At 28.3% G+C, this 57671-nt stretch carries 54 protein-coding genes (1 of these 54 only partly in view); 35 read left to right on the top strand and 19 right to left on the bottom strand.

The window, feature by feature from the left end:
• The 10 genes from rpoC to F0310_RS01830 all read left to right on the top strand — a co-directional run.
• Positions 1 to 559, top strand: partial view of a DNA-directed RNA polymerase subunit beta' gene (gene rpoC / locus F0310_RS01875; RefSeq protein WP_182117275.1) — the end only. 3575 nt of this gene lie to the left of the window's left edge; only the last 559 of its 4134 coding nucleotides appear in the window; its start codon lies beyond the left edge, outside the window; the stop codon is at positions 557 to 559.
• Positions 560 to 624: 65 nt separating this feature from the next.
• The gene (rpsL, locus tag F0310_RS01870) at positions 625 to 999 is read left to right on the top strand and encodes a 30S ribosomal protein S12 (protein ID WP_182117274.1); all 375 of its coding nucleotides are present in this window, start codon (positions 625 to 627) and stop codon (positions 997 to 999) included.
• Positions 1000 to 1011: 12 nt separating this feature from the next.
• On the top strand, positions 1012 to 1485 hold the full coding sequence (gene rpsG, locus F0310_RS01865) for a 30S ribosomal protein S7 (protein ID WP_182117273.1): 474 nt from the start codon (positions 1012 to 1014) through the stop codon (positions 1483 to 1485).
• A gap of 65 nt (positions 1486 to 1550) precedes the next feature.
• The gene (locus F0310_RS01860; RefSeq protein ID WP_182117272.1) at positions 1551 to 2573 is read left to right on the top strand and encodes a BMP family lipoprotein; all 1023 of its coding nucleotides are present in this window, start codon (positions 1551 to 1553) and stop codon (positions 2571 to 2573) included.
• Positions 2574 to 2858: 285 nt separating this feature from the next.
• Positions 2859 to 3008 (top strand): hypothetical protein, encoded by a 150-nt coding sequence (locus F0310_RS01855; protein WP_182117271.1) that lies wholly within the window; start codon positions 2859 to 2861, stop codon positions 3006 to 3008.
• 361 nt (positions 3009 to 3369) lie between these two features.
• Complete coding sequence (locus F0310_RS01850) at positions 3370 to 4446, top strand: BMP family ABC transporter substrate-binding protein (protein ID WP_232535934.1); 1077 nt, start codon at positions 3370 to 3372, stop codon at positions 4444 to 4446.
• Between the two features lie 33 nt (positions 4447 to 4479).
• The gene (locus F0310_RS01845) at positions 4480 to 5490 is read left to right on the top strand and encodes a BMP family ABC transporter substrate-binding protein (protein ID WP_182117270.1); all 1011 of its coding nucleotides are present in this window, start codon (positions 4480 to 4482) and stop codon (positions 5488 to 5490) included.
• Between the two features lie 243 nt (positions 5491 to 5733).
• Positions 5734 to 7158, top strand: a complete 1425-nt coding sequence (locus F0310_RS01840) for an MGH1-like glycoside hydrolase domain-containing protein (protein ID WP_182117269.1) — start codon at positions 5734 to 5736, stop codon at positions 7156 to 7158.
• A gap of 59 nt (positions 7159 to 7217) precedes the next feature.
• Positions 7218 to 8579, top strand: coding sequence for a magnesium transporter (gene mgtE / locus F0310_RS01835; protein ID WP_182117268.1), 1362 nt, complete (start codon positions 7218 to 7220; stop codon positions 8577 to 8579).
• A gap of 39 nt (positions 8580 to 8618) precedes the next feature.
• Positions 8619 to 9038, top strand: a complete 420-nt coding sequence (locus tag F0310_RS01830) for an HIT family protein (protein ID WP_182117267.1) — start codon at positions 8619 to 8621, stop codon at positions 9036 to 9038.
• Between the two features lie 684 nt (positions 9039 to 9722).
• Here the strand turns inward: F0310_RS01830 and F0310_RS01825 are convergent.
• From F0310_RS01825 to F0310_RS01810, 4 genes are read right to left on the bottom strand one after another with little or no spacing between them, the layout of a single operon-like run.
• Positions 9723 to 10205: an S-ribosylhomocysteine lyase gene (locus tag F0310_RS01825; protein ID WP_182117266.1), complete on the bottom strand. Its 483-nt coding sequence runs from the start codon at positions 10203 to 10205 to the stop codon at positions 9723 to 9725.
• A complete protein-coding gene (metK, locus tag F0310_RS01820; RefSeq protein WP_182117265.1) occupies positions 10202 to 11374 on the bottom strand; it encodes a methionine adenosyltransferase in 1173 nt (390 codons plus the stop codon). The genes F0310_RS01825 and metK overlap by 4 nt, the downstream gene beginning before the upstream one ends.
• Complete coding sequence (locus F0310_RS01815; protein ID WP_182117264.1) at positions 11364 to 12098, bottom strand: 5'-methylthioadenosine/adenosylhomocysteine nucleosidase; 735 nt, start codon at positions 12096 to 12098, stop codon at positions 11364 to 11366. The genes metK and F0310_RS01815 overlap by 11 nt, the downstream gene beginning before the upstream one ends.
• A 12-nt stretch (positions 12099 to 12110) precedes the next feature.
• Positions 12111 to 13250, bottom strand: a complete 1140-nt coding sequence (locus F0310_RS01810; RefSeq protein ID WP_182117263.1) for an HD-GYP domain-containing protein — start codon at positions 13248 to 13250, stop codon at positions 12111 to 12113.
• A gap of 129 nt (positions 13251 to 13379) precedes the next feature.
• Here F0310_RS01810 and F0310_RS01805 point away from each other — a divergent pair, with 129 nt between their 5' ends.
• The 6 genes from F0310_RS01805 to F0310_RS01780 are packed head-to-tail and all read left to right on the top strand — an operon-like array spanning position 13380 to position 21593.
• Entirely contained in the window at positions 13380 to 14156 is a 777-nt protein-coding gene (locus tag F0310_RS01805; RefSeq protein WP_182117262.1) for a hypothetical protein, read from the top strand.
• 13 nt (positions 14157 to 14169) lie between these two features.
• Entirely contained in the window at positions 14170 to 15642 is a 1473-nt protein-coding gene (gene gltX, locus F0310_RS01800; RefSeq protein WP_182117261.1) for a glutamate--tRNA ligase, read from the top strand.
• A gap of 30 nt (positions 15643 to 15672) precedes the next feature.
• A complete protein-coding gene (locus F0310_RS01795; RefSeq protein WP_182117260.1) occupies positions 15673 to 17016 on the top strand; it encodes a glycine--tRNA ligase in 1344 nt (447 codons plus the stop codon).
• Positions 17013 to 18230, top strand: a complete 1218-nt coding sequence (gene tyrS, locus F0310_RS01790; RefSeq protein WP_182117259.1) for a tyrosine--tRNA ligase — start codon at positions 17013 to 17015, stop codon at positions 18228 to 18230. Before F0310_RS01795 ends, tyrS begins: the two co-directional genes overlap by 4 nt.
• 10 nt (positions 18231 to 18240) lie before the next feature.
• Positions 18241 to 20532, top strand: a complete 2292-nt coding sequence (locus tag F0310_RS01785) for an AAA family ATPase (protein ID WP_182117258.1) — start codon at positions 18241 to 18243, stop codon at positions 20530 to 20532.
• Positions 20533 to 20549: 17 nt separating this feature from the next.
• Positions 20550 to 21593, top strand: coding sequence for an NAD(P)H-dependent glycerol-3-phosphate dehydrogenase (locus F0310_RS01780; RefSeq protein WP_182117257.1), 1044 nt, complete (start codon positions 20550 to 20552; stop codon positions 21591 to 21593).
• 19 nt (positions 21594 to 21612) lie between these two features.
• Here F0310_RS01780 and F0310_RS01775 read toward each other — a convergent pair whose 3' ends face one another.
• Positions 21613 to 21882 carry a PTS sugar transporter subunit IIB gene (locus F0310_RS01775; RefSeq protein ID WP_182117256.1) on the bottom strand — a complete coding sequence of 90 codons (270 nt, stop codon included), beginning with the start codon at positions 21880 to 21882 and terminating at the stop codon, positions 21613 to 21615.
• A 6-nt stretch (positions 21883 to 21888) separates the two neighbouring features.
• Positions 21889 to 23265, bottom strand: a complete 1377-nt coding sequence (locus tag F0310_RS01770; protein WP_182117255.1) for an aminopeptidase — start codon at positions 23263 to 23265, stop codon at positions 21889 to 21891.
• Positions 23266 to 23378: 113 nt separating this feature from the next.
• On the opposite strand from F0310_RS01770, the gene F0310_RS01765 reads away from it, so the two are divergent.
• Positions 23379 to 23984 (top strand): LA7/P22 family lipoprotein, encoded by a 606-nt coding sequence (locus tag F0310_RS01765; RefSeq protein WP_182117254.1) that lies wholly within the window; start codon positions 23379 to 23381, stop codon positions 23982 to 23984.
• A 94-nt stretch (positions 23985 to 24078) separates the two neighbouring features.
• Here the strand turns inward: F0310_RS01765 and F0310_RS01760 are convergent, their stop codons facing one another.
• Genes F0310_RS01760 through F0310_RS05915 form a run of 4 tightly spaced genes read right to left on the bottom strand, consistent with a single transcriptional unit; the run spans position 24079 to position 28656 of the window.
• A complete protein-coding gene (locus F0310_RS01760) occupies positions 24079 to 26076 on the bottom strand; it encodes an EAL domain-containing protein (RefSeq protein WP_182117253.1) in 1998 nt (665 codons plus the stop codon).
• A gap of 53 nt (positions 26077 to 26129) precedes the next feature.
• A complete protein-coding gene (lgt, locus tag F0310_RS01755; protein ID WP_182117252.1) occupies positions 26130 to 27089 on the bottom strand; it encodes a prolipoprotein diacylglyceryl transferase in 960 nt (319 codons plus the stop codon).
• Between the two features lie 9 nt (positions 27090 to 27098).
• A complete protein-coding gene (locus F0310_RS01750; protein WP_182117251.1) occupies positions 27099 to 28232 on the bottom strand; it encodes a P-loop NTPase in 1134 nt (377 codons plus the stop codon).
• A 4-nt stretch (positions 28233 to 28236) separates the two neighbouring features.
• Positions 28237 to 28656, bottom strand: coding sequence for a hypothetical protein (locus tag F0310_RS05915; RefSeq protein WP_232535933.1), 420 nt, complete (start codon positions 28654 to 28656; stop codon positions 28237 to 28239).
• A gap of 61 nt (positions 28657 to 28717) precedes the next feature.
• Here F0310_RS05915 and F0310_RS01745 point away from each other — a divergent pair, with 61 nt between their 5' ends.
• The 6 genes from F0310_RS01745 to F0310_RS01720 are packed head-to-tail and all read left to right on the top strand — an operon-like array spanning position 28718 to position 34748.
• Positions 28718 to 30133 carry a S41 family peptidase gene (locus tag F0310_RS01745; RefSeq protein WP_182117694.1) on the top strand — a complete coding sequence of 472 codons (1416 nt, stop codon included), beginning with the start codon at positions 28718 to 28720 and terminating at the stop codon, positions 30131 to 30133.
• 7 nt (positions 30134 to 30140) lie between these two features.
• Complete coding sequence (locus tag F0310_RS01740; RefSeq protein WP_182117250.1) at positions 30141 to 30869, top strand: 16S rRNA (uracil(1498)-N(3))-methyltransferase; 729 nt, start codon at positions 30141 to 30143, stop codon at positions 30867 to 30869.
• A complete protein-coding gene (locus F0310_RS01735) occupies positions 30862 to 31455 on the top strand; it encodes a hypothetical protein (protein WP_182117249.1) in 594 nt (197 codons plus the stop codon). Before F0310_RS01740 ends, F0310_RS01735 begins: the two co-directional genes overlap by 8 nt.
• A 47-nt stretch (positions 31456 to 31502) precedes the next feature.
• Positions 31503 to 31988 (top strand): CarD family transcriptional regulator, encoded by a 486-nt coding sequence (locus tag F0310_RS01730; protein ID WP_182117248.1) that lies wholly within the window; start codon positions 31503 to 31505, stop codon positions 31986 to 31988.
• 31 nt (positions 31989 to 32019) lie between these two features.
• Positions 32020 to 32958 carry a hypothetical protein gene (locus F0310_RS01725; protein ID WP_182117693.1) on the top strand — a complete coding sequence of 313 codons (939 nt, stop codon included), beginning with the start codon at positions 32020 to 32022 and terminating at the stop codon, positions 32956 to 32958.
• Positions 32959 to 32963: 5 nt separating this feature from the next.
• Complete coding sequence (locus F0310_RS01720; RefSeq protein ID WP_182117247.1) at positions 32964 to 34748, top strand: hypothetical protein; 1785 nt, start codon at positions 32964 to 32966, stop codon at positions 34746 to 34748.
• A 10-nt stretch (positions 34749 to 34758) separates the two neighbouring features.
• On the opposite strand, the gene F0310_RS01715 is transcribed toward F0310_RS01720, so the two are convergent.
• On the bottom strand, positions 34759 to 35871 hold the full coding sequence (locus F0310_RS01715) for a hypothetical protein (RefSeq protein ID WP_182117246.1): 1113 nt from the start codon (positions 35869 to 35871) through the stop codon (positions 34759 to 34761).
• A gap of 114 nt (positions 35872 to 35985) precedes the next feature.
• On the opposite strand from F0310_RS01715, the gene F0310_RS01710 reads away from it, so the two are divergent.
• Positions 35986 to 37554, top strand: coding sequence for a hypothetical protein (locus F0310_RS01710; RefSeq protein WP_182117245.1), 1569 nt, complete (start codon positions 35986 to 35988; stop codon positions 37552 to 37554).
• A 9-nt stretch (positions 37555 to 37563) separates the two neighbouring features.
• Complete coding sequence (rpmB, locus tag F0310_RS01705) at positions 37564 to 37842, top strand: 50S ribosomal protein L28 (RefSeq protein ID WP_182117244.1); 279 nt, start codon at positions 37564 to 37566, stop codon at positions 37840 to 37842.
• 4 nt (positions 37843 to 37846) lie between these two features.
• Here rpmB and amrB read toward each other — a convergent pair whose 3' ends face one another.
• Both amrB and pyk read right to left on the bottom strand, forming a co-directional pair.
• Positions 37847 to 38533, bottom strand: a complete 687-nt coding sequence (amrB, locus tag F0310_RS01700) for an AmmeMemoRadiSam system protein B (RefSeq protein ID WP_182117243.1) — start codon at positions 38531 to 38533, stop codon at positions 37847 to 37849.
• A gap of 71 nt (positions 38534 to 38604) precedes the next feature.
• Positions 38605 to 40038, bottom strand: a complete 1434-nt coding sequence (pyk, locus tag F0310_RS01695; protein ID WP_182117242.1) for a pyruvate kinase — start codon at positions 40036 to 40038, stop codon at positions 38605 to 38607.
• 1460 nt (positions 40039 to 41498) lie between these two features.
• Between pyk and F0310_RS01690 the strand changes: the two genes are divergently transcribed.
• From F0310_RS01690 to rpsI, 9 genes are all read left to right on the top strand, one after another.
• A complete protein-coding gene (locus tag F0310_RS01690; RefSeq protein WP_182117241.1) occupies positions 41499 to 42161 on the top strand; it encodes a LolA family protein in 663 nt (220 codons plus the stop codon).
• An 11-nt stretch (positions 42162 to 42172) separates the two neighbouring features.
• On the top strand, positions 42173 to 43375 hold the full coding sequence (locus F0310_RS01685) for a helix-turn-helix domain-containing protein (RefSeq protein ID WP_182117240.1): 1203 nt from the start codon (positions 42173 to 42175) through the stop codon (positions 43373 to 43375).
• The gene (locus F0310_RS01680) at positions 43376 to 45475 is read left to right on the top strand and encodes an ATP-dependent helicase (protein WP_182117239.1); all 2100 of its coding nucleotides are present in this window, start codon (positions 43376 to 43378) and stop codon (positions 45473 to 45475) included.
• 10 nt (positions 45476 to 45485) lie between these two features.
• Positions 45486 to 45761, top strand: coding sequence for an Asp-tRNA(Asn)/Glu-tRNA(Gln) amidotransferase subunit GatC (gene gatC / locus F0310_RS01675; protein ID WP_182117238.1), 276 nt, complete (start codon positions 45486 to 45488; stop codon positions 45759 to 45761).
• A gap of 24 nt (positions 45762 to 45785) precedes the next feature.
• A complete protein-coding gene (gene gatA / locus F0310_RS01670; protein WP_476577987.1) occupies positions 45786 to 47216 on the top strand; it encodes an Asp-tRNA(Asn)/Glu-tRNA(Gln) amidotransferase subunit GatA in 1431 nt (476 codons plus the stop codon).
• Positions 47206 to 48663: an Asp-tRNA(Asn)/Glu-tRNA(Gln) amidotransferase subunit GatB gene (gene gatB / locus F0310_RS01665; RefSeq protein ID WP_182117236.1), complete on the top strand. Its 1458-nt coding sequence runs from the start codon at positions 47206 to 47208 to the stop codon at positions 48661 to 48663. The genes gatA and gatB overlap by 11 nt, the downstream gene beginning before the upstream one ends.
• Complete coding sequence (locus tag F0310_RS01660; RefSeq protein ID WP_182117235.1) at positions 48656 to 49441, top strand: hypothetical protein; 786 nt, start codon at positions 48656 to 48658, stop codon at positions 49439 to 49441. The genes gatB and F0310_RS01660 overlap by 8 nt, the downstream gene beginning before the upstream one ends.
• Positions 49442 to 49519: 78 nt before the next feature.
• On the top strand, positions 49520 to 49969 hold the full coding sequence (gene rplM / locus F0310_RS01655) for a 50S ribosomal protein L13 (RefSeq protein WP_182117234.1): 450 nt from the start codon (positions 49520 to 49522) through the stop codon (positions 49967 to 49969).
• A 12-nt stretch (positions 49970 to 49981) separates the two neighbouring features.
• Positions 49982 to 50392: a 30S ribosomal protein S9 gene (rpsI, locus tag F0310_RS01650; RefSeq protein WP_182117233.1), complete on the top strand. Its 411-nt coding sequence runs from the start codon at positions 49982 to 49984 to the stop codon at positions 50390 to 50392.
• Positions 50393 to 50437: 45 nt separating this feature from the next.
• Here the strand turns inward: rpsI and eno are convergent, their stop codons facing one another.
• Positions 50438 to 51733, bottom strand: coding sequence for a phosphopyruvate hydratase (eno, locus tag F0310_RS01645; RefSeq protein WP_182117232.1), 1296 nt, complete (start codon positions 51731 to 51733; stop codon positions 50438 to 50440).
• Positions 51734 to 51855: 122 nt separating this feature from the next.
• Here eno and F0310_RS01640 point away from each other — a divergent pair, with 122 nt between their 5' ends.
• Positions 51856 to 52614 carry an early set domain-containing protein gene (locus tag F0310_RS01640; RefSeq protein WP_232535932.1) on the top strand — a complete coding sequence of 253 codons (759 nt, stop codon included), beginning with the start codon at positions 51856 to 51858 and terminating at the stop codon, positions 52612 to 52614.
• A 112-nt stretch (positions 52615 to 52726) separates the two neighbouring features.
• Here F0310_RS01640 and F0310_RS01635 read toward each other — a convergent pair whose 3' ends face one another.
• The 5 genes from F0310_RS01635 to F0310_RS01615 all read right to left on the bottom strand — a co-directional run.
• Positions 52727 to 53707: an ABC transporter ATP-binding protein gene (locus F0310_RS01635; RefSeq protein WP_182117231.1), complete on the bottom strand. Its 981-nt coding sequence runs from the start codon at positions 53705 to 53707 to the stop codon at positions 52727 to 52729.
• Positions 53708 to 54580 (bottom strand): ABC transporter ATP-binding protein, encoded by an 873-nt coding sequence (locus F0310_RS01630; protein WP_182117230.1) that lies wholly within the window; start codon positions 54578 to 54580, stop codon positions 53708 to 53710.
• A gap of 11 nt (positions 54581 to 54591) precedes the next feature.
• Positions 54592 to 55644: an ABC transporter permease gene (locus tag F0310_RS01625; protein WP_182117229.1), complete on the bottom strand. Its 1053-nt coding sequence runs from the start codon at positions 55642 to 55644 to the stop codon at positions 54592 to 54594.
• Positions 55645 to 55663: 19 nt separating this feature from the next.
• A complete protein-coding gene (locus F0310_RS01620) occupies positions 55664 to 56584 on the bottom strand; it encodes an ABC transporter permease (RefSeq protein WP_182117228.1) in 921 nt (306 codons plus the stop codon).
• A gap of 166 nt (positions 56585 to 56750) precedes the next feature.
• The coding region (locus F0310_RS01615; RefSeq protein ID WP_182117227.1) for a peptide ABC transporter substrate-binding protein at positions 56751 to 57671 on the bottom strand (921 nt) is incomplete at its 5' end.

The following is a 57671-nucleotide window of genomic DNA, read 5'->3' as shown; positions in this document are numbered from 1 at the left end:
ACATCTTTTAGTTAGAGATGGAGACATTGTAAAAGCTGGAGATATGCTTTGTGATGGAAGAATTAATCCTCATGATGTTCTTGAAATTCTTGGTGGAATTAGTTTGCAAGAGTTTTTGTTGGCTGAAATTCAAGATGTTTATCGAAAGCAAGGTGTAAGCATTAATGATAAACATATTGGAGTTATTATTAAGCAAATGATGAAGAAGGTCAAGATTGTATCTGTAGGCGATACTAATTTTGTTTATAATCAGAAAGTAGATAAGCATACTTTTTATGAGCAAAACAAGAGAGTGATTGAACAGGGAGGTGAGCCTGCAGTTGCTAGTCCAATTCTTATTGGAATAACTAAAGCTTCTCTTAATATAGATTCATTTATATCAGCTGCTTCTTTCCAAGAGACTACTAAAGTTTTAACGGATGCTTCAATTGCAGGTAGGGTTGATGATCTTAAAGGTTTGAAAGAGAATGTTGTCATTGGTCATTTAATTCCTACTGGAACGGGTATGAATTTATATAAAAGAGTAGAAATAAAAGAAAATACAAACGTTGATGTTTAAATTGACAATAAATCATATATTTGTTACAATTTCATTGGTAAAATTAAGAAAAGGGAGCATTAGTAGTGCCTACGATTAATCAATTAATAAGGAAGCCAAGAAAAAGCCAAAAAGAAAAGACAGCATCTCCTGCGCTTCAGAATTGTCCTCAGAGAAGAGGAATTTGTACTCGTGTTATGACAGTTACACCTAAAAAACCTAATTCAGCTTTAAGAAAGGTAGCTCGTGTAAGGCTTTCAAATGGGTTTGAGGTGACTGCTTATATTCCGGGCATTGGACATAATTTACAGGAGCATTCAGTTGTTCTTATTAGAGGAGGGAGAGTTAAAGATTTGCCAGGTGTTAGATACCATATTATTAGAGGTGCTAAAGATGCTTTGGGTGTTAATAATCGTAAGAGAGGGCGTTCTAAATATGGAACCAAGAGACCTAAAGCTTAAAGGGTATTAGTTATGTCAAGAAAGAGTCGAAAAATAAAGAAAAAGATTTCAATAGATGCTAGGTATAGGTCTAGGGTAATTGCTAAGTTTGTTAACAGAATGATGTATGATGGTAAAAAATCAATAAGTGAAGCTATTATTTACAACTCAATTGATATGCTTGCAGAAAAGCTTGATGAGAGTGATAAGGTTGCTGTTTTTAATAAGGCATTAGATAATATTAAGCCTTTAGTGGAAGTTAGAAGCAGGAGAGTTGGTGGTGCTACTTATCAAGTGCCTGTTGAAGTTAGAGAAGAGAGACGTGAAGCTTTGGCAATGAAGTGGATAATTTCAGCTGCTAGAAAATCTAGTGGAAGATCTATGCAAGAAAAGTTAGCTAATGAGCTTGTAAATTCTTACAATTCTACAGGAATTGCTTTTAAAAAGAAGGAAGATACTCATAGAATGGCAGAAGCGAATAGAGCTTTTACACATTATAGATGGTAATAAGACACCTTTTTTAAGAGGTGTCTTTTTTTTGTGTTTATTTTGAATTAGGTGGAGGTTAATTTATGTTGAAAATATTTATTTTGACTTTTTTATGTTTAGGATGTTCAAATCCTAAAAATGAAACTGAATTACCCAATACTGTTTCTGTTATAGTTGATGGTACCTTTGATGATAAGGGTTTTAATGAGAGTTCTTCTAAGGCAATGAGGCAACTTGAAAAAGAGTTTGGTGTGAATATTATTGAAAAAGAGTCTAAGGCTTCTGATTATTTGGGGGATATTGCAGGCTTGGAGGACAGTGGTTCTAGTTTGATATGGGGACTTGGGTTTAAATTTACAGATGTTTTTTTACAAAAAGCGAGAGAGAATGCTAATATTAATTATGCAATCATTGAAGGCTCTTATTCTAAAGATGTAGAATTACCTAAAAATTTGGTTAATGTAAATTTTAGATCTGAAGAAGGAGCCTTTTTGGTAGGGCATATTGCAGCTAAAATGACAAAGACTGGAAAGATAGGCTTTTTAGGTGGAATTGAAGGTGAAATAATTAGTTCATTTAGATATGGATATGAGGCAGGAGCTAAATATACGAATAAGAATGTTAATGTAAATGTACAATATGTGGGAACATTTACTGATCTCTCATTAGGACGTTCAATGGCAAATAAAATGTATAGTGATGGGACTGATATAATATTTACAGCAGCGGGTCTATCAGGACTTGGAGCAATTGAAGTAGCAAAAGAAATGGGAGAGGGATATTATATTATTGGAGTTGACCAAGATCAATCATATCTTGCTCCTAATAATATAATCTTTTCATATGTTAAAAGAGTTGATGTAGTAATATTTGATTTGACAAGGTCTTATTTGGATATTGGTGAATGGAATGGTGGGAATATGTTAGAGTTTGGACTTAAAGACGGAGCTCTTGATTTAATTTTTAATAAGTTGATAAACATAGATCTAGAAGAGGAGGGATATGAGAGTCTATTAAAGATTAAGAACAAAATAGTTAATAATGAGATTAATGTTCCTAGAAATGATATGTCTTATAATGCTTTTATTTCAAAATTTATTTCTTAAAAGAGATACTATAATTTGAGTTACAATATCTTAATTTGTGTGAAAGATATTATTAATTAATCATTTCGTATTTTTATTTCATTTTTGTTAGCTTTTTTGGAGATGCAATAAAAAGAACCTTTAACAAAGGCTGGAAAGATAGGCTTTTAGGTGGAATTGAAGGTGAAGTAATTAGTTCATTTAGGTATTTAGGTATGGATATGAATCAAGGGCTGATTCTGATCTTTTATTGGGACATTCAAGGCAAGTAAAATGTATAGATGGGATTAGTGTAATATTTCTATAATGGGTCTATCAGGACTTGGAGCAATTGAAGTAGCAAAAGAAATGGGAGAAGGATATTATATTATTGGAGTTGACCAAGATAGATTATATCTTATTCTTATTAATCCCACTGCCTTAAGCAATCAAGGTTATTTTTATCTAAATAATTAGAAGTCACAAAATAAATAGAATCTCCAATATTTTAAAAACTTATGTTAGAAATATTAATTCCTAGAGAAGATGGATTTGATATCGTTAAGGAGTATTCTAGAATTAAATATTAATATTAGTGTTAAAATTAAAAGTTTATAAAATCGAATAAATAGTGATACTATTTTAATTTCAATTAATTTTGATTAATATAGTGAATTTTAATTATTTATAGTTTATAATTTATTATATTATTTTACATTAATTTTTGTTTGAGGAGAGGATTTTTCTTTCTACTATTCATTATAAGCATATTTTATTAAATGTTGTTGCATTAAGATTTAAAAATGTTTTGAATTTGTTTTATTAGGAGAGGATAATATTGTGTAAAAATTTATGTTTTGTTATTTTATCTTCCTTATTATTGATATCATGCACTAAGTCAGAGACATCTTCTTCTTTGTCTTCTGGTAAAAAGGTTATTATGGGAATTGTGGCTGAGACAGATTTTAATGATAAGGGATATTTTCAAAGTGCTTTTGATGGTGCCATGAAAGTAAGGGATGAGTTTGGAATAAAGCTTATAAAAAAAGTTTTAACGCCTTATCCTATTAAAGGCAAAGAAAATATGACAGAGGATGAAGCTTTAACGAAAGATATATATGACCTACAAAAAGAAGGCGCGAATTTTATTTGGATGATTGGGACTCGTTATTCAGATCTTTCAATAAGATTTTCTTATGAAAATCCTAGTATTTTCTATGGAATTATAGATTCTTTTGATTACAGTGCAAGTGAAATTAGAGTGCCTAAAAATTCTTTAGGTGTTAGGTTTAGATCTCAAGAAGGAGCGTTTTTAGCTGGTTATGTTGCTGCTAAGATGAGCAGGCGTAATAAAATTGGGTTTTTAAGTGGGCCTAAGGTTGAATATGTTGAAAATTTTTTAGTTGGATTTAAAGCAGGAGCTTTTTATGCGAATCCTAGGGCAATAGTAATTGCAAAGAGGCTTTTCAATATTTTTGACAAGAGTGCTAGTAAGCTTGTTGCTAAGCATATGTATGTTGATGATGGTGTTGACGTTATTTTCCCTGTAGCAGGGTTTGCTTCTATTGGTGTTTTTGATGCTGTAAAGGAACTTGGCACTGGGCGTTATGTAATAGGAATTAATCAAGATCAATCATATCTTGCTGCTCAAAATGTTATTACTTCTGTAATTAAGGACATAGGGAAGGTAATTTATAATCTTTCATCATATGCTATTAAAAATAAAAGATTTGAAGGGGGGCATGTCATTGAGCAAGGAATTAAGGAAGGTGTCATAGATATTGTTAAGGATCCTAATATTATTGGTGATAAATTGGTTGATGATTTAGTCAAGCTTCAAAATAATATAATTGAAAAGAAAGTTATTGTTCCTTCTACTAAATATGAATTTGATTTATTTAAATCAAAATTATAAACTTTTAATTAGTTTTATTTTAGGGGGAATATAATGGGAGGGTTGTTTTTAATTTTATTCACTTTTTTCTTGTCATGTTCTAATTCTAATAATGTAGGAGTTTTTTCTAAAATTTCTATGTTAATTGATGGTCATTTTGATGATAAATCTTTTAATGAGAGTGCTTGGAGAGGTGCTAAGAAGTTAGGAGAAGATTTTGATATGGAGGTTGTGCTTAAGGAGTCTACTTCAAATTCTTATTTAGCTGATATCGAAGCGTTAAAGGATAATGGTTCAAATTTTATTTGGTTAATTGGATATAAACTTAGTAATGTTTCTATTGGTGTAGCTTTGGAAAATCCGGAGGTAAGGTATGCAATCATTGATCCTGCTTATGAGGATGATGTAGTGTTGCCCAAGAATTTAGCAGCCATAACTTTTAGAACCGAAGAGGCGGCTTTTTTGGTAGGATATATTGCAGCTAAAACATCTAAGACTAGAAAGATAGGCTTTTTAGGTGGAATTGATGGATTAATAGTTAATTCATTTAGATATGGATATGAAGCTGGTGCTAAATATGCAAATAAAGATATTAATATACGAAGTGGATATATTGGAAGTTTTTCTGATACTAAAACTGGACGCTCAATGGCAAGTAAGATGTATAGTGATGGGATTGATGTTATTTATCATGCTGCAGGTTTAGGCGGGTTGGGAGCAATTGAGGTAGCAAAAGAAATGGGAGAAGGATATTATATTATTGGAGTTGATCAAGACCAGTCGTTTCTCGCCCCTGATAATATTATTACATCTTCAATTAAAGATATTGGACAGGTTGTGCATATTTTGACTGCTCATTATTTGAAGACAAATACTTTTGAGGGGGGTAGAGTGTTAAGTTATGGCCTTAAAGAAGGGTTTGTGAGTTTTGTTAAAAACCCTAAAATGATTCCTTTTAAATTAGAACAAGAGTTAGATGATATTTCTGATAAAATAATTAATGGGGAAATTATTGTTCCAAGTAATGAAAAGGAATATAAAGATTTTCTTATTGAATTTCTTTAGTAGATGAATAGTTGTTTCTTATATAATTTTGTTTTAATATTAGCTAAGGCTTAGGAATTATTCCTAAGCTTTTATTTTTTGTGTTATCAGGCTGTTAAATTTTATTTTATTTTGTTGAAAGATTTGTATTTATATAAAGAATAGATATGCGCTAAAAATTTTAGGTTTAACTCCTATTTTATTAATATAATAATGATATAATAAGTAGAAGTTTATTTATATTTGTTTTCAGAGGTTTGAGTATTGAATAAGAGAATATTTCCAAAAATATACTATTATGATCAAGATTTTATTGATATTTATAATAAGAGTCTGTCCTGGATACAGGATAAAATTGTTTTTCCTCAAACTTTAGAGAAGGGCAAAAAAGGGAAAAATTATTATTCTGAAAATCTTGAATTTATAGATCAAGTTCAGGCTTGTCTTTCAAGTTTTTTTCTTGTTTACAGTAACGGAGAATATTCTCCTACATCTACTATTGATAAATTTTACCAACTTCAAGAAGAATCCGGTGCAATTAGGTCTCGTTATGACAATAATAATAAGGCTATTTATGTTGAAGGCAATGATGATGGGATTGGATTGCCGATTTTTGCTTGGGCTGAGTATAATTTATATCATAAAACAGGCAATAAGAGGCGGATTTCTGATGTTTTGCCAATTCTTGACAAATATTATAGATGGATAGAGAAAAAATTTTTAAAAGGTAATGGACTTTATTCAATTGATGTAAATAAAATTTTTTATAAGAATTCTCCCAGAGAAGATGCCTATTATCCAATTGATTTTAATTCATTGCAGGTGCATAGTGCATATTGTATTTCAAAATTGGCAGATATATTAAATGATAAAAATTTGTCACTTGAGTATAAGAAAAGGTTTTTTTCTCTTAAGGCTAAGATTAATTCTTTGATGTGGGATGAAAGTGATGGATTTTATTATGACCTTGACATTCATGAGAACATTATTAGATGTAAAACAATAGTAGGATTTTTGCCTATGCTTTCTGAAATACCAAGTGAAGATAGAATAGAAAGAATGGTTTTCTATTTAAAAAGCGATAAACACTTCGGAACTCCAAACCCTTTTCCTACTCTTTCTGTTGATGATTCTAAATTTAATTTAGATGGAAATGGTTATTATGGTTCTGTTTATACTTATATGAATTTTTTTATTATTAAGGGACTTGAGTATTGTAGGCGTGCAAATATTGCAAGAGAATTTACAATAAGACATTTGTATTATGTATTAGACACCCTCTTGCCTGATAGTAAGATTAAGGGACATGTTTGGGAAGCTTACAAACCAATGAAAGAAGGCCCGGCTTATTTTGATGTTGAGAATAAGATTCTTCCCAAAAAAGATACTATTTGTTATCTTGCTCTCTTTAGTATTAGTTTGATGATAGAAAATATTATTGGCCTTACAATTAGTTTGCCAGATAAAACAGTTTATTGGAATATTCCAGCTCTTGAAGTTATGGGAATAGAGTGTTTATCTCTTAGGAAAAATCAGACCACAATTATTTGCAATAAGGGAAAGAGAGGATGGGAGATAAAAATGGAATCTGAAAAACTTTACTACTTTACAATAAATATATTAAATAAAAAAGAAAAGACACTACCTATACCTTCAGGTAGATGCTCTATGCTTTTAGATAAGTTATAGTTTTAATAAGTTTATTTTTATTATTTATTGAGAGTTAAAATCTTGGGGGGGGGCTTAATATGATAGATATTGTATTTTTAAAAACCTTACTTAAAGAGAAAAGATATTCTGAAATAAAGGAAGAACTTTTAAAGTATGATGCTTTTGATATTAGCGAAACTATGAAAAGACTCAATGGTTCTGATTTAATTTTGCTTTATAGGTTTCTCCCCAAGAAGGTTGCGGTTGAGGCTTTTTCTAATTTTGATCAATTTACAAAAAATAAATTAGCTAATTCTTTTACAAACAAAGAAATAAGTGAAATGATAGATGAATTAAACCTTGACGATGTTATTGATCTTTTAGAGGAAGTCCCTGCAAATGTTGTACAAAGATTTTTAGCAAGTTCTACTGAGGAAAATAGAGAAATTATTAATAAATTTTTATCTTACAGTAACGATTCTGTTGGTTCAATTGTAACAATAGAATATATTGAACTTAAAGATTATTTTTCTGTTAGGGAGGCCCTTGACTATATTAGAAAAGTGGCAAAGACTAAAGAAGATGTATACACTTACTATATTACAGATGAAGAGAAGAGATTGAAGGGTGTTGTTAAAATTGAAGATTTGATGCTATCTAAAGATGATGTTGTTATTTCTTCAATAATGAGAACTAGTGGATTTTATATTGTAAAAGTTAGTGATGAGAAGGAAGAGGTTGCTCTTCTTTTCCAGAATCATGATATTTTAAGTGTTCCTGTTGTTGACAATGAAGGAAGGATGATAGGAATCATCGTTATTGATGATATTCTTGATGTTATTCAGTGTTTAAATACTGAAGATTTTCATATAATGGCTGCAGTTACTCCTTTAGGTAAATCTTATCTTGATACTTCTATTTTTGACATGACAAAAAATAGAATAATTTGGCTCTTGATTCTTATGATATCTTCCACTTTAACAGCCACTATAATTACAAGTTATCAGAATTTGATTTTATCTTTAGTTATCTTAACTAGCTTTATACCACTCTTGATGGACACATCAGGAAATGCAGGCTCGCAAGCTTCTGCATTAATTATTCGTGAACTTGCTCTTGGAACTCTTAAAGTAAAAGATTTTTTTCGTGTTTTATTTAAAGAAGTATGTGTTAGTATTTTAGTTGGTTTAATTCTTGCTAGCATTAACTTTTTGAGAGTTGTATTTTTTGTGATTCCTGAAAATTGTGAAAGGTTTAGAATAGCTTTTGTTGTATCTTCATGTTTGATGATAGGTTTAATGGTGGCAAAAGTATTGGGAGGTCTTTTGCCTATTTTTGCTAAGATTTTGAGAATTGATCCAGCTTTAATGGCGGGCCCTTTAATTACTACTATTGCTGATGTTATTACCTTAATTGCTTATTTTAATATAGCTAGGTTAGTACTCTATAATTATTTTTAAGATTTAGTTATATTTTTAATATTTTAGATTGGAGGAGTTTTGAGGGATTGCATTTTTTGTAAAATAGTAAGAGGTGAAATGCCTTGTTATAAGGTTTATGAGGATGATTTGGTGCTTGCTTTTCTTGATATTAATCCTTTAAATATTGGCCATACTCTTGTTATGCCTAAGCAACATAGCAATGATGCTTTAGTTATGAGTGATGATCTTAATGGTCAAATATTGAGAGTGTGTAAAAAAATAGCTCTTTCTTTAAAAAAGTTGAGCTCATGTATTTGTGATGGAGTGAATATTTATACTTCAATTGGGCGTGAAGCTGGACAAATTATTTTTCATACTCATTTTCATGTAATTCCAAGATTTGAGGGCGATAATTTTGGTTTTAGCAGAGGTTCTAATTTTAATCTCTTAGAAGATGATTTTTTGGATTTGTCTGAAAAAATAATGCGAAATTTTTAATTTTAAAAGAAGGCATTGAGATATAATTAAATTTTTTTATGCATTAGTTGCTTTTATGCTGATTATGTTTAAACTTTGTGCTTTTCCCTTCAGAGGTACTAATATTTATTGTGATGTTAGGGTGTGTGTTGATAATTTTTTCTTTTTTTGGTTTTTGATTCCGGTCTTGTTATTTCAAAGAATATAGCTTTTGGTGGAAAAGTTTCTTTTTATTTAGATTTTTATTTTGATAAAAATCTAAATATGCATCTTATGTTAGTGAATTCGTGTTTATGTTGATATGAGTTCATGACATAAAAGAGCAAATAAGATCTTCTGGTAATTTTGAGCTTCATGATCTTTCAGTATCAATTAGAGTTTATCTTAATTATTTATTTGTTCCTGATATAGCGATATTTAGTTTGAATATTTTTCGGTTTTAAGATAGTATGCATGGATTTTCAGAGTTAACTTACATTTTTAGACTATATAGTAAGTGAGAACCCTGTGATTATAGGATTTGATATAGGTACAAGAATTAATTTTGGTTTTATTTCTTAGAATATATAATTTCCCGATCTTTTATAATAGATCTTTTCTTTTTGAACCAACGCATAGAGTACCTTTAGATTTTATTTATTAGTATAATGTGTCGTTTGTTAATTCTTATAATATACTTTTTATTTTTATGGTCTGCGGTAAACATTATGATGGATATATTAAATTTTCTTTATTGATATTTGTTAGTATTTTTAAATATTGCTTAGATTCATATTTTGCCATGTCAATATTGTGATCTTGATAATTCCCGCATTCATTTTCAGTTGCACCTACTTCTGTAAGGTGTCCTTGAAAATTTGTTATCTCAATGAAAAGCCAAGATATTAAGCTAATAAGATCTTTACTTTCATAATCTCCTAAAAGGATTAGGTAAAATCCAGTTCTGCATCCCATTGGGCCAAAATATAGTGTTTTATCTTTCCATTCTTTATGGTTCCTTATTAACATTGCACCTATGTGTTCAATAGTGTGCATTTCTGCATTGTTTATTACAGGCTCCCTATTGGGTGCTTTCATTCTAATGTCCACAGTAGTAAATGTTATATTTGAAAAAACATCTTTTCTTGAGACATATATGCCAGGATTTAGTTTTGTGTGATCAACTGTAAAGCTTGGTATTTTATTCATGTCTTAAATTCCTCTTTAATTTTGTCTACAAAGTCTAACTTTTCCCACTCTAACTCATTTTTTCCAAAGTGTCCGTATGTTGATGTTTTAGAGTAAATAGGTTCCCTCAATTTTAATTTTTTAATTATACCATCTGGAGTTAGGTCAAAATTATTTATGATAAAATTTAATATTTTGTTTTCATAATTCTCATCATTTATTCCTGTAGTTATTTTAACAGATACTGGATTAGAAATTCCAATAGCATAAGCAAGTTGTATTTCAAATTCTTTGGAAATGCCAGCTGCTACCATATTCTTAGCAATGTATCTTGCCATATAGGCAGCTGAGCGATCAACCTTAGTAGCATCTTTTCCGCTATAAGCACCACCACCATGTCTTGCAAATCCTCCATAGCTGTCAGCTATAATCTTTCTTCCTGTAAGTCCTGTATCGCCTGTTGGTCCACCAATGACAAAGTTTCCAGAAGGATTAATATAATATTTAATATTAGGGTCAAGCATTGATTTATTTTTTAGTGTAGGTTTTATAATCTTTTCAATTATTGTTTTACTTATTAGACCTTGAGAGATATCAGGATCATGTTGGTGAGATACAACAATACTGCTTATTCTAGTAGGAGTTTTATTAGAATTATATTCAATAGTAACTTGTGATTTTGCATCAGGGCGTAGCCATTTAATTTCTCCTGTTTTTCTAAATTTGCTAGCTTTTTGCAGAATTAAGTTAGCTAATTCATAAGCTATGGGTAAGAAATTTTCGGTTTCATTGCATGCATAACCAAATATTATTCCTTGATCTCCTGCTCCCGTGACCTTTGTATCTTTTCTTTCAACTGCATTTGAAATATCTATTGATTGATATCCAATAGCATCAATTATTGTAACAGATTTATAATCAAGTCCATATTCTATGTTTGTATATCCAATATTTTTAATTATTCGTCTAGCAACTTCCTTTATATCTATGTCTTTTTTTGATATACTATTTATTTCTCCTGCAATAACTACTAAATTTTGTGAAATTAATGTTTCACAAGCAACTTTTGCCATTTTGTCTTTTTTTAACATTTCATCAAGTATTGCATCTGATATTTGATCTGCAATCTTGTCGGGATGTCCCTCAGACACGGCTTCAGAAGTTGATGTCTGGTTGTTTTTATTTATCATTTTTTCCTTTTTCTATTAGTTCAATAAGTTCCTTTACCATTCTAGCTGAATTCATTGACGCGATTTTTAGGAACTTATTGAAATCTATGTGATTATCTTTAATGTTTGGCAAGTCAGATACAGAACGTGTAATGATAAAAGGTATTTTAAATGTGTGTGCAACTTGTGCAATAGCAGCCCCCTCCATTTCTACTGCTAAAGCATCTGGAAAATTACCCTTAATTATTTCTAATTGTTTTTTGTTTCCAATAAATTGGTCTCCTGTAAGTATTAATCCAATATGAACATTAATTTCTGTTATTTTGTTCTCTATGGCTTTAACTGCTTTTTTTAATAATTCTTTATCTGCTTTAAATTTTTGAGGCAATCCTGGGACTTGTCCTATTTTATGTCCAAATTTAGTTAAGTCAAAATCATGAAATGCCATTTCTGATGATATTATTATATCTTGAATTTTAAGATTAGAATCATCTTTTATTCCACCAGCAGTTCCTGAGTTGATTATGTGAGTTATTTTATATTTTGATATGATATAGCTAGTCCAACAGGTAGCATTTACTTTGCCAATTCCAGTAGTTAAAGAAATTACTTCATGTCCTGAAATTTCTCCTTTCTGAACTTTCTTCTCGCCTATGCAGTCGTTTAATATAATTTCTCTTCTTTTTTCAATTATTTTATTTATTTCTACTGCTTCTTCATCCATTGCAGATACTATTAAAATCATATTTTCTCCTTTTTATATTTCTTTTAAAGAATATTTTTTTAAAAGAAATTCTATCTCATTTTGTCCAAGTATTTTTTTAATTCCCGTTTCTGTTTTAGGTATTGACTTGATATTGTCTTGGATTTCATTAGGAGGTATGACTTTACCGTTTTTTATTATATATTTTATGTAAGGATAATTAAGATTTTCTTCATTTACCTTTATTATTTTAGCAATTGATTTATCGTTGAGTTCCACGATAAAGTCTAGCGGGCATTGAGAGAGTACTTTGATAATTAATTTTAAAACTCTTTTATCAAATTTTTTATCTGCATCTTGTATTAGCTCTATAAGAGATGCACCGGAATTTAAAGATTTTTTATATGTTTTATCTAAAATAATTGCACTATATGCACTAGCAGCACCAATTATATTTGATTCAATGCTAATGTTTTCGCTTTTAAGTTTTTTGGGATAGCCAGATCCATCTAAGTTTTCTTTATGATTAAGCAATGTTGAGCAGATAGAGTTAGAAAAATCAGTTGCTGATACAATTTTATAACCAAGAATAGGATATTTCTTGATTAATTCAAACTCTTTATCGCTTAATTTTTCTTGCTTTTCACTTATTTTTAAAGGAATAAATAAAAATCCTATTTTGTGAAGGAGTGCTACTGTACATAATTCAACTGTCTTATGGTTATTTAAATTCATCTCATGTCCAAGTGCTACTGTTAATATTGCAGTATTTATTGAGTGTACGATATGATAGTCGGATAAAAATTTGGGTATTTTTATATATCTTATAAATGTTTTTTGATTTTTTTTATAAAATTCTATTACTTTTTTTGCAGTTGGTAAAATATCTTGATAATAAATTTTTTTATTTTTTTTACAAGTTTCATATATTTCTTCCAAGTTACTTACTAATATATGATAGTTTGAAATAGATTCCTTGTCATATTCTGAGGTGTTCAGTATATTTCCTTTATTCACTAAGGAATCATTAAAGAAGTTCATTTTTATATTAAGCTCGCCTCTTAAACCCCATTTTTCTATTAGCTCAATGTTTTTAGGTTTGACAAGAGAATTTTCGGGCCATACTAAAAAATCCTTATCTATTATATAAGAGAAGACTTTTATATCTTTTGCCAACTCATCAAGGCTTTGCATCTTTCCCCTTAAGGTTAAACTTGTTAATAAACATGTATAACACATTATTTATTAATTGTCTATCTATTTAGTATAATATAATTGTATATCTCAATTTTACAGTTTAACTTATTTTAAAAGAGATTTTTGATGGTAAATATAATACTTTTTATTTTTAATGTAATGTTCGTTGGATTTTTTTTGTGTTTAGTTTTTTTTCTAGAAATTTTAAAATATTCGAATGTACTAGAATTTGTTTTATTTAGTTCTTATTTTATTTTAGGGTTTATTTTATTTTTAATTGCATTTAATATTTTTTATTCTAAATTGCTTTATTCAAGATTATATTTTGTATTTAATGGGATAGATAATACTTATATTTTCTTGAAGCTTAAGATAATACGAAGAAAACTTAAGAGTGTATTTGATATTTCTCTTTTGTTAAAGATAATTTTAATTAAACAAGATAAAAAAAGTCTTGATGAAGTTTATTTTTATTTAAAAGATAATAATATTAGCAATAAAACGATTGTAGAACTTTATTCTGTGCTTATTAGTTTTAGAGAAAAAGAGAAGGCATCTAGTTTAATTTTAAAGTATGCGAAAAGTAAGGATAGATGGATAAAGTATTGCGTAGCGCTTAGTATGATTTCCTTTGAAGAATATGAAAAACTAGGTAAAATAATATTTTTTTTAAAAAAATATTTTTTGAGAGAACCTATTTTTACAATTTATTATTTTTATATATTAAAAAAGTCTAATGTGGTATCTTATTTAATTGAGACCAGTAAATTTAGAATTAGAGATAAATATTTTAAATATAAAGATAAGCTTAATATTAAACATACAAAACTACTGGGCTCAAATTTATTTTTTGTAGTTTTTTATTACATTTATGATAGCTCAAAAAAAGATATTTTTTATTAAGAGAGGATAGGTTTTGAATGTAAGAGTTAGATATGCACCTTCACCAACCGGTTTCCAACATATTGGAGGAATTAGAACGGCTTTATTTAATTATTTCTTTGCTAAGTCTTGTGGTGGTAAATTTTTGCTTAGAATAGAAGATACAGATCAGACCAGATATTTTAAAGAAGCTGAAGATGACCTTTATCGAAGTTTGGAGTGGCTTGGAATTGATTTTGATGAGGGACCCACTTGTGGTGGGCCTTATGAACCTTATGTTCAGTCAAAGAGAATTGATATATATAATGAATATGCTAAAAAATTAGTTGAATCGGGAAATGCTTATTATTGTTATTGCACTCCGAAGAGGCTAGAAAGAATTAGAAAGATTCAAACTGTTAATAAGATGGCAACAGGATATGACAGGCATTGTAGAAATTTAAACGATAATGAGGTTAGGAATGCTTTGTGTGAAGGAATAAGTCCTGTTATTAGATTTAAAGTGCCCCTTGAAGGTGAAACTAGTTTTGACGATATTTTGCTTGACAAGGTAACATGGTTGAATAAAAATATTAATCCTGACCCTATTATCCTTAAGTCTGATGGACTACCTACTTATCATCTTGCAAATGTTATTGATGATTATTTAATGAAAATTTCTCATGTTTTAAGGGCTCAGGAATGGATTTCTTCAGGTCCTTTACATATTCTACTTTATAATGCCTTTGGTTGGACTCCTCCCATTTATTGTCATCTTCCAATGGTTATGGGTAATGATGGTCAAAAATTGAGCAAAAGACATGGTGCAACAGCTTTAAGACAGTTTATTGATGATGGGTACTTACCAGATGCTATTATTAATTATATTGCATTGCTTGGTTGGTCTTATAATGATAAGAAAGAATTTTTTACAAAGGATGAACTTCAAAAATTGTTCTATCTTAATAAGATAAATAAATCTCCTGCTATTTTTGATTATCATAAATTAGATTTTTTTAATAGTTATTACATTAGAAAAAAAGAAAATGAGGAATTGGCTAAACTTTTAATTCCTTTCTTGCAAAGAGCTTGCTATATTAAAGAAGATATTAAATATGAAGATAAGGAGAAATTAGTACTTTTAATTCCCCTCATAAAAACAAGAATTAGAAAGCTTAGCGAAGCTATAAATATGCTTAAGTTTTTTTATGAGGATATTAAAACATGGAATTTAGATGAGTTTTTATTTAAAAATAAAACAATAGGTGATATTTATTTGATTTTAGATAAGATTAAGCCAATATTAGAAGGATTTGAAGAAAGATCATTGCTTGAAAACGAAAAAGTGTTTAATGATTTTGCTAATGAAAATAATCTAAAAATAGGAGAAGTCCTTCTTCCAATTAGGGTTGCAGTTCTTGGAAGTAAGGTATCACCTCCTCTTTTTGATTCTTTAAAATTACTAGGAAAAGATAAAGTTTTTGATAGAATAAACTTAGCACAAGAATTTTTGAAGAGACATGAATAATAAAAATAATATTATTTTAAGGATATTGCTATGACAAGAATAGGAGATATTATTTCACTTGCTAAGAGAAAGGGTTTTATATTTCAATCATCAGAAATTTATGGAGGCCTTTCAGGGGCATGGGATTATGGTCCTTTGGGCATTGAGCTTAAAAATAACATACAAAAAGAGTGGTGGAAAAGTATAGTTTATTTGCATGAAAATGTGGTGGGATTGGATAGTTCTATTTTTATGAGGCCTGAAGTTTGGAAAGCCTCGGGACATGTTGATAATTTTTCAGACTCTTTAGTTGATTGTAGAGATTGTAAAAATAGATTTAGAGTAGATTTTATTGATATATATAGGGATTGTCCTGGCTGTGGTGCAGTGAGTTCTTTTACAGATCCTAAAAATTTTAATCTAATGTTTAAAACTAGCATAGGGGCTACAAAAGAGAGCTCAAATGAAATTTATTTAAGGCCAGAGACAGCTCAGGGTATTTTTGTTAATTTTCGCAATGTATTGGACTCTACAAGACTTAAAATACCTTTCGGAATAGCTCAAGTTGGTAAAGCATTTAGGAATGAAATAATAACAAAAAACTTTATCTTTAGAACTTGTGAATTTGAGCAAATGGAGATGCAGTTTTTTGTACATCCAAATCAAATGGATGATTGGTATTCTTATTGGAAGCAAAATAGAATGAATTTTTTTATAGAAACTCTTGGGATAAATTCAGATAGTCTTAGGTTTAAAGAACATGACTTAGATGAACTTGCTCATTATGCTAAAGCAGCTGTTGATATTGAATATAAATTTCCATTTGATTTCCAGGAAATTGAGGGAATACATAATAGAGGCAATTATGATTTAACTCAACATGCTAAATTTTGTGATAAGCCTAAGGTATTTGAATACCATGATTTAATAAATGGTGAAAAATATATTCCTTATGTTATTGAGACATCTCTCGGGCTTACAAGGAGTGTTTTAATGACTCTTTGTGATGCATATGTAAGTGAAGAACTTGAGAGCGGCGATAAACGAGTATTTCTTCGCTTACATCCTAATCTTGCTCCTTATAAAGTTGCCATACTTCCTCTTGTAAAAAAGGATGGACTTGATGATCTTGCTAGAAGAGTATTTATGGAGCTTAGTGATGATTTTTATATGTTTTATGACGATAGTGGTACAATAGGAAAAAGATATAGACGTCAGGATGAAATTGGAACACCTTATTGTGTGACAGTAGATTATGGCACTATGGAAAATAGAACGGTTACTCTAAGAGAAAGAGATTGTATGACTCAAGTAAGAATTTCACTTAATGAGTTATATTCGTATATTAGGACTGAAATGCTAAACTACAGGGGGGGGGGAGTTTCAAATAGATGAATCTTGCCTTAGAAATTTTAAAGAAGCGAGGATTCTTAAAACAGTGTACAAATTTAAGAGCTTTAAGTGAATTGATGAATAGGGAGAAGATAGTTTTTTATGTGGGAGTTGATGCTACTTTTAGCTCTCTTCATATTGGACACTTAATTCCTTTTATGGGAATGGTACATCTTCAAAGGCAGGGTCATATTCCAATTGCTTTAATTGGTGGTGGTACTACAAAGGTAGGTGATCCTTCTGGAAAGGATGAGATGAGAAAAATTCTATCAAAAGATGATATAGAAAAAAATGTTAATGCAATAAAGAAGCAGTTATTAAGGATAGTAGATTTTAGTAGTGGATATGTTCTTGATAATGCGGAGTGGATTGATAACATCAATTATATTCAATTTTTAAGGAATATTGGAATTCATTTTTCTGTTAATCGTATGTTAGGGTTTGAGACTTATAAGAGAAGATTAGATACTGGACTTTCTTTTATTGAATTTAATTATCAGCTTTTGCAATCTTATGATTTTTATATGCTCAATAGAATTAGAAATTGTAGTCTTCAAATTGGAGGGGACGATCAGTGGGGTAATATTTTGTCTGGAATTGATTTAGTAAGAAGAAAAACTGAGAAAGAGGTTTTTGGTCTTACATTTCCTCTTGTTACAAGAAGTGATGGTAAGAAAATGGGAAAATCAGAAAAGGGAGCTGTTTATCTTGATTCTGAAATTTATAGTGTTTATGATTTTTATCAATATTTTAGGAATATTCCTGATTTAGATGTTAAGAGGTTTTTGTATCTATTTACTTTTTTAGAGGAAGATGAGATTGAGAATGTTTCAAGTTTTGAAGGGAGTTTATTAAACAGGGCAAAGGAAACTTTAGCTTTTGAAATAACAAAAATTGTTCATGGGAAGGAGTTAGCCTTAAAGGCTGCCGATGCTGCTTCAGCTGCCTTTAATGGGAAGGGCAAGAGAGCCAACATTCCTTTTTTTGAGTTAAAATTAGCTAATTTGGTGGATAGAATTTTATTGATTGATTTAATGGTTATTTCAAAAGTTGTATCTAGTAAGTCAGAAGCTAGAAGATTGATTAACTCGGGAGGGGTTTATGTAGATAAAGTAAGAATAGGAGATCAAAATTATCACATTACTAAGAATAATTTTACTAATGGTGAGTTTGAACTCAGAGTTGGTAAGAAAAAAATTTTAAGAATTGTTTTATAGTTGGGGTTTTGTGTATAACAGAAGAGCTTTAAATAATTTATTCTTTAAATCATTTCTGTTTTTTATGGAACGTCAACATGCTGTCTTTACAGAAGAACATGTTTTTCATAGTTTAATTAATGATGATAAGATTAAAGAATTGCTTGAATTATGTACTCTCGATTTTTACAATCTTGAAAAGATATTAGAAGAGTTTTTCGAGAAACTTCCCTTAAGAAATTCTAATATTTTAGATTATGCTTTTAAGATAAATGATTTATATCAGGAGATAATTGATACAATTTTTTATTATAAAAAACCATATAAAATACAGGAAAAAGATTTATTATGGGTATTGATTAGAAAAAGACAAAATACAATTTTAGATGCTTTGCTGAAATCGGGTTTTAATTTGTCTATCTTTGATAAGATGATTGAGGTTTATGATTATTTGGGTTCAGACTTAAAATTAGGATTAGTTGACAGTAAAAGAGATGTCTCTGATCATGTACCTGATGAAGAGGTAGATAAAAATGGAGGGTTTGATATTTTTGAGGAAGATCATTTTAGATTGGAAAGCAGTAATGATTCATTAGACGACAATAGTTTTGTTAAGGAATTTCTAGTAAATGTTATTGATAGTTTAGATCCAAATTTAGAGAAAAATCCCTTGATTGGACGAGAGAAAGAATTAAATAAGTTGATTCAAGTAATGCTACGCAAGTATAAAAGTAATCCAATCTTGTTTGGAGAGCCTGGTGTTGGGAAAACAATATTAATTCAAGGACTTGCTTATATTATAAAAAAAGGTAGGGTACCTCAGGAATTAAAAGGATATGAGGTTTATTCTCTTGATATTGGTAAGCTTATATCTGGAACTAGATATAGAGGAGATCTTGAGGCTAGAGTAAATAAAGTTTTAGATTTTTTGTATTTACAAAAGCAGGTAATTCTATTTATAGATGAAATTCATATGATAGTTGGAGCTGGCGCAACATCTTTTAGTAGTATAGATATTTCAAATTTATTGAAACCTATTTTGACTTTAGGTAAAGTGAAATTTATAGGTGCTACTACGGAATATGAATATAAAAAATTCTTCTTAAGAGATAAAGCTTTAGTAAGAAGGTTTCATAGTATAGAACTTAAGGAACCAGGAATTGAAGACACCTATCTTATGTTGAAAGGAGCTAAGGGACAGTATGAAAAACATCATAATGTAAAGTATACAGATGAGGCGATACGGGCTTCTGTTTCTATGTCTTGTAAATATATTAAAGATAGATTTCTTCCAGATAAGGCATTTGATTTATTGGATGAGCTTGGGGCTAAGTTTAAGCTTGAGGGTAGTCAAAAAATAATCACTGAAAATGATGTTAAAGATTTTTTTAAATCTATGGTTGGAATAAGTATTTTTAATTTTGATGAACAAGATGACAATTTGCTTGTCAATCTTGAACATAAAATAAGAGATAACATTATAATTGATGAAGATGTTTTATCTGATTTGATATTAAACATAAAACTTTTAAGGATTAAATTTCTGCTAAAAAAGAATACTTTTGGTCTTTTTGTTTTTATGAGCTCTTCTGATTTTGATAAAAATAAACTTTTATGTCTTTTATCAGAAGAACTTAAAATGCCTAAGTTTACTTTAGTTATGAGTGAGTATGGTGATTTTGATGGTATTAATAGGCTAATAGGTCCTATGTATTTTCCTGATTCTTATGATGAACCTACTAAGTTTTTTAAGTTTTTAAGTAGGTCTTCAAATTCAATTATTTTTCTACCAGATTTTGATAAAGCGCATAAAAGAGTTATAAATTTTTTTTTGGAAGGATTTAATATAGGAAAATTTTGTGATAGTTTTGGTAGAAGTGTTAGTTTGTCAGATAGCATAATAATAATAGATATTAACATTGATCAGAGAGAATTTAACAGTATTGGATTTAAAAATGAGGCAATAAGCAGTAGGAATATGCTAGAGAAGAGGTTTTCTAGTCAGTTTTTGGATTTGATAGATCATATTTTTGCATTCAGACCTGTGGATGAAGGTGACTTTGAGAAAGTTATTAAGAAAGAGATTAATAATTTTATTAAAATATTAAAAGAAAAGGATATTGATATTTTTTTTGAGGAAGATATTGTAGCTTATTTTAAGAGTAAGACATATGGAAGTGGGTTTGGTATTAAAAGTGCAGGGAAGATTATAATTAGAGAAATAGGAAGCTTGTTAATTAATGAAATGATTTTTAAAAAAATTAAAAAAAATAATAAAATTAGAATTTATTTAGAGGGTATTATGAAATATGAATTATTATGAATGTATAGGAGCTATATATGAAGATATCGATAATTGGTGCAGGTGCTTGGGGGACAGCTATTGCTAAGGTGTTGGCTGAGAAGGGTGAAGATGATGTTTTATTATGGTCTTTTGAAGAAGATATTAAAGATAGTATTAATAATGAGCATGAAAATGTTAGATATTTAAAGGGAATTAAATTGCCATATAATTTGGTTGCAACTTCTGATTTAAGTTATGCTGTGAGTTTAGCTGATTATGTTTTTGTTGCAACTCCTTCACTTTATACTTTGGGAATTTTTAAGAATTTAAATAGTATTATTACTGATAAAAAGCCTGGGATAGCAATACTTACTAAGGGTTTTATAACTTTTGGGAGAAAACCTTGTCCTATTGTAGATGTAGCAGAGAATATTTTGAGTGATTATAAGGGTAAGATTACTTATATTGCGGGGCCCAGTCATGCTGAGGAAGTTGGCCTTGGTATAATTACAGGACTTATGGTTGCTAGTAAAAGCAGATATCAAGCGACTAGGTTTATGGATTTGTTTGCTAATACTTCCATTTCTGTTTTTTATAGTGATGATGTTTTGGGTATCCAGATAGCATCAGCTTTGAAAAATATATTTGCAATTGCATTTGGGATTTTGGATGAGTATAAGAATAAAAAATCAAATTTGATAGGAAATAACACAGAATCTTTTTTATTTTCAGTTTCTTTAAATGATATGAAAAACATTGCGTTTAAGGTTGGTGACTGTAGTGAGAAGACATTTTTGTTTTTAGCTGGTTCTGGGGATTTGGATGTTACTTGTCGAAGTATTTTTGGAAGAAATAGAAGATTTGGCCGTGAACTTGTTAGCAATAGTATTTTAAATAGTTTTGAAGGCATAGATGATTTAATAAGTAATATACATAAAATTGGTTATATTCCAGAGGGCGTAATTGCTGCTAGGGAAGTTTTTTTGCTTTTAGAGAATGATTTAGATTCTCAAGGTTTAGCAGGTGTTGTTTATAAAATATTGAATAAGGAAACAAATCCTGAATCTGTTATTGAATACATAATAAATTTTAAATATTAGGCCCATTGGGTCCTAATACTTAACTTGTGTGTTTATTCAGCATATATAAGATGTTGTTGTAAACATCTTCAATTATTTCAAAATTCATTACTATTTCTGTGAATTCATTTGATTTAATTGTTCCTATTATATTTTTATCCTTTGTTAAATTTTCTCTCTTAACTAAAGAGTTGCTGTCTACTAGTATTTTGATTCTAGTAACATCTTTATATATTTCTTTGATGTTTACAATACCACCAAAACATTCTATGATATGTTCCGATGTTTTTATTGCTTTTTCATTATTCATATTTATTTATCCTTGAAAGAATGCCTTATATGCCATATAAGAAGTGTGTACATCAAATTTAGAAGTTATTTCAAAGGGCGAGTGCATACTAATTACGCCAGGGCCCATGTCTATTGTTCTTATTCCATAATGAGCTAAAAATTTTGCAACAGTACCCCCTCCTCCTTCTTCTACTTTACCAAGTGTAGCTACTTGCCAAGCTATTTTATTTTTGTTTAGCAAATTTCTAATATAAAAAACAAGTTCAGCATCGGCGTCACTGGCCATATATTTACCTCCATGCCCTGTATATTTCATTATAGGTATTCCATATCCTATTTTAGGTGCATTTTGCTCATCATGTACAGATTTAAATAATGGATTAATTGCCCCACAAACATCAGCAGATATGCTTTTTGAATTCCATAGTACCTTTTGAACAAAAAGATTATTATATTTATTGCCTTCAAGTTTGGATAATATGTCTGAAACAAAGAATTCAAGGTATCTTGAATTTAAACCAGTTGATCCAGTTGATCCAATTTCTTCTTTATCAACCAAGAAACATACGGCAGTTTTGTTTGGAGTTTCTTCTAAGCTTAAAATAGCCTCTAATGAGGTGTAAACACAAACTTTGTCATCTTGACCGTAACCACCAATAAGTGCTCTATCAAGCCCTACATCCTTTGCTTCTCCTGCTGGCACTATTTCTATTTCTGCTGAGACAAAATCTTCTTCTTCTATTTTGTATTTTTTATTTATTAAATCAAGTATAGCAAGCTTTACCTTATCTTTTTCTTTAGTTTCAATAGGTAGACTTCCAATTATTATTTTTAAATTTTCACCTTCAATAATTTCTTCGGATTTTTTGTCTCTTTGTACTTTTTTATCAAGATGTGGCAGTATGTCAGGAATTACAAATACGGGATCATTTTTGTTGTCTCCGATATTAATTTCTATTTTATCTTCGTTTTTTAAAAATACTACTCCTCGTATTGATAGAGGAATAGATAACCATTGATATTTTTTGATTCCTCCATAGTAATTTGTTTTAAGTAATGCAAATTCATTCTCTTCCGAAATTGGTGATGGTTTTGCGTCAAGTCTTGGGGAGTCTGTGTGAGATACAATAAAGTTTATTCCATTCTCAATAGATTCCTTTCCAATAAAAACAATAGCAATATTTTTGTCTCGACATGTGTAAAAGATTTTGTCTCCGGGTTTTAATTCTTTTTTTTCATATGAACAGATAAATCTTTTTTCTTTAGCCTTTTTTATGGAATAATGGATAACTTCTCTTTCAGTTTTGATAGTGCTTAAAAAATTCTTGTATTTTTCTGAAAATTCTAGAATTTTATGCTTTTCTTCTTTTTTTAAAGAAATCCAAGGGTTTTGTTTTTTCATTTAAATTTCTCCTTACTTTTTTATTATAGCAGTTGAATGATACATAAATTTATATAAAACAATTGATTTATCATTATCTTTTAAAGATAATGATAAACTATAGGAGAATATTTATGTACAGAAATTATTTTTTTAAAAATATTTTATTAGTAACTATATTTCTTTTGATGTTGTTAGGGTGTGAATCTAAGAATAAATCAGAAGAGAGTAAGGAACATAATCAACATGATCATTCTGAATCTTTAAGTAGTGGTTCTATTGATGATCATACTTTGGGGCATGTGTTGCATGCAATGGGAATGTCTGATGCTGACAAAGAAGAACGTTCAAAGATAGGAAAAGCTATTAAAGTTATGCATTTTGCAGTTTATGATGAAGGTCTAAGAGAAGTAGATTCAAGTGCAGATGCTAAGTTAACTGTTTACTCATATGAAAACGTATATGTGGCGAAGTCAAATATTGATATTGGTGGTAGTAATCATGATTCTCATATTTTTGTAGGATTAAGTTCGGATATTAAAAAAATTATAGACATGAATTTACATGGAGTTAAAAATGATTCTGCAAGAGAGTTTATAAAGACTTTTAAAGGACTTGATATTATTGATGGTAAAATAAATGTCTCCATTGATAAGAATGATGAAGATGCTAAAAACATATTAGTTACTGTTAACTTTATAACTAGTAATCTTGCAAAAACGGTATTGTCAATGAACTAAATATTGAAATTGGTATGTTTTATTAGTTTTTAACAATAGGCCTTACTAATTATAAAAGGTCTATTGTTGATCCTAAATACCTTAGTAATATACTCTATATTGGTTCTGGTACATGCCATAGAAATCCCTGTCCATAGTCTATTCCAATTTCATTGATTTTTTTAAGTATTTCTTCATTTGATACAAATTCAGCTACTATTTTTATTCTTTTTGTATCAGCAATTTCTTTTATTGATTTTATTATTACAAGATCTGTTTGACTGGAATTTATTACTTTGATAAAAGATCCATCTATTTTTATGATATCTATGGGTAATATTTTAATATATGAGAGTGAGGTGTGGCCGCTTCCAAAGTCGTCAAGTGCTAGTTTGATTCCAAAACTTTTAAGTTCTTTGAAATAGTTGTTAACTAGTTCAAAATTTTCTAAAATTCCAGTTTCTGTTATTTCTAAGCATATGTTTTGAAGTGGTACATGACTTGTAAGAAGTGTTTCTCGTAAGAACATTCTAAAACTTTTAGATTTTAATGAGTGAGGTGAAATGTTGATTGAAAAAATATGTATCCCATTTTTTGCTACGAAATTTGTATATTCTCTTAAGGCTTTAGTAACAACCAGTTGATCTACTTCGACAGTTAGATTATATTTTTCTATTAAACTGAATACTGTGATATTTGGAATAGGAGAACCTGTATGATCAAAAAGTCTTGTTAATATTTCAATTTTAGGTTTTAAATTTTTTTTAAGGGGAGTTATTTTTTGATAGTAGAGAGTGAAAAAGTCGTTTTTTATTGCTTTTACTATATATTCAAATATTTTATTTTGATTTTTGATAAGTATTGTTTCTGGAAGTTCGTCTTTGTATAAAATGGGGAGAGAATCTTTGTATTCAGAAGATATTTTTGTTGCTATTTTTAGTTTTGAAATTGTTACTTCTATGTCTTCTTGTAAATTAGCTTCTATTACTCCTATATTGAATTTAAATATTATTAATCCTTGCTTTTTAAGCTCATTAGAGATAGTTTTCTTAATTTCTTCTGCAATTGCAATTAATCTTTTCTCTCCACCATTTGTGGAAATAATAACTATTAAGTTATTATCTTTTATTCGAAATATGTATTCTGAATAAAATGACATTATTTTAGAAGTTATTTTTTTGAGTATTTTAAAGTCTATATTTGCCCTGTTTCCTTTGTATTCATATTCTGTATTTATGTGTAAGTCTAAGTCAAATAAATACGTATTTTTATAAGAAGATTCAATTTGATTTATTAAAAGATTTTCAAGTTCTTTGATATTATATAAATCTGTTTGTTTATCAATAATTTCAAGATTCTTATCATAGTTTTTATATTTTAAATGAGATATTTCTTTTATTGTTATTAATTTATCAATGTTATTTTGGCCAATTGTGCTAACAAATAGATCTACAATTAATTTTTTATTTTGTTTTACTATTAAAAGGCAGTCAGTTATTAATATGTTCTTGAATTCAGGAATGTCATTTATGGTATAACTTAAATCTATTTTATTTTCCTTTTCTAAATCTATGATATTGATGTCAGTTATTTTATTTGTTTTTCCTCTAGTCTTTATTGGAAGTTCAAGCTCTTTGCTTCCTTTTTCATTGACATATATAATATCATTTTCAATATTTGTAATTATTACAATCTCTTTAATAAGTTCAGCTAAATTTAAGAAAAAATCAAGGTTTGCATTGTTATTATCATGGAAAAACTTTTTTTGACAAATTAAGCTGTGATTAAAGCTTAGTTCGTGAATATCGTTTAATATCTCTATGTAGTTGAATTTGTAAGTTGTTTTTACTCTATTTTTGTTGTTTATTATGATAGAGTAAACTTTATTTATGCTTTGTAAATCATTTGCTATATTGATTGAAAATTCTATAGGTCTTTTGTGGTTATAAATAATAGCAAACTTAATGTTATTTTTTTTGATGTATTCTTTGGAGATGTTTTTTCTAGAGTATGATATATATAATAAGTTGAAAATAGATTGAAGTCTTGCAATCTCTTTATCATTAATTTTTTGTTCAGATATTGCAATTGCATTTGGATATGTATTTTTCATCTTGCTATAAATAAACTTATAGTGATTTTGTTATAAATCTACATTTTTTTGATTTATTTATTTAATTTTTCTGATCTCATCTTGGCCCATAAAAGCCAAATTATTCCGGATAGTATCAAAATTAGAGAAAGTACTTGTCCCATTGATATGTTTAAGAAAGAGAAGTCGAATAGACTCTCAGGTGGGCTATATGTGATAACAAATCCTATTTCTTTATCCGGTTCTCTTAAATATTCAATTAAGAATCTAAAGAAACCATAAAGAATTATATATACTCCAAAAATAAAACCATCATATTTTTTTATTTTTCTAAAGACAAACCATAATAATAAAAAAGATACAATTCCCTCGAAAAATCCTTCAATTAGTTGTGATGGAATCCTTGGTAAGTTAACAAATAAATCATGAGGAGACAGCATAAGCCCAATTGATTCTGCAAATTCTTTTACTCCCTTGTCGCTTGTGTTAAAAGGTACTGCTTTTGGGAATATTATTCCTCCTTTCATTGGTCTTCCGTAAAGCTCTGCATTTGCAAAGTTAGCAAGTCTTCCTAGTATGTATCCTGAAGAAAAAGCAATCGCTCCATAATCTGTTATCTTTATAAAGTATTTTCTCACATTTGTGTTCTTAAGATTAGTATTAATTGTTATTAATAGTGCAATAATTACTCCAAAAAACCCTCCGTGTATTGCCATTCCTCTAAAGCCTGTGAAATTCCAGTGTTTATCAAATGGTAGGAATATTAGCCATGGGTGTGTATAATAAAGACCACTTTTATCATAAATTAATGTAGAGGCTAGCCTACCGCCTATTATTGCTCCTATAACAAGTGAAAACATCATTTTTTCATAATCACTTCTTTTAATATCAATTTTGTCAATTTTTATTTGGTACCAAATGAATTTATAGCAAATCATGATTATTATAATGTAGGAAAGGCTATACCATGTAATTGGAATTCCTTTAATTATTTCAGGGTTTAACCAAGAGGGATAATTTATGTAATTCGGCATTTTTTCTCCTTACTCTTTTTTTAATTGTTTAAATAATTTTTTTTTAAACATCATGTTTTGTTTTCTCAATGTTGAAATTTCCCTTTGTTGGGATTTTATTATGTCGATAATTTCATTATTGTCTATTTTTTTTTCTAATAGCAAGGATTCGAGATATTCATATTTCTCCATGTACTCATCTTGTGCTTCTTTAAATACAAAATTATAGCTTTCATATATATCGTCATCACTTAAAAGTGCTGCATCATTTATTAGGTTTTCAAGTTCAATTAATTTTTTTGCTATTTTTTTAATGCTTTTAGAAGTTAAACTTGTAGGTTTATAGATTGTTATTGGTATTTTATGGTTTAATGCTTGATCAATAATTTCATCTTTATAAATTGAACCTATGCTTTGTAAGTTTATGTTTAGATAATCCTTTGCGGATTTTAGTATTTTTTCTGTTTTTTGAATTTCATCAGGTGTTTTTAACATATTAAAGACTATAAAAGGGCTGAATCGTGAAAAAATTGCTATGAATTTTTCATAATTTTCAGGATCATAATTTTCTATTTTGAGTAATAGGTTGGGTATATATATTTTTTGTAAATTGCTAAAGTCTTTTTTAATATCAGAAATTATTTTGTGTCCTTTTGTGTCTTTTGTAAATATTTTTGATATAATTCTAAAGATTGTGTTTTTTAAAAATAAATAGGCATTCATTGTTGCTGTTATTGTTGGTATTGTTACTATGATTCCACGATTTGACATTAAAAAGAAATCTATTGTATTAAATGCTGTTCCAGCGCCAAGGTCAATTATTAAATAGTCATAGGTGAGAGATTTTAGATTGTTTATTATTCTTCTCTTTTGAAAGTTAACTATATTTGCAAGCTCTGGAATGTCGGAGTCCCCTGCAATAAAACTTAGATTTTTAATTCCAGATTCTATTATTATATTTTTGAATGAAATTTTTGTTTTAAGGAAAGTTCCAATGCTCTTCTTAGGTATGATATTTAGCATAGAATGTAGGTTGGAGCCTCCAAGATCAAGGTCAATAAGCAATACTTTTTTCCCTTCGTTTGCAAGACAAATTGCAACGTTAGTTGAAAAAAGAGATTTCCCAACTCCTCCCTTACCGCTAGCTACAGGTACTATAATCAAACTTTTACTCCGTTAATTTGTCCTTTATTTTGATTAAAACTAGACTTATTGAGTTGAATGTAGCGTAAATTATTATTATTCCTAAAAGATGGAATAGGGATAGTTGATATACATATAAGCGAAGACTATAACCCAATATGAATAACATAACTCCCATTATTATTTGAAAAATTTTTGTTGTTATGATCAAATTGTGAAGAATTTTAAATTTTTCATACAACAAATAATTTATTATTATTATTGTAAGAAATAATTCTGGTGAAAATATAATGAAAGATAGCATAAACTTAATAGAAGAATTACTGACAAATATCGTTTTGTTGATAGCTCCATAAAGTTCCACCAGTATTAATAGGCTTTTAAGTATTTGCATAGCAACAGTGCAATATATAATTTTTATTTTCAAAGTATTTGTCTTTAACATAATCTTAAAGTATTATATTATGAAGATAAAATCAAGTTTTATTTGTGTAGGAATTAATTGGATGAAAAAAAAATTTTTAATATTTGGATGCTTCTTATTAGCTATTAGCATGAGTTTTTTAGTTGTTGTAGAGTCTATCTTTGCACAATCAAATTCTTCTAAAAGTAAATTATCTGTGTCAAATTATGGTCATATGATGACAGAAGCTTTTGATTTTATTAAGAGAAACTATGTTGAACCTGTTAATGATGAAGCTATTTTTGAAGGGGCTTTAAAGGGGATGTTTCAGGCATTGGATGATCCGTATTCTCAATATTTAACAAGAAAAGATTTGGAAGAGATATCAAAGACTACAGAGGGAAATTATGTTGGAATTGGGGTTACTATTACTAAAAAAGATCCTTCTAAAGGAGGTAATCTTGAACCTAGTTTTTCTTATGTTAAAGTTCTTACTCCTTTTGAGGAGGGACCTGCGTATAAGGCTGGCATAAGATCGGGTGATTATATCACAGCAGTTGATGGTAAAAGTGCTTCTTTGATGACGGTAGAACAAGTTGTTGAGCTTTTAAGAGGGAAAGAAGGTACAAAAGTTAAAGTTTCTATTCTAAGAGGTAAAGATTTAAAATTAGAATTTGAACTTGTAAGAGAAAAATTGGACATACAGACTGTTAAATATGATGTTATCAATGAAGAAGTTGGGTATATTAGGATAGTAAGTTTTAACCCAAACACTAATAGTTACTTTAGAAAAGCTTTAGAAAAACTTAAATCTCAGAATATTAAATCTTTGATTTTAGACTTAAGACTTAATACCGGAGGATTTCTGAAGGATGCAATAAAGATAGCCGATGATATTTTGACTGAGGGAGTTATTGTTTCAACAAAGACAAGAGATACTAAAGCTCCTTTTGAATATAAGGCTAGTTCTGAGTTTTTGGTGCCTTTAGATATGAAAATTGTTGCTTTAATTGATAAGCATTCAGCATCAGCATCTGAAGTTTTAGTTGGAGCTTTAAAAGACCATAAGAGAGCTTACATTATAGGTGAAAAATCCTATGGTAAAGGAGTTATACAAAATGTAATCCCTTTCCATACGGGAGGATTTAAGATTACTAATTCAAAATACTATACTCCATCTGGTCAAAGTATACATAATATTGGAATTGAACCTGATTTAGAGATTGTTGTGAAGGATTTTTCCGAGGAAGAAGTAGTAGCATATAAAGAAATTTTTGACAAGGATTTAATAGGGCATTTTTTAGAGGGTAGAAAGACTATTACTGAATATGAAATAGATAATTTTATTGATGTTCTTATTAAGGGACATGATAATTATAATGTGGATAAAGACTTTTTAGGTCAGTATATTCTTACTAAATTTTATCAAGACACAAATCAAGAAGTCCCGATTTATAATTTACATTATGATAAGGCATTAAGAGCTTCTTATGAATATCTTTTAAACGAAACTAAATAGTTGGTCTGTGAAACAAATAGTCTTAGATGATAGCTGTTTATTTGGGAATGATATCGTTATTAACGATAGTAAGATTTGCCATTATCTTTTTCATGTGAGAAGGTTTAAGGTAGGGGATACATTAAATGTTTTGTTGAAAGGAAAAGAAATAAGGTTTGCTAAAATTTTAAGCATGGATAATAAGCTTATTAAGCTTTATACTCTTAAGATAGAGAAAATAAAAAGGCGGCATTTTGAAATAAGTATGTTTATATCTAATCTTAAGGGCAGGAAATTAGATTTATGTTTAAGACAAATTGTTGAAATTGGAGTAGATCATATAAACATTGTTAATGGTGATAATTCTGTTTCTAAGATAGATATTGATGATTTAAATTTTAAAAGATCTAGATTTTTAAAAATAATAGATGAAGCTCTAAAACAAAGTGGCAATGTACATGTTCCTAATATTAATTTTTACGAAAATTTTTTTAGTGTTCCTTATTCATCTTCTGTTAATTATTATGTTGCTCATCAAGATGGTATTTTATTAGGTTGTGGCGATAGCATAAGTACTTTACATAAAATTGGGATTTTAATAGGACCTGAGGGTTGCTTTTCAATAGCAGAAATTAATTTATTTAAGGATTTGGGTTTTAAATTTGTTAGGTTTAATACTTCAATTTTGAGAGCAGATACAGCTATTGTTTATTCACTTATTTGTTTTAAATTGTTATTAGAGGGTAATAATGGCTAATTTAAAAGATATATACTCAAAACCGGATAGGATTTATTTTTTCGGGATGCCAATAGATGTGTTTAAGAATAATGATAAATTAGTGAGTCGATTTGAATATCTTTTGTCCCATCCATATCATTCAATGGTTATTTTTGTTAATTTTAAGACTTTAGTAAAATTTTTGATTTTTAAAAAGTTTAGAAATATTATTAAGGATTCTTCACTTGTCTTTTCAAGTTCCAAGTTGTTGAGGGTTCTTTGCAAGCTTTTTAAAAAAATTGATGTTAGTTGTTATGATTCAAATTCAATTTTGCTTATTTTGATGAGTATACTAGAAAATACATATAAAACATGCTATATTATAGACAAGGATAAAATAATTTCTAAGAAGAATTTTTTAAGATTGAAAGAATCACATAAAGAGATTAATTTTATTGGTTACTATGATTTGAAAGCTGTTAAGAGAAATAGAGAAATGTTTTTTGCAAATATTAACAAACTTACTCCTAGTATGATAATAAGTTTTTGTAGCAATGATTATCTTGAAAATTTGTTTTACGTAAATAAATTTGGTATTAGAACTAATTTAAGTGTGTTTTTATAACTTCTTTTGATTTAAATATTAGTGAAATTTATTATATGAGGTAAAAAGTGGCATTTGTATTAGATCAAGCTGTAGTTTATCCAATGCAGGGAGTGGGTAGGATAAAAAATATTCAAAATAAAGAGTTTAATGGTAAGTTTATTGATTATTATGAAATATACTTTCCCTTTAATGAGATGACTTTTATGGTGCCTGTTGATAGGGCTGATGATCTTGGGATTAGAGCTTTGGTTAGTAGAGAAAAGGTGAAGGAAGTCTTTGATGTTATTAAAGATTTTGAAGGTCAAATAGATCAAAAAAAAATAAAAGATGGTAGTCATGATTTTTATAAGCAAAATGATATACTAAATACCGCTAAATTGTATAAATTCTTATACGCAAAGTCTACTCAGAAAGAATTGCCGTTCTATGAAAAAAGGATTTTAAATGATTTTGAGTTGATTTTGGAGCATGAAATTAGTTTAGCTTTGCAAATTAGTTTTGAAGAAGCTAAACAAAAAATTAAAGATGTTTTATCTGCTAAAAAGTCTTAAAATGTTTATTTTCGACGTATAGGGATTTATGATGCTAAATGCTTTAAAATTTATTTTTTTAGTAACTTGTAGGTTTATTGTTATATTTTTTATTTTGTCTTTTGTCTTTCTTTTTACATTTTATTTGAAATATAAATTTCTATATGTAGATTTTTCTATTTTTAGTTGGGAACTATATTATGATACTTATGTTTATGCATTTCCTTTAGCCCTTGTTATTACTTTTATGAGAATTTCTTATCCTTTTAGTATAGAGGTTTCAAGAATATCTAAAACTTTGTATTTTATTACTTTTATTTTTATATTATCGTTGTCCTACTTTGGATTTAAATCGTCTTCTAATTTTAATTCTATGTTTAATAATCTTCATCAAGCTAGAGACAGAGTTATTAGAGATGGTATAGTGCATTTTTTTGATGGCAAGCTATTATTTTATAGTAATGATGTTAAATTTTTTGGTTTTAAGGGTCTTTTAAAGGTAGAAAAAAACGAGAATAATGACAATGATTTTAATGAATTTTCATATAGTCCATACTTTTCTCAAGTTAATACTATTTATCCTGAGAAAGATGCATTTTTGATACAGAAATTATACAGTAGATTGATTAGCTATGTTTTTAATGATTTGGAAACTTTAAATAATTTTTTTCTGTCTTTAGGAAAGGTTGGTTTGATATTTAACATATTTGGGTTTGGTTTGCTTTTATTTTCATTTTCTTATATTTTTAATCTTGTATTCTCAAGTAATTTTTCTTTATTTCTTTACCCTATTTTTATTATATTATTTTTTAAAGTTTATAATATTTATGCAATTGAGTTTCCTAAAAATTTTAATTTAATTTTGGGAGAGAATGTGATCTCTGATTATATTCCTTTTATTTTTTGTATTCTGACTTTCTTTTCTATTTATTTGTTTGGATTTATATCCGATTGTATTAAGATTAATGAAGGATTTGATAATAATTTGTAGAGTTTATGAAAAGAGAGTTATATTTTTTTATAAGCAATTTTATTATTTATTTATTTTTATTTATTTGTTTAATTTTTTGTTATACATATTTTTTGGGATCAGATTATTTAGAGAAATATAGGTTAGTAGCCACATTTTTTGATACTGTTTTAGGTATTCATCATTATTTTAATGGATTTTTTATTTTTTTTGTTTGTGTTTATTTTATTTTCTTATGTCAGCATGAAACAAGAGTTTATTTAAAAGAATATAGAGGTTATTTATTTAGAAAATTTTATCCATTTGTCTTTTTATTTTTTATAGTAGGAATTGTTGTTTCTCTTATTTTTAATTTTATTTTGCCTTATGCTATTACTCAAAGGAGTGAGTATAGATATAGTTACGAGAGATATAATCTTCTTGAAAATCAGGCAAATGAAATAGTAAATAAAGTAAAGGGCATAGATATAAGCTTATCAACAAATAAGATTTTAGATGTAAATAATTTAATAGAAGCAATGAAAAAGAAAAGGAAGTATTTAGAAGATTTAGTTAGAATATATAATAAAATGAGGCTTATTGATTTTGATAATGATGAACTTTCTATTAATTATTACTTAGTGAAGTCAGAATATAATAGAATGCCTATTTATGATGTTAATTTAGAAAAAATTAAAAAGACTATTAAGACATATTTAATTAGAAGTCTCACTAAAAAAGATTTTCAAGATATTGTTAATGAGCTTATTGATAAGGGCGATTATGCTACAGCTAATTATTTTGCTTATATAGGATTTGCTTCTACTAGAGATGATGATCTTGCTGCTCTTTTAGACTTAACTTTTGAGGCTATTAATGAGAGTAGGAATATTGAGAATGAGAAGAGGCATCTAGTTTTGGAAGAGAAGCAGAAAAATTTTTTATATTTTAATACAGAAAAATTTAGAGATGCATACTATGGATTCTTGAGACTTCATAAATTATTTCCAAACGATAATGAGATTTTAAGTTATAAGAATAAGTCTTTGGAAAAACTTAGAAACGACTATCTTTTCTTTGATGAGATTGAAAAATATTATGAACATCATGGTATAAATGATGTTTTGTTGTTCCAGTCTAACTCTGAGAATGAGACATTCGATTATATTTATATGCAAAAAATTGTAAATGGTATTTCTTATATAAAAATGGTTAAAAATTTTGAGCTCATTAGATTCAATAAAGCAGGTAATATTATATTTCATATTAAAGTTCCATTTGCTACTCTTAAGGGTAATGAGGTTCATCAAAATGTTTTGGATAAGTATAATGAAGATAGTAATATCATTTCCACTAAAATTATTGTGTCGGCTAGAGATTTTGATTTAAGTGAACCTGCTATTATTAGCATTAATAAGGATGTTGATAATTTACATTTATTTTCAAATTCTGGCAGTAATATATTTTTGTCCGTTCCAGGACTTTTGCAAGCTTTTAGTCAAGTTGAAATGCTTAACTTGAGATTAATAAGTATTTTTTCTTTCAGTCTTTTATTATTGATAAATCCAATTTTATTGGTTTTATGGGGGGTTTTATTTATAGGTGTTTCTTCTAAGGTTAGTTTTGAATTTGACTCTAAGTTTATAGTATTTTTAATATGCTTAATGATAGCTATTTTTTCAGTTGTTATTTCGATTTTTATAAATTATTTGTTATTTATTTTAATGTCGATCTTTATTCAAATGTTTATTAATATATACGTGTCTTTTGTTTTGCTTTTATTCCTCTTATTAATTTTTATATTCCATTTAATACGGGTCAATTATAGGTAATCATAATCTTCTAATTTGGGTTTTTCATTATTGATGATAAAAATGATTCATTAATCGCTTGGATTTCTTTTTCTATTTGCTTTTTATTTAGTATATATGAGTTTTGATTTATATAATTTTCATCAATAATAAAAGAAGTAGCTTCTTTTATTATTGATGAAAATTGCAAGTTCAAGCTTTTATAAGATGTAAGTCCACTTATAAAACCAAAATGTTCGTTAAATTTAGTTTTATCTTTAAGTTGAATTAGGGTTTTTTGTGTTTCTTTATCTAGTATCCATTTGATAAATTTTTCTATAGGTTGAGATAACTCTTGAACCCCCATAAAGCTTATGTTGGATACTGTTAATTTTTTGTTTTGATCTGTTAAGTATAAGAAATTGAGTTTATTTTTGATATCTTTATTTAATCTATTATAGTATGTTAGATTACTTAGCCCTGCTATTAAAAGAGTATTTTTTTCAAGTAGTATGTTTTCTAATTTCAAATATTTATATTTTTCTGTAAATTTTTTTTGTAATTTAAGTTCGTTTGCGTCCAAAAATGATTTAAAATAGTTTATTATGTTTAACATTTTTTTCTCATCATGTTCTTGATTATTATTAGCAGAATAAAAGTTTGTTTTGTTTATTGTAGATATTGTGTAAAATAGGCTTTCAGAAATGTAGGGAGAAATGAAGAATTTTTTTTCTCTTTGAAAAATTTTATATGCGCTTTTAATACTTTGTAGATCCATGTATTGTCCTATATTATATTCTTTTTTATATATTAAGATTGGAACATCAAAGCTTAAGGGAATAATTCTATACGTGAATTTATCAGATATATTTTTTAGAATTGTATAATCTGGAGAATAATACTTTTTAATATTTTTAAAATTTTTAATTATATTTATATTATCTATTGTTTTTGATATAACAATTCGAGCATTTTCTTTGTTGATTGCTTCCATGTTAATGTAGTCTTTGTATTTAACTATAAAGCTTGTTTTATTTTCGATATTGAATTGATTTACATAAAATGGAACAATTTTATTGTCGGTTAGTAAGATTATAATATCATTTCTTGAACAACTAAAAATTAAAGTAAAAAATACGATTAAAATTGATTTTTTTATGTACATAAAATTATTTACTTTATTTCCTTTTATTTTACAATAAATTATGTATAATTTTTATAGTTATTTTGATAGTTTTGTTATTTAAATTAATATTAATTTTATAGTTTTAGTGGGAGATTGGTAAATTTGGGTTTGTTTGATTTTTTATTTTCTATTTTTAACAGAGAGCTTACTCCTGAACAGGTGAAGCAGAAAAGGATCAGAGAATTAAAAAATAATTTGAGTAAAATAAGTAATTTTTTTAATATTTCAAAAATACAAGCTTTACCTCAATTTGCTAAATTTATTTATAATCTTTACAAAACTTTTACTTATTTGAAACCTTTTGTTCAAAGATATCGAAATTCAAATAAAATAATTCACTTTGTTGTTGAAAAGTATTTAAATGAAAGTCAAAAAAAGGCTTTGGATTATATTTATTCTTTTTCGGCCAATGATATGCCTAATTTTACTTCAGATATGCCTAAGAATTTGAATAATAATTTGAATTACTTATTTAAAAATGTAACTCAAGAGCAAATTAAGTTAATAGATGAAACTTGTGAAGCTTTGTATGTATTTTTTGATTTGGTCTTGTATCCGTATCATTCTATTATTAAGAATTTTGATGGATTTTTTCCAGAAGATGATTTTGTTTATAAACCAAGATTTAATTCAGTTGGTTGTGGATTGATACTTGATGAGATTAAGGATTTTTTAGAGAATATATATTCTATTGTAGATTTTTCTGTCTGGAAGAACCTATATGATATACTTTTAGAAGTATATGGAGATAAGGGTAATTTCCCTATTAAGCCAAATGCTTGGCTTAAGATAGTAACATCTGTTATTGATATAAATAAGAATAAGGAAATTTTATATCTTGTGAGGTATGTTAGTGGAGATCCTGATTATTTTCCTATATGTAATGGAAAAAAGCCGAAACCTATAGCAAAAACGTTTTTCAATGATCTTGCTAAACATGTTGCAAATGAAATAGAAAAAATTAAGGTTTTTCAAAAAAATAGTAAATCTAAAGTTTTAGCTGAAAAATTGTTTCCTTCAGGTACGCTTTTACATTTAGATAATTATAATGAAGGAATGAGTGTCAAGATTACTTCTAAGATTATGAACACTCCCGGATATATTTATTGTGAGCTTTTAGGTTATTTGAAAACTTATGTGATTAATTTTGTAAAAAGAGATCTTAATGATATGATTAATATACTTATAATTAAGGGACAGTGGAAAGATATGGAGATTTCAAGAGACATGTCTAATGATATGCATTCTTTGATTAATGCTTATTCAAGTCTTGTTGATTTTGATAATAATCTTGGTGATCAGGGAAATTATGGTAATAGAATTAAAGCTCTTTTACATAGGATTTCTGTTGGAGATAAGTCATCAGAAAAATTGTTGTTAAGCATAGTGGCAGATATTAATAAGAAAGCTTCTATATTATTAAATGAGTATTATTCAATAATTTACTCTATGGAACAACGTTTAAAGGATTGTTTAGAGGATTATGCTAAGCCTTCTTCAGAAAGAGAATTGATTTATAATTGGAAGGAGCTTGATATTGAACTTATTAAAACTTATGGAAATAATATAAACTTTGGTAGTATAATTAAAAATATAATAAGTAGTTTAAGGTTATTTTTAAAATTGATGGATTTATACTTGGAGAGAAAACATATAGTTTAGGAGTTTTAGATGGGAAGAGAGTGTGAAATAACAGGAAAAAAGACATTGTTTGGAAATAATGTTCCAAGAAAGGGGCTTGCTAAGAGGAAGGGTGGAGCAGGTCAGCATATTGGCGTTAAGACTAAAAGAACTTTTAAAGTGAATTTAATTAATAAGAAATTTTTTATACCAGAATTGGGGAGAAATATTAATATTAAGGTTTCTGCAAGTGCTTTGAGGAGTATTTCAAAAGTTGGTTTTGATATTTTTTTGAAAAAAAATTCTAAAAAGGTAGAAGACTTTATTTAAATTTTTAATTTATTAATATATTTTCTATTATTAAGTATGCATTATTGTTTTTGATGATTTCATTGTATTTGAATTCAAATCTTTGGAAGAGTTTGTGTGTTATTATAAATGCATTTATATTTTCAGGAAATATTTTATGAGCATTATAATTCTCTAAGATAAGAAAGGTATTTAAGTTATTTTTGACTAAAAGCTCTTTAAGTGTTGAAGCTAGTTTAATAGCTTTGCTTAAGTTTGTAGATTGTGAGATAAAATGAGAAAGGAAAAGAAAGGAATTTTCTTCTCTTTCTGTAAATGGGTTTAAAAATTGACAAAATTCTTTTAATATTTGATATTTAAGCTTGCCTAATATAATTGGAATTATTTTTATATTTTTTGTCATATCTTTGATAAAATTTAACACAATTTCAATTTTATGATCATTTTCTATTATTTTATCTTCTGTGTTTGTAAATTCAAGTTTTTGTATTAGATTCATTATATTTACATTTACGTAAATTTTTGAATTGAATATCTTCCAAGATTTGTGAGTTGAAATATTAATTTGTGAATTTTTTTTTGTTTGCGAGAATATAAAAATATTTTTTGTATTTTTATCTATTATTCTTTGAAATAAGTGAATATGTTGTAAGAAAAACTCATAATTTCCATAACTGACTAAAAGTGCTTTATGAGTTTTTCTTTTGTGCAAGTTTAGTAAATTTGGATTGACTTTTTTATTTGAGTAAAATATGTAATTAACTAAACTATTTCTGGTTTTGTTTATATGTTTCGTCCTTTAATTGCATCTTCTACTGTATTTATTTCCATAAATTCTGTGCCTTTGCTTGCATCTCTGTTTGGGTTTCCGGAAATTATTACTACAGTATCTGAATCTTTGACTATTCCTTGCTTTTTTAGCAGTTCAAGAGAAGTTACTACAAACTCTGTTGTTCTTTTAAAGCTACTATCAACAAGATTAGAATAAACGCCGTAAGATAGAGACAGCTCTCTTGCGATTCTCTCGTTGCTTGTTGTAATAAATAAAGGAACACTTGCTCTATATGTTGCCATTACTCTTGCAGTTCTTCCCTTAAGTGAATCAACGATAATAGCTTTTATGGGCATTATCTTTGTAGAGTCAATTGCACATTTAATAATATAGTTTCTGATAATTCTTTTACTACAAAAAATTTCATTCCTAAATAGCGTTTTTTCTCTATGTTTTTCAACCTCTCTAGCTATTCTAGTCATCATATTAACAGCTTCAACTGGATATTTACCGTAGGCTGTTTCACCAGATAGCATAATAGCATCTGTCCCATTTAGTATGGCATTAGCAACATCAGAAACTTCTGCTCTTGTAGGTCTTGGATTTTCAATCATTGAGTGGAGCATTTGTGTTGCAGTAATTACTGGTACTCCATACTTAATGCAAGTTTTTGTTATTTTAATTTGGGCCAAGGGAACATCTTCAGCAGGTATTTCAACACCCATGTCTCCTCTTGCTACCATGATTCCATATGAAGCTTTTGCTATTTCTTCAATGTTATCAATTCCTTCTTGATTTTCAACTTTAGAAATGATTTTTACGTCAGGATTCCCAGCAGCATTTAATATATCCTTAACGTCTTGAATATCTCTTTCATGTCTTACAAATGAGTGAGCAATAAAATCAATATTTTGTTTTGCTGCAAGTTCAATAAATCCTTTATCTTTTTCAGTTACAGACTTTAGCTTAAGCGGAACTCCTGGTGTATTTATGGATTTTTTATTCTTAATTTGTCCATCGTTTTTAACTTCACAAATTAATCTGTCCGATAGTTTTTCAATTACAACCATTTCAAGATCACCATCGTCAATTAAAATTTTAGAGCCATTTGTAACTTCATTGACAAAGCCATCGTAGTTAGCTTGAAATGAGTTGGGTTCACTAATAGGTGATTTTGATATTATTATCTTGTCTTTAATCTTAACGGAAATAGGTTTTTCGATATTTGTCGTTCTAACTTCTGGGCCTTTTGTATCAATCATTATCGCTATTTTATTTGAAACTTGCCTAACATTATTAATTACTTTTAGAGCATCTTCATGAGATTGATGAGCAGTATTAAGTCTTATTACATTAACACCTGCCTCGTATAAATCTTTTATGTGTTCTGGGTCGCATCTTAGATCAGATATTGTTGCTACTATTTTTGTTAACTTTTTTATCATATAGTTATCCCTCACTATTTAAATTTTATGCTTTTTAAGTTGCAATAACAATATTTTTAATAACTTGTTGCTTTATTTTAAGTTTAAATTATAGTAAAGCATATAGTTATTTTTTGTTTTTAAGTTTTCAAATCATATTGAGATCTAGTTTAATATTTAAAATTTTAATTATTTATAATTATAAGTCTTTTTACCTTTTACTCTTTTTAGGTTCTTAAAATGAGTGTAGTAAAGATTGGCTTTACCTGATTTTCTTGTAGCTTTTGTATAAAAGCGATTAAATTACCAACGTTTAGGAATATTAAAACTTATTTTTATTTTTCTTATGCCTAAAAAAATAGCGTTAATACAATTTCTTTTGTTACCCAATGGTCATTACCTTTGTCCAATTTATTATGAGAGTATCCTATTTTATTTTACGTTATTTTTACAAAGATTTCAAATTCTAGGTGGGGGAGGGGAGCGAGGAGGGATGAAATGAATACCATTAATGTTTCCTTTAGTAAGTTTTGTTTTTAGCTTTTTCATTTTTTTAAAAATTAAATCTTTGCGATCTATGAATTTTGTCTTTATATATTCTTTATAACATTTTTTGTGTAATTTAATTTTATTCTCATAGATTTAAAAATTTTTGCTTCCTTATATGTTTTTAAAGTATTTAAGGGCATTATTTTTAAGTGATAATTTTTTGTCGAGTTATATTTTCATTTCTTCTTTATAATAAATTTTTCCTATTATATTAATATATTAATATTTAAAAATCATTTAGCTTTTTCCTGATAGCCTGATAGATTCAATTTTTTGATCGAATATATTTTCATTACTAAAGAATGTATTCTTTTCCTAAATTTATTTTTCTTTTTCATATTTTTCTGAATTGCTATACATTATGACTTTAAATTTTTTATAACTTACTATAGTACTTTTAAATAAGTTTGGAGTAATAAGGATTCATTATCATAGAGCTATTTTTAATTTTAATTTCTTTTTTATTTATTCTTGTTTTCAATGATTTCTTGGGTTTTAGCTAGAAATTAGCCTGTAATTTTTCTTTTTTGGTCTTTAATTCATAAATAATTTTAAATTTATATCTGTTGCGATTATTTTAAGAGATGGAAGCCATAATTTGATGAATGTAAATATTGTAATTTTATCTTTTTTACTTTAAGAAAAATTATTCTTTCATTGTTTATTTGAAGAATTTCGATTAATCTTCTATTTTGGATTTTTAAAATGAATTTTTAAAGAACTTTTTTTAAAGGTATGTTTATTTCACTGTAATTTGAAGACATTTCTTTTCCTTTAATCTTTTACTAAATTATGTTTATTATTAGTTTGCAAAATGGTATATTTATGAATAGTAAGTTATTAATTTTAATAAGTTATAGTATAGGTATTAGCCATAAATTATGTGATATATTTTGTTATTAAATTAAGTTTAATAAAATAAGAGTTTTGTAATGAAGAGAATAATATTAGTACTTATTATGTATCCCTATGTTATTTTTGCTCAAGTATCTGCTAATCAGTATTTTGAGAATGTTTATTCAAAATATCAAAATGTAGAAGATATGCAGGCTAAAATTAGTCTTAATATAAAGGGATTAAAGCAAACAGGTACTCTGTTATATAAATTTCCAGATAAATTTATTATTAATTTAGATTCTAATAATCAAGTTTTTGTAAGTGATGGAGAACTTTTAACAGTTTATGTTCCATCACTTGCTACTTCTTTTAGACAACAATTAACTAAGGGAAAAACAGGCGGTGGTTTTATGAATGTTTTGGGTACTGAATACAGTGTATCTTATACTAATTCTCCCAATTTAGAATCCCTTGATGAGTCTGGGGGAGGAGGAGCACCTAAGAGTTTTATAAAATTGACTTTTTCAAGACGTCTTTATAAAGGTGCAGCTACGATTGATTCTTTTATGGTTGCTTTTACAGAGAGTGGTTCAATTAGGAGGATTATTGCTTATCCTACGGGTGGTGGTCGAGAAATTGTTATTGATTTTCTGTCTACAAAGTTTAATGTTGGAATTCCTGATAATAGATTTAAATATGATCCACCAAAAACTTCAAACAAAATAGATAATTTTTTATATGATGTTAAAAAAGCTTGAGGTGTTTAACTATGGAAGAAAATGATTTCGTTAAGTTTGGAGATTTTTTAAAAAAAGCTAGGGTTGATAAGGGGCTAACTCTTGAAGGTATATCTGATGAGATTAAAATTTCTATTAAATATCTTAAGGCTCTTGAAGACTCTGATATTGAATTATTTCCAAATGAAGTTTTAGCTGTAGGATTTTTAAGGACCTATAGTGAGTATTTAGATATTAATGTTTGGTACATTTCTTCTCTTTTTAAGGAATATAAAAAGAGGCTTAATGATAGTTATATTGGCATTAAAACTGAGAATAAAAATATTAGTTCAAATTTTGAGAGTGAAGGGAATGTTCAAGGCAAGAGCATAGATATTTCTATGCTAAATTCTACTATAATGATTAAGATGCTAATGATATTGGTTAGTCTTGTAGTATTAATATTTTTTATTTTCAATTTTAATGAAATTAATGCCTATTTGAAAAAAATATTTAAAACAAGCCATGTTGTAAGGAAAAATCCAGAAGTTCATGAAGTTCCTTTTGATAAAGAAACTTTTTGGAATGTTTTACTTGCAGATGGTGATTTTTTATCTTTAATTTATGGCAACACTATCTTAAAGTATAAAGTTTCTTTTAAAAATGATGATTTAGTTATTACAGATAAGTTAAGTAATAGTCAAGATATTTTTAAACTAGGTAAATCTCGAGAAATAGATTTTAATGATAATATAAAAGTGAAGATGATTTATGAGAATTATTCTAGAGAGAGCATTAAGAAGGCTCATGTAAGCTTAGAATCTTTTATTTTAAATGTTGAATATGTGTCTGAAGCTAGTCTTTCTAATAGATTTGAAATTTTGAATTGGGAATTTGAAGTTAATGGCCCTAGGAGTAGGGTGGTTAGTGAATATCCTACCTTATATTCTTCTCAAAATATTGTGAATATTGATTTAATGATTCATTTTTTAAATGATACATTTTTAAGATATGTCGATGAGAATAATCTTTCAGGAAAATCTTTATTTATGTCTAAAGATAATACACTTAATTTAAATTTTAAAAAATCTTTAATATTATTTTTATCAAGACTTTCTGATGTTAATATTACTCTTCAAGGGAAGGATATAACTTCTATTTTAAAAGGGTGGTATGAAAAAGAAATAATGGCACTTCAATTTTTTTGGCTAAAAACTCCTGTGGGATTTGATCTTAAGGTTTCTGAAGTTTATTAAATGGTAGATAGGGTAGAAGATTTCTTTTTTAGTTTAAATTCCTGTCAAAGAGAAATTATTTTAGATAACACTAAGAATCCTATTCTGGTTTTAGCAGGGCCAGGCAGTGGTAAAACCAGAGTTATTACAGCTAAAATAGCTTATTTAATAAAAATTATGGAAATAAGACCAGAAGAAATTCTTGCTTTAACATTCACAAATAAAGTTGCAAAAGAAATGAATATAAGAATAAATCATCTTTTTGATTTTAATAAGTCTTTACATATTCAAACTTTTCATTCTTTTGGTGCTTGGATTTTAAGAATTTATTTTAAAGAATTTGATAAGAATTATGATTCGAATTTTACAATTTGGGATGCTAATGATGTTGTTCGTTTCATTAAACAAATTGGACTTGCATCTTCCATTGAGATTGCAAAACAGGTTTCGTCTTTAATACTTAGAAAAAAAGAAAGTGGATTTTTAAATGATTATTTTGGTATTGAGGAGAAGATTTATAAAGATATTAAAACTTATGAGCAAGAGAAGGCTAGAAACAATGCTTTTGATTTTGCTGATCTTATTCTTAAATCTGCTTTAATGTTAAGAGACTCTGAGGATATAAAGAGACGAATACAGAATAGATTTAGGGCGATTCTTGTGGATGAATATCAAGATACTAATTATTCACAGTTTTTATTTTTAAAAGAACTTTATAATCAAAATATGCATCATTTTATGGTAGTGGGAGACGAGGATCAGTCTATATACTCTTTTAGAGGAGCTAGAGTAGAGAATATTATTGAGTTTGAAAAGGCATTTAATAATGTTACTAGATACTATTTGGTTCAAAATTATCGTTCTACTTTAAGTATTGTTAATGTTGCAAATGATATTATTTCAAAGAATAAAAATAGATATGAAAAAGTAATAGTTACAAAAAATAATATAGGAAAGAAGATGAAATTTTTTATCTTTCAAAATCCTATGGAGGAATCTGAATATTTTTCTGATTTTCTTGCTAAAGATAGACTTGATACAGCAATTCTTTATAGGTTTAATTATCAATCTTTTCAGTTTGAAAAATCTTTTTTGAAGAGGGATATTCAATATAAGGTGCTAGGTTCAATTAGATTTTATGAGAGGGAAGAAATTAAAGATGTAATTTCTTTGCTAAGACTTTTTGTAAATAAAAAGGATAAAGTATCTTTTTTAAGAGTGATAAATAAGCCTTCTAGAGGAATAGGTAAAGCTACTACAGATAAAATAATAGGAATGCTGAATAACAGCGATGTTGATATTGATTTAATATTTGCAAGCAGAAGAGTTTGTCAAACTCTTAAAGGCAAGGCAGTCGATTCTCTTATTACTTTTTTAAATATTTATGATTCATTATATAAGAGAATTGATGGAGATTTTTATATTAATCTATCTGTTTTTATTAGAGATGTTGTGGTTAAATTTGGACTTTGGGATTATTATCAAAAATTTGATAAAGATGAAAAATCTAAAAATATTGATGAACTTATTGGAAGTGGAATTGAGTATTCAGGTGGCTTTGAGGGACTTGTATTATTTTTAGAAAATTCATCTCTTTCGCCTTTAATTCATGGAGATTCTAGTTCTGGTATACTTTTATCTTCAATTCATGGTGTTAAGGGTCTTGAATTTGATAGAGTAATAATATCTGGGCTTGAGAAGGGATTAATACCTGCTGAGATTGAGGAATTAACGGAGGAAAGATTAGAGGAGGAAAGAAGGCTTTTTTATGTTGCTGTTACTAGAGCCAAGTTTGAGCTTATTATTACGTGTAATTTACAGAGATTTTTTGGTGGTATTTTGAGAAATACAGCTATTTCAATCTTTTTTCAGGATATTAAAAGAGATTCTTATGATATTACTTTTATTCCAGAATATTTAAAGAATAATTTTAAATATTTTTTCATAGAGGATAGCTATAAGGACTTTGTTATTGGAGATAGTGTAATTTATAATGGAGAGAATGGAATAGTTGTAGATAAATGGTGTCAAATTGGTGAGCAGTTTATTAAAATTAATCTAAGAAATGGCAAGAAAGTAATTTTAAGTTCATCCTACATTAAAAAAATTTCTAAGGCATAGAGGTAGTGTTTTGAAAGATATTCATTTAGAAAATAGTTTAAAGTTAAGTTTATTGAGCTTAAGTAAAGATGAAGAGCAAAAATTTGTTGAAAAGTTTGAAAAGGTAATTGATATGTTAAATAAAATTTCTGAATTTGATTTAATAGATGATTTTAAACAAAAGGCATGTGATTTATCTAATTTAAGGGATGATAAGGAGTTAGCTTCTTTGACTATTGAATCTATTAAAAAGTTTAGTAATCTATTTTTAGATGGGTATTTCCCATCCCCTAGGGTACTTGAATAGGAGATTGCTTTGAATTTAAGAGATATGAGTTTGATAAAGATTAAGGAATTAATATTAAGTCGTAAGTGTAACATTTATGATATTATCCTTTTATATAAAGAGAGATATGAATCTAATAAAGATATAAATGGGTATATTGAATTTTTCGATGATTCATTGGAGTTAGCAAAAGAATATGATATTCTTTTGGAAAAGGGTGAGGGACAAAATTTACCTTTAATTGGCATTCCTATTGCGGTTAAGGATAATATTGCAATTAAAAATAAGGGATTAACTTGTGCTTCTGAGATTTTACAGGGCTATGTTTCTCCTTATGATGCGACAGTTATAAAGAGATTGAGAGATAATGGTGTTGTTTTTCTTGGTAGAACTAATATGGATGAGTTTGCTATGGGTTCTTCTTGTGAATTTTCTTATTATGGTGCTACTCTTAATCCTTTAAATAGGGAGTATGTTGTTGGGGGTAGCTCTGGTGGCTCTAGTGCAGTTGTTGCGGATAAACAAGCTCCTTTTTCACTAGGGAGTGATACTGGAGGTTCTGTTAGACTTCCTGCTTCTTTTGCTGGTATTATTGGATTTAAACCTTCTTATGGAGGCCTATCGCGTTATGGGCTTGTATCCTATGCGTCTTCTCTTGATCAGATAGGATTTTTTGCTCGTTTTGTTGATGATATAGCTTTAATATTAAAGTATACCTGTGGAATTGATAAAAAGGATGCTACTAGTATAGATATTGATATAAATCCTTATCCATTGTTAAATAAGACTTTGAAGAGTATTAAAGTAGCTACAATCAAAGAGCTTAGTGAAGATTTAATGGACAAAGATGTTGCTCGTGAATTTTCTAATTTTAAAATTGCACTTTCAAGTAAAGGCATTGAAATACATGAGATTTCAATAGGAGAAATTACTTATGTGCTTTCTCTATATTATTCAATAGCACCAGTTGAGGCTGCTTCTAATCTTGCTCGTTACACTGGGCTTCGTTATGGGAAAATAATAAAGGATAATTTAACTTTAAATGATTTTTATCTCAAGCAAAGAAGTTCTTTTTTAAATGAAGAAGTTAAAAGGCGCATTGTTCTTGGTAATTACTTATTATCAGAAGGCTATAATTTAAAGTATTATACAAAGGCTTGTCGCATTATTGAAAATATTATAATCCCTAAATTTAGCAAGCTTTTTAATAATTTTGAATATATTATTATGCCTACTAGTTTTGTAAAGCCTTTTAAAATTGGAGAGATGTGTGATGATCCTATAAAAATGTATTATTCTGATATATGTACTGTAATAGCCAATCTTATTGGTTGTCCTGCAATTTCTATTCCCTTTTCTCAAGATAAAAAAGGATTGCCTATTGGCATGCAGATAATTGGACAAGCTAAAAAAGATTTTGAGCTTTTAAATTTTTCAAAAAATATAATAGAGGAACTGGAATTAGATGGAATATAAATTGATTATTGGGTTAGAAGTTCATGTACAGTTGAGGCTTAAAACAAAGGCTTTTTGTAGTTGTAAAAATGATTTTGGTGGGATTCCAAATTCGCGTACTTGTCCTACATGTCTTGGATTACCTGGAGCATTGCCTACGGTTAATAAAGAATTAATTAATAGTGCAATTTTGGCTGGCCATGCTACACATTCTAAAATCCGGAATATTGTTAAGTTTGATAGAAAGCATTATTCTTATCCTGACTTACCTAAGGGTTACCAAATATCTCAAAATGATGAACCAATATGTGAGAATGGATTTATTCTTATTAAAGGTTTTTCAGGATTTAAAAAAATTAATATTGTTAGGATACATATGGAAGAGGATTCTGGTAAGAGTTTACACTTACTTGGGAGTGATAATAGAAGTTATATTGATTTTAATCGTTCAGGTGCTCCATTATTAGAAATTGTCTCTGCTCCAGAAATTAACAGTGGAGATGAAGCTGTGGCTTATTTAAATTATTTAAGGGAAATTTTTAGATATCTTGATTTATCTGATTGTAATATGGAAAATGGTTCTTTTCGTTGTGATGTTAACATTAATTTATTTATTAATGAGAATGGTATTGAGAATAAGACTCCAATTGCTGAAATAAAAAATTTAAATTCTTTTAAGTCGGTAAAATTGGCAATTGATTATGAAGAAATAAGACAAAAAAAGGAATGGATTTTGAATAGAAAAACTTTTAAGGATGAAGGCAAACATACGAGAGGTTTTGATGATAAGAAAGGTATTACAGTGATGCAAAGAAGTAAAGAAACAATTGAGGATTATAGATATATTAAAGAACCGGATTTGCCTTTAGTGAAAGTAGATGATGATTATATTGAAAGTATAAAGGATAGTAGAATGATTGAATTGCCCTTTGATGCAAGAATTAGATTAAAGAAGCAATATGGTCTTAGTGAGTTTGATGTTAATACCTTAACTTCTGATAAAAACTTGGTTAGATATTTTGAAGAAGCGGCATTAAATGCAAGTGATCCCAAAAGAATAGCTAATTGGATTTTATCTGAAGTGTTGAGCGTACTTAATGATCGAGAAATAAATATACTTAATTTTAGCATAAGCCCATCATATATTAGAGAACTTGTTGAACTTATTGTTAGTGAGAGAGTAAATGGAAAGATTGCTAAAGAAATATTTGTAGAGATGATAGATAAAAATGTTTCTCCTTCTATAATTGTTAGTGAGAAAAATTTAGAACAGATAAATGATAAATCTTTGATTGAGGCAGTTGTGATTGAAGTTTTAAAGGAATTTCCTAAATCTGTTGAACTTTACAGAAAGGGTAAAAGTCATGCATTGAAATTTATGATGGGACAAATTATGAAAAAAACTTCAGGAAAAGTTAATCCTGTACTTGCGAATGAAATTCTAATGGATAGATTAAAGAATGTGTAGTAAGTTTCTGATAAATTGTATTCCAATTATTAAGAGAGCAAGGTTTTTTTATCTTTATGATACTAAAGGTAATAGGTATTTGGATTTATATTTAAATGAAGGCCGTAACTTTTTAGGACATAGGGCCAAAGGTTTAAGTATCATTCTTAAACAGACTTTTTCGAGGGGTCTTACAGCTTCTTATCCTTCTATATTTAGAAATCAATTTACAAATGTTTTTTTTTCCTTTTTTAAAGATGCAGGGTGTTCATATGTTTTTAAGTATGAAAGAGATGCTAGGGAATTCTTGTCATCTTTAACTGGGAAAAATTATTTTAGTAAACCCTGGGAAGAAAAAAATGGAATATATGAATTTAAAGTTGGATTTAGTAATTTTAGGTATCCTATGCTTGTAAATATTCCAATGCCGGGATGCATGTCTATTAGTATTGTGATAATAGATAATTTATCTAAGAAGATAGAGTTTATGGATAATTTTGATGCTTTGACTTTAGCAATTGCTAGAAATATGCTTGTTAATATTATGTCTTATGAAAATGATAAAAAAATTAATTTCGAAATTTTTACTACTTCTATGTTTAGAATAATGAATAGATATATGTTTCCTCTTTATAAACCAGAGCATCATGTTGAAGTTTTTAATACATATTTAAAGAGTGGATATTTAATTAATCCTGTCTTTAGTAATCCTTCTTTTGTTCCTCTAAAGTTTTCAAAAGGAGATTTGGATCGGTTTAGAAGAGTTTCTTGTGAGCTGCAGTATAAATATAGTTTTTAGTATTGACAGGGTAGCTTACAAATAATACAATTGAAAAATACGATTTTGTAGAATATCTAAGCGAGGGCTGTAGTTAATATGAATAGAGTAACTGATAATAGTACAATATGGATTAAGCCAAAGTATGTAGAGAAAAAATGGTATGTTATTGATGCTAAGGATAAGATTCTTGGTAGGATTGCTGCGAAAGTGGTTAGAATTTTGAGAGGTAAGCATAAGGCTTATTATGCTCCTCATCAAGATTTAGGTGATAATGTTATAATTGTTAATGCTGCAAAGATTAAGCTTACAGGTAAAAAATATTCTCAGAAAATTTACTATAGACATTCAAGATATCCGGGGGGTCTTTATTCTGATACTTTTAGAACTTTGTCTGAGAGAAATCCGGCAGCTCCTATTGAAATAGCTATTAAAGGTATGTTACCAAAGGGACCTTTGGGACGTGAGCTTTTTAGAAATATTAGAGTTTTTTCTGGTCCTGAGCATAATCTTAAGGCACAAAATCCTTATAAGTTAGAGTTGGATTGAGAGTGAGGAAAAATGACAAAAATAAATGTTAAAGGTATTAATTTAGCAATGGGTACTGGGAGGCGAAAATCTTCTGTTGCTAGGGTCTACATTAGAGAGGGGAGAGGCGAAATTAAGATTAATGGTAAAAATTTTGATTCTTATATACAACTTGAAAATTTAAGGACCCTTGCTTTAGCGCCATTAGTTTTAACAAATACTCTTAGAAAGTATGATATTTATGTAAATGTTTATGGAGGAGGTATTTCTGGCCAGGTTGGTGCTATTAGGCATGGGATTGCAAGGGCTCTTTTTGAGCTTGATGAGGAAAATAAAATAGTTCTTAAATCTAATGGGCTTTTAACAAGAGATTCAAGAAGAGTTGAGCGCAAGAAATTTGGCAGAAAGAAAGCTAGAAAAAGCTTTCAATTTTCAAAAAGATGATAATTTTGTTTTAAGTAAAAAGCCCTCAATATGGGCTTTTTATTTTTACTTAATGGAATAAAAAACATCTTTACCATGATATTCAGCAATGCTGCCTAGTTCTTCTTCTATTCTTAAAAGTTGGTTATACTTAGCTATCCTGTCTGTTCTTGATAAAGAGCCTGTTTTAATCTGCCCTACTCCAAGTGCAACAACAAGATCAGCTATTGTTGTATCTTCTGTCTCTCCTGAACGATGTGAAACTATTGCAGTATACCCTGCTTTTTTTGCCATTTCAACAGCTTCAAAGGTCTCAGTCAATGTCCCAATTTGATTTACTTTAACAAGAATTGAATTTGCTACTTTCATTTCAATTCCCTTTTTAAGAAAGGATGTATTTGTTACAAATAAGTCGTCTCCAACAAGTTGAACTTTATTTCCTATCTTATCTGTGAGTTTTTTCCATCCATCCCAATCTTCTTCAGCCATTCCATCTTCAATTGATATAATAGGATATTTTTCTACCCATTTTTCCCAATATTTAACCATTTCTTCAGAAGTAAGTTCTTCCTTGGTTGACCATTTAAATACATATTTTTTTGTCTTTGAATCGTAAAGCTCAGATGTGGCAGGATCAAGAGCAATTGCGATCTCTTCACCAGGCTTATATCCTGCTTCTTTTATGGCTTCCATGATAATTTCACAAGCTTCTTCGTTTGATTTTAAGTTTGGAGCAAATCCGCCCTCGTCTCCTACAGAGGTTGAATAACCTTTTTTGCTTAAAATGCCCTTAAGGATATGAAAAACTTCTGCTGACATTCTTATTGCATCACTAAAAGTTTTTGCTCCAACTGGCATTATCATAAATTCTTGAAAATCTACAGAATTATCAGAGTGAGCTCCGCCGTTAATAATGTTACACATGGGCGTAGGTAAAATATTAGCCTTATAGGCTCCAAGGTATTGGTAAACCTTAAGTCCAACATAAGCAGCTGCTGCTTTAGCTGTGGCCATTGAGACAGCAAGTATAGCATTAGCGCCAAGTTTTGATTTAGTAGGTGTACCGTCAAGCTCAAGCATTTTTCTGTCGATTTCAACTTGATTTAAAGCACTCATTCCTTCAAGTTCTGGAGATATAATATTTGTTATATTTTCAACTGCCTTGAGTACTCCTTTACCCATATAAACAGATTTATTGCCGTCTCGTAATTCAACAGCCTCATTTATTCCTGTTGAAGCGCCTGATGGAACAGCTGCTCTACCAAGAGAACCATCTTCAAGTATTACATCTGCTTCAACTGTTGGATTTCCTCTAGAATCAATTATTTGCCTAGCTTTTATTTCATAAATATGAAAGCCCATTTTGTAACTCCTTATTATTAACATTTTTATTTACTTTAATATATGTTTTTAGTATAATAATAAATAAAATAAATGTGTAGTATTTATAAAAAGAATTGTGTATTAGTTTATTAACTTAAATTATGAAAACAGTTTTAAGATTTTTATTGTGTTTTATATTTTTCTTTTTTAATTTTAATACTAATTCTTTACAAGGTTATGTTGTTGAAAATTTCAATTTATCTTTAATTGAATTTTTGGAAGTTTCAACAAGAAAAGATAATTTAACACCAATGGTTGATTCTAAAAGGGTTATTATGTTTTATCCTTCGGATAGAAGTATTAGGAAAGTCTTTGCTGTTTTTGATTTTGATGGTTATTCAAAAAAATATTTGTTTCAAAAGAATAAATATGGTCTTTTTTTTGTAAAAGTAAATCTTCCTCATGGGCTTGAGAGAATTAAATATAAACTTATTGTGGATGGAATTTGGACAAATGATGAATACAATAAAAATATAGTTTATGATAAAGATTTAATACCATTTTCTGTGATTGATATTTCAGTTATAAATAACAGCTATATTTCTTTAAGAAATCCAATTGATTCTTCTAATAAAAGGGAAGTTGAAATTTTTTATATAGGCCGTCCTGGACAGTTTGTCACAATAGCTGGAAATTTTAATAATTTTAATCCATTTTTAAACAGGTTGACTGAACATGAACATAATCAAGGTGTATATACTATTAAGCTGAAAGACCTACCTAAAGGTAGAATTTATTATTATTTTGTTGATTCTGGAAATAAAGTTATAGATAAGAATAATGTTAATAGAACTAATTTATATTTTGTTAAGGGGATTGGTAATAAGATAGATTTTGAAGTTTCATATTTTGATAATTAGTAGTTTGTGTTTTTATTTATAAATAATTGTATTAATCTACATCTACCTAAAGCAAAATTAACAATACTTTCAGTAAGGCATATGTGTGCCCTTGCTTTTTTTTGGTAAATTTTTATTTATTTATTAAGTTGTTCATTTCATCAAAAAGATATTTAGATACAAAGTGATCTTTTTCTATTTCCTCAAGGGCTATGCTCTCTTTTGTTGAATTTGTATTTCGAATACTTGATAATGATGGCTCATCAAGTTTTATGGTTTTATTTTTTCTTTTTTCGGGATCAATCTCAGGAATGGATGCTATTAGCGTTTTGGTATATGGATGGATAGGATTTGAAAATAGTATATCTCTAGGTGCAACTTCTAATATGACTCCCAAATACATTACAGCAATTTTGTCACTCATGTATTTTACTACTGCTAGGTCATGGGAGATAAAGAGATAAGATAAATTTAATTCTCTTTGTAGAGTTTTAAGTAAATTTAAAATTTGCGCTCTTATTGATACATCTAAAGCCGATACGGCTTCATCTAGTAGTAAAAGCTTAGGACTTAATGCTAGTGCTCTTGCTATTCCTATTCTTTGTCTTTGCCCTCCTGAAAATTCGTGTGGATACCTAGATAGCATACTTTTTTCAAGTTCGGTAATATCCATTAGTTCATTTACTCTCTTATCTATTTCTTGTTTTGTTTTTGGAAGAATTTTGTTTTCATTATAAATAACTAGTGGCTCTGCTATTATTTCTTTTATTGTCATCCTTGGGTTAAGAGAAGTATGAGGGTCTTGAAATACCATTTGCATGTCTTTTTTTGTCTTCAAAAGTTCTCTTTTGGGAAGTTTGGTGATATCTTTTCCATTAAAATATATGCTACCAGATGTTGGTGTGTAGAGTTGCATTATTGATCTGAGAGTTGTTGATTTTCCGCATCCAGATTCTCCAACGAGTCCTAATGTTTTATTACGCTCAACTTCAAAACTGATGCCATTTACAGCATTTATCTTGCGCTTATTTTTCCAAAATAAAAAGTCTTCTCCAATTGTAAATGTTTGTACTAAGTTTTCTACTTTAAGAATTATGTCTTTCTCACTATTCATTTAAAGCTCCTCAATATTATTTGTACTTGATGCGATAGAGTTTAATTTAATTGAGTAAAGTTTCTCATTTGGATTTTGATCCAGAGTAAGTATTGATTTTAAAAGTCCGATTGTATATGGATGTTTAGGGTTTTTAAATATTTCTATTACTGTTCCTTCTTCAACAAATTTACCTTGGTACATTACAGATACCGTATCGCAAATTTCTGCAACTACTGCTAAATCATGAGTTATTAGTATTGTTGAAGTATTGAATTTTTTAGATAAACTTTTAATGAGTAATAGTATTTGTTCTTGAATTGTAACATCAAGGGCTGTAGTAGGTTCATCTGCTATTAATAAAGAGGGACGACAACTTAAAGCCATTGCGATCATAACTCTTTGTCTCATTCCTCCTGAAAATTGATGAGGATAATGTGATATTCTCTCTTCTGCATTCATAACACCAACAGTTTTTAGCATTTCTATTGCCTTTTTCTTTGCTGTATATTTGTCTAGTTTTTGATGCAACATTATTGTTTCTTCAATTTGTGTTGATATTCTTAAGTATGGATTTAAAGAAGTCATTGGATCTTGAAATACCATGGCTATTTTATTGCCTCTAATACTTTGGAGTTCTTTTTCGCTAAGTTTAAGCAAATCTTTTCCTTCAAATAGTATTTCACCTTCTTTGTATACTGTTGTCATTTCAGGCAGTAGCTTTAGTATGGCCATGCTTGTAACAGATTTTCCGCTACCAGACTCTCCTACAATAGCTCTAATTTCTCCTCTTTTCATTTTTAAGTTTATGTTGTTTACAGGGTATATTGTTGTGTGCTTTAACTTAAACTCAATTGCTAAGTTTTTGATCTCCAATATGTAATCTTCTTTCATTCAATTTTCTCCTAAAGGTTATCCTTCGGATCAAATGCATCTCTTAATCCGTCGCCTAGAAAATTCATAAATAGTAAGAATATTGTCATGACTGTTGCAGGAATAAAGATTTTCCATGGATATTCAATAAATGTAGGAATTCCATTTTTTACTAACTCTCCCCAACTGGTCATTGGTGCTGATATTCCAAGTCCTAGAAAAGATAAAAATGATTCAACCATAATAAACCCTGGAACATTCATTGTTGTAATTATTGCTATCATACCAAGGCTATTGGGGATTAAATGATTAGATATCATTCTCTTATTTGTTGCTCCTAATGTCCTAGCTACTTGTATAAATTCAGATTTTGAAAGTGATTGTATTTGTCCTCTAACTATTCTGGCAAGTGATAGCCATGAAATAATGCTAATTGCAATAAATAATCCTATTATGTTTCTTTCCATAACAGTCATTAATGTTATTATGACAAGTAGAGATGGCAAAACATAAAGGATTTCTATTATTTTAGTTATTATTTTATCTGAAATACCACCAAAAAAACCTGCTATTGCCCCTATTATTGTTCCTATTATCATTGATATGAATGCCCCAATGAACCCCACAGATATTGATATTTGACTTCCTTGTATTATTCTTGCAAGTAGGTCTCTTCCAAGGCTGTCTGTTCCTAATATGTATATTCTTTTGTGTATTTTAGTATCTATACCGTCAATTTTTTGAACTTCTGTTTCTATTCTTTCTTTTATTTTTTCTAGTTTAGCCTTTTCTTCTTCTTTGAGTTCTCGTTTTTCTTTTTTTGCTAATTTTTTTATGAAATTAAGTTCTTTATTGTACCATAATTCTCCAGCATGCCTAAAAGATGGAGGGAGATCTGCATGTTCGACCACTTGAGTGTAATATTTGTATATTGGTAAGATTGGTTGTAATATTGCAATTACTATGTAAAATCCAATAATAAATATGCTTATGAATGCAAGCTTATTTTCTTTAAATCTTAACCAAGCTCTTTTATTAGATGTATGAGATTCAAATGAGATGTTTTTTTGTTCGTAGTTGCTCATTTTGTTGCCTCCTTCCTTCCTATACTCTTGGGTCAAGTCTTTTGTAAGCAATATCTGATACTAAAATGGACACTAGCAGTATGGTTGAATAGGCTAAGACGGAGCCCATTAGTAGTGGATAGTCTCTATTTAGTGATGATTCTACTGTAACCATACCTAATCCTGCTATTCTAAATATTTGTTCGATAACCATACTACCGGAAATTATTCCAGCAAAAATAGGTCCCATGTAACTTATTAGAGGAAGTATGGCTCCTATTAATACATGTTTCCTAATTATTACATTAAAGCTTAAGCCTTTAGCTCTTGCTGTTCTTACAAAATCGCTATTTAATATCTCTAACATAGAACCTCTAAGTATTCTTGTAAAGATAGCTGTATATGGCAAACTGAGTGTTATTATTGGCATAACTAAATTTGTAAGACCACCGCGTTCTGTAATCCAGCCAGAGGTATAAAATATTCCTAATTTGACGGATAAAAAATATTGTAAAATGGGGCCAGTGACAAAAGTAGGCACAGAAATTCCAAATATTGCTATTACTCTTATTATATAATCAATGCGAGTATTTTTTTTAATAGCGGAGATTGTTCCAAATAAAATTCCAAGTATCAGAGACAGCATTAAGGTTATTATTCCAATTATAAATGATTTAGGCATTCCTAATTTTATATATTGATTTACACTTAAATCTTTCTTTTTTAATGACGGACCTAAATCTCCTTTTAAAACATTTGTGATGTAGTAGTAAGCTTGAAGATAAAAAGGTTTGTCAAGATGATATTTTTGCATTAATTTTTCTTTTACCTGAGGATCGATAGGTTTTTCAGAATCAAATGGATTCCCAGGAGCAAGTCTCATTATTAAAAAGCATAAAAAAATTATTACTATTAGAGTTGGGATTGTTTCTAATAGTTTTTGTATGGTGAATCTTAGCATAATTGCTCCTTATTTCAACAATAGGGTTATTAATCTACATAATTAATTATTCTAACACATAATATTAAATATTATTTAGAATATTAATGTTTGTTTTTATTATTTTATAAATAAATATTGATTTATGTTATATATTCTAGTTATATTTTTTAGTTGTTTTTGTTTATTAAATTTTGCTTAGCTTTTTAGTTGGTTTTAATTCTTTTAGATAGGCTATTTCTGTTGAAGTTGAAAAGGTTTTCCATCTATCATTTCTGAAGAGATAATATGATTTAGGTATTGTAATAGGGGCAACAGGGAAGTCTTTTTCTATTATGATTTCTTCGGCTTTTCTTAAGATATCTTGTCTTTTAATTGGATCTTGTTCAAGGTCAGATTGTTTTATTAAAGAGTCATATTCTTTGTTTGAATAACCAAATGCACCAAAAGTGTGATTTTCTGTTATAAACAGACTTTCAAGAAATGTTAGTGGATCTAAATAATCACCTGACCATCCCATGTCTGAAATTTGATAGTTGCCCATTTTTCTACTGTTTAAGAATGTGGTCCACTCTTCAGATTCAATTTCTAAGTTAATGTTTAATATTTTTTTAAATTGTTCTTGTAAAAACTCTGCTGTTATTCCCATTCCATCCTGCTTTGAAATTTTGTATTTAAGAGTAGGGAAGTCCTTACCGTTAGGATAGCCAGCCTCAGTTAATAGTTGTTTAGCTCTTTCAGGATCAAATAGTATAAGTTCTTTGCCATAAGAATAATTTTCAAAAGGTGGAGTTAAGTTTCTTGTTGGGTCTGATTGATTTTTTAGAATTATCTTATTTAATGATTCTCTATCAATAGCAAGAGTTAGGGCTTCTCTAATCTTTGGATTATCAAGTGGTTTAACAGTGGTATTAAATGATAAGTAACTTGCGGCATTGTAGGGATGAGAGTAGTAATCATCTCTAAGTCTAGCTTCATCAAACTTATCTCTTCCTATTGATGTAAGGAAGTCAAGTTCATCATTTATATACATATTATAAGCAGTATTTGCATTTGTTGTATAAAAAATAATTTCATTTATTTCAACATTGCTAGCATTGTAGTATTT

Origin of the sequence: Borrelia sp. A-FGy1, from assembly GCF_014084025.1 — a bacterium.
GTDB lineage: Bacteria > Spirochaetota > Spirochaetia > Borreliales > Borreliaceae > Borrelia.
This window is presented reverse-complemented; position numbering and strand designations above follow the sequence as displayed.

Bases quoted from the DNA above. Each gene is read 5' to 3' on its own strand.
- rpsG (WP_182117273.1), top strand. From the start codon at position 1,012: ATGTCAAGAAAGAGTCGAAAAATAAAGAAAAAGATTTCAATAGATGCT.
- F0310_RS01860 (WP_182117272.1), top strand. From the start codon at position 1,551: ATGTTGAAAATATTTATTTTGACTTTTTTATGTTTAGGATGTTCAAAT.
- F0310_RS01855 (WP_182117271.1), top strand. From the start codon at position 2,859: ATGGGTCTATCAGGACTTGGAGCAATTGAAGTAGCAAAAGAAATGGGA.
- F0310_RS01845 (WP_182117270.1), top strand. From the start codon at position 4,480: ATGGGAGGGTTGTTTTTAATTTTATTCACTTTTTTCTTGTCATGTTCT.
- mgtE (WP_182117268.1), top strand. From the start codon at position 7,218: ATGATAGATATTGTATTTTTAAAAACCTTACTTAAAGAGAAAAGATAT.
- F0310_RS01825 (WP_182117266.1), bottom strand. From the start codon at position 10,205: ATGAATAAAATACCAAGCTTTACAGTTGATCACACAAAACTAAATCCT.
- metK (WP_182117265.1), bottom strand. From the start codon at position 11,374: ATGATAAATAAAAACAACCAGACATCAACTTCTGAAGCCGTGTCTGAG.
- F0310_RS01815 (WP_182117264.1), bottom strand. From the start codon at position 12,098: ATGATTTTAATAGTATCTGCAATGGATGAAGAAGCAGTAGAAATAAAT.
- F0310_RS01810 (WP_182117263.1), bottom strand. From the start codon at position 13,250: ATGCAAAGCCTTGATGAGTTGGCAAAAGATATAAAAGTCTTCTCTTAT.
- F0310_RS01805 (WP_182117262.1), top strand. From the start codon at position 13,380: ATGGTAAATATAATACTTTTTATTTTTAATGTAATGTTCGTTGGATTT.
- F0310_RS01795 (WP_182117260.1), top strand. From the start codon at position 15,673: ATGACAAGAATAGGAGATATTATTTCACTTGCTAAGAGAAAGGGTTTT.
- tyrS (WP_182117259.1), top strand. From the start codon at position 17,013: ATGAATCTTGCCTTAGAAATTTTAAAGAAGCGAGGATTCTTAAAACAG.
- F0310_RS01780 (WP_182117257.1), top strand. From the start codon at position 20,550: ATGAAGATATCGATAATTGGTGCAGGTGCTTGGGGGACAGCTATTGCT.
- F0310_RS01775 (WP_182117256.1), bottom strand. From the start codon at position 21,882: ATGAATAATGAAAAAGCAATAAAAACATCGGAACATATCATAGAATGT.
- F0310_RS01770 (WP_182117255.1), bottom strand. From the start codon at position 23,265: ATGAAAAAACAAAACCCTTGGATTTCTTTAAAAAAAGAAGAAAAGCAT.
- F0310_RS01765 (WP_182117254.1), top strand. From the start codon at position 23,379: ATGTACAGAAATTATTTTTTTAAAAATATTTTATTAGTAACTATATTT.
- F0310_RS01760 (WP_182117253.1), bottom strand. From the start codon at position 26,076: ATGAAAAATACATATCCAAATGCAATTGCAATATCTGAACAAAAAATT.
- lgt (WP_182117252.1), bottom strand. From the start codon at position 27,089: ATGCCGAATTACATAAATTATCCCTCTTGGTTAAACCCTGAAATAATT.
- F0310_RS05915 (WP_232535933.1), bottom strand. From the start codon at position 28,656: ATGTTAAAGACAAATACTTTGAAAATAAAAATTATATATTGCACTGTT.
- F0310_RS01745 (WP_182117694.1), top strand. From the start codon at position 28,718: ATGAAAAAAAAATTTTTAATATTTGGATGCTTCTTATTAGCTATTAGC.
- F0310_RS01735 (WP_182117249.1), top strand. From the start codon at position 30,862: ATGGCTAATTTAAAAGATATATACTCAAAACCGGATAGGATTTATTTT.
- F0310_RS01725 (WP_182117693.1), top strand. From the start codon at position 32,020: ATGCTAAATGCTTTAAAATTTATTTTTTTAGTAACTTGTAGGTTTATT.
- F0310_RS01720 (WP_182117247.1), top strand. From the start codon at position 32,964: ATGAAAAGAGAGTTATATTTTTTTATAAGCAATTTTATTATTTATTTA.
- F0310_RS01715 (WP_182117246.1), bottom strand. From the start codon at position 35,871: ATGTACATAAAAAAATCAATTTTAATCGTATTTTTTACTTTAATTTTT.
- rpmB (WP_182117244.1), top strand. From the start codon at position 37,564: ATGGGAAGAGAGTGTGAAATAACAGGAAAAAAGACATTGTTTGGAAAT.
- pyk (WP_182117242.1), bottom strand. From the start codon at position 40,038: ATGATAAAAAAGTTAACAAAAATAGTAGCAACAATATCTGATCTAAGA.
- F0310_RS01690 (WP_182117241.1), top strand. From the start codon at position 41,499: ATGAAGAGAATAATATTAGTACTTATTATGTATCCCTATGTTATTTTT.
- F0310_RS01685 (WP_182117240.1), top strand. From the start codon at position 42,173: ATGGAAGAAAATGATTTCGTTAAGTTTGGAGATTTTTTAAAAAAAGCT.
- F0310_RS01680 (WP_182117239.1), top strand. From the start codon at position 43,376: ATGGTAGATAGGGTAGAAGATTTCTTTTTTAGTTTAAATTCCTGTCAA.
- gatA (WP_476577987.1), top strand. From the start codon at position 45,786: ATGAGTTTGATAAAGATTAAGGAATTAATATTAAGTCGTAAGTGTAAC.
- gatB (WP_182117236.1), top strand. From the start codon at position 47,206: ATGGAATATAAATTGATTATTGGGTTAGAAGTTCATGTACAGTTGAGG.
- F0310_RS01660 (WP_182117235.1), top strand. From the start codon at position 48,656: ATGTGTAGTAAGTTTCTGATAAATTGTATTCCAATTATTAAGAGAGCA.
- rplM (WP_182117234.1), top strand. From the start codon at position 49,520: ATGAATAGAGTAACTGATAATAGTACAATATGGATTAAGCCAAAGTAT.
- rpsI (WP_182117233.1), top strand. From the start codon at position 49,982: ATGACAAAAATAAATGTTAAAGGTATTAATTTAGCAATGGGTACTGGG.
- eno (WP_182117232.1), bottom strand. From the start codon at position 51,733: ATGGGCTTTCATATTTATGAAATAAAAGCTAGGCAAATAATTGATTCT.
- F0310_RS01640 (WP_232535932.1), top strand. From the start codon at position 51,856: ATGAAAACAGTTTTAAGATTTTTATTGTGTTTTATATTTTTCTTTTTT.
- F0310_RS01635 (WP_182117231.1), bottom strand. From the start codon at position 53,707: ATGAATAGTGAGAAAGACATAATTCTTAAAGTAGAAAACTTAGTACAA.
- F0310_RS01630 (WP_182117230.1), bottom strand. From the start codon at position 54,580: ATGAAAGAAGATTACATATTGGAGATCAAAAACTTAGCAATTGAGTTT.
- F0310_RS01625 (WP_182117229.1), bottom strand. From the start codon at position 55,644: ATGAGCAACTACGAACAAAAAAACATCTCATTTGAATCTCATACATCT.
- F0310_RS01620 (WP_182117228.1), bottom strand. From the start codon at position 56,584: ATGCTAAGATTCACCATACAAAAACTATTAGAAACAATCCCAACTCTA.